Source organism: Sagittula sp. S175 (assembly GCF_049800975.1).
Classification (GTDB): domain Bacteria; phylum Pseudomonadota; class Alphaproteobacteria; order Rhodobacterales; family Rhodobacteraceae; genus Sagittula.
On record NZ_JBNAGB010000006.1, the window covers coordinates 1 to 57098 of the forward strand.

At 64.2% G+C, this 57098-nt stretch carries 47 protein-coding genes and 7 pseudogenes (1 of these 54 running past the window's edge); 17 read left to right on the plus strand and 37 right to left on the minus strand.

From position 1 onward, the window contains the following. Positions 1 to 380 (plus strand): transposase (locus tag ACP16H_RS09280; protein WP_425070187.1); only part of this gene is annotated, 380 nt, incomplete at its 5' end. A gap of 53 nt (positions 381 to 433) precedes the next feature. Here ACP16H_RS09280 and ACP16H_RS09285 read toward each other — a convergent pair. Beyond that, positions 434 to 939: pseudogene (locus tag ACP16H_RS09285) on the minus strand (transposase); the annotation flags it as partial. Here ACP16H_RS09285 and ACP16H_RS09290 point away from each other — a divergent pair. Continuing rightward, complete coding sequence (locus ACP16H_RS09290) at positions 940 to 1194, plus strand: integrase core domain-containing protein (protein ID WP_425072010.1); 255 nt, start codon at positions 940 to 942, stop codon at positions 1192 to 1194. A gap of 102 nt (positions 1195 to 1296) precedes the next feature. On the opposite strand, the gene ACP16H_RS09295 is transcribed toward ACP16H_RS09290, so the two are convergent. The 3 genes from ACP16H_RS09295 to ACP16H_RS09305 all read right to left on the minus strand — a co-directional run bounded on the left by ACP16H_RS09295 (position 1297) and on the right by ACP16H_RS09305 (position 7288). After that, the gene (locus ACP16H_RS09295) at positions 1297 to 2943 is read right to left on the minus strand and encodes a BCCT family transporter (protein WP_425072011.1); all 1647 of its coding nucleotides are present in this window, start codon (positions 2941 to 2943) and stop codon (positions 1297 to 1299) included. A gap of 143 nt (positions 2944 to 3086) precedes the next feature. Then, on the minus strand, positions 3087 to 5597 hold the full coding sequence (locus tag ACP16H_RS09300; RefSeq protein ID WP_425072012.1) for a CoA transferase: 2511 nt from the start codon (positions 5595 to 5597) through the stop codon (positions 3087 to 3089). Between the two features lie 26 nt (positions 5598 to 5623). Continuing rightward, the gene (locus ACP16H_RS09305; RefSeq protein ID WP_425072013.1) at positions 5624 to 7288 is read right to left on the minus strand and encodes a GMC family oxidoreductase; all 1665 of its coding nucleotides are present in this window, start codon (positions 7286 to 7288) and stop codon (positions 5624 to 5626) included. Positions 7289 to 7454: 166 nt separating this feature from the next. Between ACP16H_RS09305 and ACP16H_RS09310 the strand changes: the two genes are divergently transcribed. Further along, a complete protein-coding gene (locus tag ACP16H_RS09310; RefSeq protein WP_425072014.1) occupies positions 7455 to 8363 on the plus strand; it encodes a LysR family transcriptional regulator in 909 nt (302 codons plus the stop codon). Between the two features lie 349 nt (positions 8364 to 8712). Here the strand turns inward: ACP16H_RS09310 and ACP16H_RS09315 are convergent. From ACP16H_RS09315 to ACP16H_RS09350, 8 genes and pseudogenes are all read right to left on the minus strand, one after another. Continuing rightward, positions 8713 to 8892: pseudogene (locus ACP16H_RS09315) on the minus strand (integrase); the annotation flags it as partial. 217 nt (positions 8893 to 9109) lie between these two features. Beyond that, positions 9110 to 9679 (minus strand): DUF2478 domain-containing protein, encoded by a 570-nt coding sequence (locus ACP16H_RS09320; protein WP_425072015.1) that lies wholly within the window; start codon positions 9677 to 9679, stop codon positions 9110 to 9112. Continuing rightward, complete coding sequence (locus ACP16H_RS09325; protein ID WP_425072016.1) at positions 9676 to 11517, minus strand: glycosyl hydrolase; 1842 nt, start codon at positions 11515 to 11517, stop codon at positions 9676 to 9678. The genes ACP16H_RS09320 and ACP16H_RS09325 overlap by 4 nt, the downstream gene beginning before the upstream one ends. Further along, entirely contained in the window at positions 11518 to 12630 is a 1113-nt protein-coding gene (locus ACP16H_RS09330) for a P-loop NTPase (RefSeq protein WP_425072017.1), read from the minus strand. Between the two features lie 3 nt (positions 12631 to 12633). After that, the gene (locus ACP16H_RS09335) at positions 12634 to 13398 is read right to left on the minus strand and encodes an ethylbenzene dehydrogenase-related protein (RefSeq protein WP_425072018.1); all 765 of its coding nucleotides are present in this window, start codon (positions 13396 to 13398) and stop codon (positions 12634 to 12636) included. Positions 13399 to 13409: 11 nt separating this feature from the next. After that, positions 13410 to 14135: a molecular chaperone TorD family protein gene (locus tag ACP16H_RS09340; RefSeq protein ID WP_425072019.1), complete on the minus strand. Its 726-nt coding sequence runs from the start codon at positions 14133 to 14135 to the stop codon at positions 13410 to 13412. 29 nt (positions 14136 to 14164) lie between these two features. Beyond that, positions 14165 to 15145 carry a chlorate reductase subunit beta gene (gene clrB / locus ACP16H_RS09345; protein WP_425072020.1) on the minus strand — a complete coding sequence of 327 codons (981 nt, stop codon included), beginning with the start codon at positions 15143 to 15145 and terminating at the stop codon, positions 14165 to 14167. A gap of 27 nt (positions 15146 to 15172) precedes the next feature. Beyond that, the gene (locus tag ACP16H_RS09350; protein WP_425072021.1) at positions 15173 to 17905 is read right to left on the minus strand and encodes a molybdopterin-dependent oxidoreductase; all 2733 of its coding nucleotides are present in this window, start codon (positions 17903 to 17905) and stop codon (positions 15173 to 15175) included. A gap of 226 nt (positions 17906 to 18131) precedes the next feature. Here ACP16H_RS09350 and ACP16H_RS09355 point away from each other — a divergent pair, with 226 nt between their 5' ends. The 4 genes from ACP16H_RS09355 (at position 18132) to ACP16H_RS09370 (ending at position 23419) form a co-directional block, all read left to right on the plus strand. Further along, the gene (locus tag ACP16H_RS09355) at positions 18132 to 20489 is read left to right on the plus strand and encodes an ATP-binding protein (protein WP_425072022.1); all 2358 of its coding nucleotides are present in this window, start codon (positions 18132 to 18134) and stop codon (positions 20487 to 20489) included. Next, positions 20486 to 21229 carry a response regulator transcription factor gene (locus tag ACP16H_RS09360; RefSeq protein WP_425072023.1) on the plus strand — a complete coding sequence of 248 codons (744 nt, stop codon included), beginning with the start codon at positions 20486 to 20488 and terminating at the stop codon, positions 21227 to 21229. The genes ACP16H_RS09355 and ACP16H_RS09360 overlap by 4 nt, the downstream gene beginning before the upstream one ends. Positions 21230 to 21561: 332 nt before the next feature. Next, a complete protein-coding gene (locus tag ACP16H_RS09365; RefSeq protein ID WP_425072024.1) occupies positions 21562 to 21858 on the plus strand; it encodes a hypothetical protein in 297 nt (98 codons plus the stop codon). A 1-nt stretch (position 21859) separates the two neighbouring features. Further along, positions 21860 to 23419 carry a methyl-accepting chemotaxis protein gene (locus tag ACP16H_RS09370; protein ID WP_425072025.1) on the plus strand — a complete coding sequence of 520 codons (1560 nt, stop codon included), beginning with the start codon at positions 21860 to 21862 and terminating at the stop codon, positions 23417 to 23419. 19 nt (positions 23420 to 23438) lie between these two features. On the opposite strand, the pseudogene ACP16H_RS09375 reads toward ACP16H_RS09370, so the two are convergent. The 9 genes and pseudogenes from ACP16H_RS09375 to ugpA form a co-directional block, all read right to left on the minus strand. Then, positions 23439 to 24195, minus strand: a pseudogene (locus ACP16H_RS09375) (IS5 family transposase). Positions 24196 to 24489: 294 nt separating this feature from the next. Then, positions 24490 to 25145 (minus strand): annotated as a pseudogene (locus ACP16H_RS09380) (IS5 family transposase); the annotation flags it as partial. Between the two features lie 50 nt (positions 25146 to 25195). Continuing rightward, a complete protein-coding gene (locus ACP16H_RS09385) occupies positions 25196 to 25612 on the minus strand; it encodes a transposase (RefSeq protein WP_425072026.1) in 417 nt (138 codons plus the stop codon). 42 nt (positions 25613 to 25654) lie between these two features. Beyond that, positions 25655 to 25972: an IS110 family transposase gene (locus tag ACP16H_RS09390; RefSeq protein WP_425072249.1), complete on the minus strand. Its 318-nt coding sequence runs from the start codon at positions 25970 to 25972 to the stop codon at positions 25655 to 25657. Between the two features lie 10 nt (positions 25973 to 25982). Further along, positions 25983 to 26804 (minus strand): annotated as a pseudogene (locus tag ACP16H_RS09395) (ATP-binding protein). Between the two features lie 127 nt (positions 26805 to 26931). Beyond that, positions 26932 to 28588: pseudogene (istA, locus tag ACP16H_RS09400) on the minus strand (IS21 family transposase). 284 nt (positions 28589 to 28872) lie between these two features. Further along, positions 28873 to 29880, minus strand: a complete 1008-nt coding sequence (gene ugpC, locus ACP16H_RS09405) for a sn-glycerol-3-phosphate ABC transporter ATP-binding protein UgpC (RefSeq protein ID WP_425072027.1) — start codon at positions 29878 to 29880, stop codon at positions 28873 to 28875. 3 nt (positions 29881 to 29883) lie between these two features. Then, entirely contained in the window at positions 29884 to 30720 is an 837-nt protein-coding gene (ugpE, locus tag ACP16H_RS09410; protein ID WP_425072250.1) for a sn-glycerol-3-phosphate ABC transporter permease UgpE, read from the minus strand. 17 nt (positions 30721 to 30737) lie between these two features. Then, complete coding sequence (ugpA, locus tag ACP16H_RS09415) at positions 30738 to 31619, minus strand: sn-glycerol-3-phosphate ABC transporter permease UgpA (RefSeq protein WP_425072028.1); 882 nt, start codon at positions 31617 to 31619, stop codon at positions 30738 to 30740. A 63-nt stretch (positions 31620 to 31682) separates the two neighbouring features. Here ugpA and ACP16H_RS09420 point away from each other — a divergent pair, with 63 nt between their 5' ends. Both ACP16H_RS09420 and ACP16H_RS09425 read left to right on the plus strand, forming a co-directional pair. Then, complete coding sequence (locus ACP16H_RS09420) at positions 31683 to 31958, plus strand: ribbon-helix-helix domain-containing protein (protein ID WP_425072029.1); 276 nt, start codon at positions 31683 to 31685, stop codon at positions 31956 to 31958. After that, on the plus strand, positions 31942 to 32304 hold the full coding sequence (locus tag ACP16H_RS09425) for a type II toxin-antitoxin system RelE/ParE family toxin (protein ID WP_425072030.1): 363 nt from the start codon (positions 31942 to 31944) through the stop codon (positions 32302 to 32304). The genes ACP16H_RS09420 and ACP16H_RS09425 overlap by 17 nt, the downstream gene beginning before the upstream one ends. A gap of 18 nt (positions 32305 to 32322) precedes the next feature. On the opposite strand, the gene ugpB is transcribed toward ACP16H_RS09425, so the two are convergent. The 7 genes from ugpB to ACP16H_RS09460 all read right to left on the minus strand — a co-directional run bounded on the left by ugpB (position 32323) and on the right by ACP16H_RS09460 (position 38929). Then, positions 32323 to 33621, minus strand: coding sequence for a sn-glycerol-3-phosphate ABC transporter substrate-binding protein UgpB (gene ugpB, locus ACP16H_RS09430; RefSeq protein ID WP_425072031.1), 1299 nt, complete (start codon positions 33619 to 33621; stop codon positions 32323 to 32325). Between the two features lie 85 nt (positions 33622 to 33706). Continuing rightward, positions 33707 to 34612: an HAD-IIA family hydrolase gene (locus tag ACP16H_RS09435; RefSeq protein ID WP_425072032.1), complete on the minus strand. Its 906-nt coding sequence runs from the start codon at positions 34610 to 34612 to the stop codon at positions 33707 to 33709. After that, positions 34609 to 35424 carry a phosphonate ABC transporter, permease protein PhnE gene (gene phnE / locus ACP16H_RS09440; RefSeq protein ID WP_425072033.1) on the minus strand — a complete coding sequence of 272 codons (816 nt, stop codon included), beginning with the start codon at positions 35422 to 35424 and terminating at the stop codon, positions 34609 to 34611. Before phnE (ACP16H_RS09440) ends, ACP16H_RS09435 begins: the two co-directional genes overlap by 4 nt. Next, positions 35424 to 36242 (minus strand): phosphonate ABC transporter, permease protein PhnE, encoded by an 819-nt coding sequence (gene phnE, locus ACP16H_RS09445; RefSeq protein WP_425072034.1) that lies wholly within the window; start codon positions 36240 to 36242, stop codon positions 35424 to 35426. Before phnE (ACP16H_RS09445) ends, phnE (ACP16H_RS09440) begins: the two co-directional genes overlap by 1 nt. Continuing rightward, the gene (gene phnC, locus ACP16H_RS09450) at positions 36239 to 37033 is read right to left on the minus strand and encodes a phosphonate ABC transporter ATP-binding protein (RefSeq protein WP_425072035.1); all 795 of its coding nucleotides are present in this window, start codon (positions 37031 to 37033) and stop codon (positions 36239 to 36241) included. The genes phnE (ACP16H_RS09445) and phnC overlap by 4 nt, the downstream gene beginning before the upstream one ends. 70 nt (positions 37034 to 37103) lie before the next feature. Beyond that, positions 37104 to 38072 (minus strand): phosphate/phosphite/phosphonate ABC transporter substrate-binding protein, encoded by a 969-nt coding sequence (gene phnD / locus ACP16H_RS09455; protein ID WP_425072036.1) that lies wholly within the window; start codon positions 38070 to 38072, stop codon positions 37104 to 37106. A 41-nt stretch (positions 38073 to 38113) separates the two neighbouring features. Beyond that, on the minus strand, positions 38114 to 38929 hold the full coding sequence (locus ACP16H_RS09460; protein ID WP_425072037.1) for a DeoR/GlpR family DNA-binding transcription regulator: 816 nt from the start codon (positions 38927 to 38929) through the stop codon (positions 38114 to 38116). A 142-nt stretch (positions 38930 to 39071) separates the two neighbouring features. Here ACP16H_RS09460 and ACP16H_RS09465 point away from each other — a divergent pair, with 142 nt between their 5' ends. Beyond that, complete coding sequence (locus ACP16H_RS09465) at positions 39072 to 40715, plus strand: Na/Pi cotransporter family protein (protein WP_425072038.1); 1644 nt, start codon at positions 39072 to 39074, stop codon at positions 40713 to 40715. Between the two features lie 24 nt (positions 40716 to 40739). On the opposite strand, the gene ACP16H_RS09470 is transcribed toward ACP16H_RS09465, so the two are convergent. The 5 genes from ACP16H_RS09470 to ACP16H_RS09490 form a co-directional block, all read right to left on the minus strand. Next, positions 40740 to 41513, minus strand: coding sequence for a DeoR/GlpR family DNA-binding transcription regulator (locus ACP16H_RS09470; RefSeq protein WP_425072039.1), 774 nt, complete (start codon positions 41511 to 41513; stop codon positions 40740 to 40742). A gap of 10 nt (positions 41514 to 41523) precedes the next feature. After that, the gene (locus ACP16H_RS09475) at positions 41524 to 42459 is read right to left on the minus strand and encodes a sugar-binding transcriptional regulator (protein WP_425072040.1); all 936 of its coding nucleotides are present in this window, start codon (positions 42457 to 42459) and stop codon (positions 41524 to 41526) included. Positions 42460 to 42531: 72 nt separating this feature from the next. Further along, a complete protein-coding gene (locus ACP16H_RS09480; RefSeq protein ID WP_425072041.1) occupies positions 42532 to 43449 on the minus strand; it encodes a sugar phosphate isomerase/epimerase family protein in 918 nt (305 codons plus the stop codon). After that, entirely contained in the window at positions 43450 to 44955 is a 1506-nt protein-coding gene (locus tag ACP16H_RS09485; protein WP_425072042.1) for a glycerol-3-phosphate dehydrogenase, read from the minus strand. 1 nt (position 44956) lies between these two features. Beyond that, entirely contained in the window at positions 44957 to 46591 is a 1635-nt protein-coding gene (locus ACP16H_RS09490) for an FGGY family carbohydrate kinase (protein ID WP_425072043.1), read from the minus strand. A 488-nt stretch (positions 46592 to 47079) separates the two neighbouring features. Here ACP16H_RS09490 and ACP16H_RS09495 point away from each other — a divergent pair, with 488 nt between their 5' ends. The 6 genes from ACP16H_RS09495 (at position 47080) to ACP16H_RS09520 (ending at position 52037) form a co-directional block, all read left to right on the plus strand. Continuing rightward, on the plus strand, positions 47080 to 47736 hold the full coding sequence (locus tag ACP16H_RS09495) for a DUF2291 family protein (RefSeq protein WP_425072044.1): 657 nt from the start codon (positions 47080 to 47082) through the stop codon (positions 47734 to 47736). Continuing rightward, positions 47733 to 49274 carry a sugar ABC transporter ATP-binding protein gene (locus ACP16H_RS09500; RefSeq protein ID WP_425072045.1) on the plus strand — a complete coding sequence of 514 codons (1542 nt, stop codon included), beginning with the start codon at positions 47733 to 47735 and terminating at the stop codon, positions 49272 to 49274. The genes ACP16H_RS09495 and ACP16H_RS09500 overlap by 4 nt, the downstream gene beginning before the upstream one ends. 13 nt (positions 49275 to 49287) lie before the next feature. Further along, positions 49288 to 50316 (plus strand): ABC transporter permease, encoded by a 1029-nt coding sequence (locus ACP16H_RS09505; RefSeq protein WP_425072046.1) that lies wholly within the window; start codon positions 49288 to 49290, stop codon positions 50314 to 50316. A 107-nt stretch (positions 50317 to 50423) separates the two neighbouring features. After that, positions 50424 to 51368, plus strand: a complete 945-nt coding sequence (locus ACP16H_RS09510) for a D-ribose ABC transporter substrate-binding protein (protein WP_425072047.1) — start codon at positions 50424 to 50426, stop codon at positions 51366 to 51368. Between the two features lie 155 nt (positions 51369 to 51523). After that, positions 51524 to 51805, plus strand: a complete 282-nt coding sequence (locus tag ACP16H_RS09515; protein ID WP_425072048.1) for a type II toxin-antitoxin system Phd/YefM family antitoxin — start codon at positions 51524 to 51526, stop codon at positions 51803 to 51805. After that, positions 51771 to 52037 carry a Txe/YoeB family addiction module toxin gene (locus ACP16H_RS09520; RefSeq protein WP_425072049.1) on the plus strand — a complete coding sequence of 89 codons (267 nt, stop codon included), beginning with the start codon at positions 51771 to 51773 and terminating at the stop codon, positions 52035 to 52037. Before ACP16H_RS09515 ends, ACP16H_RS09520 begins: the two co-directional genes overlap by 35 nt. A gap of 90 nt (positions 52038 to 52127) precedes the next feature. Here the strand turns inward: ACP16H_RS09520 and fba are convergent, their stop codons facing one another. The 4 genes from fba to ACP16H_RS09540 are packed head-to-tail and all read right to left on the minus strand — an operon-like array spanning position 52128 to position 55453. Continuing rightward, positions 52128 to 53162: a class II fructose-bisphosphate aldolase gene (gene fba / locus ACP16H_RS09525; RefSeq protein WP_425072050.1), complete on the minus strand. Its 1035-nt coding sequence runs from the start codon at positions 53160 to 53162 to the stop codon at positions 52128 to 52130. Further along, the gene (locus ACP16H_RS09530; RefSeq protein WP_425072051.1) at positions 53163 to 54128 is read right to left on the minus strand and encodes a class 1 fructose-bisphosphatase; all 966 of its coding nucleotides are present in this window, start codon (positions 54126 to 54128) and stop codon (positions 53163 to 53165) included. A 57-nt stretch (positions 54129 to 54185) separates the two neighbouring features. Further along, a complete protein-coding gene (locus ACP16H_RS09535) occupies positions 54186 to 54659 on the minus strand; it encodes an RpiB/LacA/LacB family sugar-phosphate isomerase (RefSeq protein ID WP_425072052.1) in 474 nt (157 codons plus the stop codon). A 29-nt stretch (positions 54660 to 54688) separates the two neighbouring features. Continuing rightward, positions 54689 to 55453 carry a triose-phosphate isomerase gene (locus tag ACP16H_RS09540; RefSeq protein WP_425072053.1) on the minus strand — a complete coding sequence of 255 codons (765 nt, stop codon included), beginning with the start codon at positions 55451 to 55453 and terminating at the stop codon, positions 54689 to 54691. A gap of 124 nt (positions 55454 to 55577) precedes the next feature. On the opposite strand from ACP16H_RS09540, the pseudogene tkt reads away from it, so the two are divergent. Next, positions 55578 to 57098: pseudogene (tkt, locus tag ACP16H_RS09545) on the plus strand (transketolase); it runs 466 nt beyond the window's last position.

Here is a 57098-nt window from a genome sequence, read left to right on the forward strand (position 1 = left end):
CGAACGAGGCGATCGGCAGCGTCACCGCAGACGGTGCGTATGATACCCGCAAATGCCACGACGCCATCGCTGACCGCGGTGCCCATGCCGTCATCCCACCCCGCAAAAACGCTAAGTCGTGGAAGGCCGTCACCGCGGGTGCGGTGGCCAGAAACGAGGCCCTGCGAACTTCGAAATACCTCGGCCGCGCTATCTGGCGAAACTGGAGCGGATACCACCGCCGAAGCCGCGTCGAGACCAAGATGCACTGCGTTAAACTGCTGGGGCAGCGCCTCATGGCGCGGGACTTCGACCGACAGGTCGCTGAGCTTCAGGTCCGTATCGCCGTTCTGAACGGCTACACCGCCCTTGGCATCCCTGTCACAGAAGTCGTGGGATAAATCCGTCCGGGGAAAGGGGAACTCCGCTCAGAGACGGTTTTGTGCAACAGAGTCTCACTGGCCTTGAAGCTTCGGTCGATCGCCTGCACGAGCTTGGCGTCATGCGCCGCACGCTCGCTCAGGGGCCGACCGAGCCAGGCGTGAAAGCCTGACCGCGACACGCCCAGCACCCTGCAGATCCAGCTCGCGGGCCAGATGTGCCGATGCCGCGCAATGAAGGCGAACTTCATGTCGATTCCCGCGCGAAGAATGCTGCCGCCTTCGTCGGGAAAACAGTCCCCGGACTGTTTTCTGATCCTCCTCAGTTTAGGATGTCACGCCCCGCCCTCAGCTTGGCGACCTCTTTCTTCAAAGGCGCGATCTCGGCCAATTCGGCGCGTTGCAGGTCATTGCCTGGGAAGGCCGTGGCGGGCGCTGCGTTCGCCTCCCTGATCCAACGCCGCAGGACACTCTCGGCGACATCGAGATCCCGGCTGGCCTGAACCACGGCAACGCCGCGATCCTGCACCAGCCTCACCGCCTCGACCTTGAACTCATTGCTGAACGTTCGTCTCTTCATTTGCTGTCTCCAGTCTCGTGGTCACGATCTTATCTTCGTGTCCACGGAACGGGCAGCAGGCCACCCCAGCACAACGGGATGGTCGAACGCTTCATCCGGACGCTGAAGGAGCGATGTGTGCATCGCCACCGTTTTGAATCCATCCAGCACGCGATGCGCGTCATCGGTGACTGGATTGCCTTCTACAACAACCGCCGCCCTCATCAGGCCCTTGCCATGCGCACGCCTGTCGAGGCATTCAGAGTGGCGGCTTAAAGTGAGCAGATTCCGCTGGGTCGATACATCAGTTCAATGATGGCGGCCTCAGGTTTGTCCGTCGCACGAGAGATGGCCTGCAACCCCCGTGCGACGCAGGGATCATGCCTCTGAATGCAAACTGGGCACGCCGCGACGCGTACGGATCGCGTCCTTGATGATCGCCTTTGCCAAGGCCACGCACATCAGGAACATGACGAGGCTGAAGGGCAGCGCGCCGATGACCATGGCGGTCTTGATGGCACCCAACCCGCCGACCAGCAGCAGGGCGCCGACGACAAGGCTGAGGGCAGCGCCCCAGAAGATGATGTGGGCGCGGCCCTTCGGGCTTTCCTCACCGGCCGCGTTGATGGTGTTGACGATCAGGATCGCCGAGTCCGCCGTGGTCACGAGGTAGGTCAGCAGCAGCACCACGACGGTTGCGGCCATGATCCAGGCCACTCCGCCGCTGAGCATAAGGTCCAGCATGACGAACAGCTGGCTTTCCTGCCCCGCGCCCGAGATCGCATCGCCTGCCGTCCCGTTCAGGGTCATGTCGATGGCCGTTCCGCCGACCAGCGCGAACCAGACAAAGCACATGAGCGACGGCACGATAATCGCCCCAAGGACGTATTCGCGAATACTGCGCCCGCGCGAGATCCGCGCAAGGAACACGCCGACGAAAGGTGCGAAGGCGATCCACCAGGCCCAGTAGAAAACCGACCAGCCGCCTTGCCAGGATGCGAGGGCATCGCCGGTCTCGGTGCCATCGGCGTGCCAGACCGTGAACAGCAAGCTCGGCAATTCCAAGACATAGGCGATCAGCCCGCCGAACAGCGCGGTGAACCCGAAAAAGGTGGATCCGAAAAGGATGAAGAACGCCAGCAGAAAAAGGCTCAGCCCCATGTTGATGTTCGAGAGCCACTTGATCCCCTTGCCGACTCCCGACAGGGCCGAGAGGGTCGAAGCACCGAGGATCACCACCAGCGCAAGGACGATGCCCGCCGAACTGGGCTTGCCGTCGGCCTGAACGATCCAGTCACCGAGGCCCACGCGATTAAGCCCGGCGATGAACTGCTCGACACCAAATCCCAGTGTCTGCGCGACGCCGAGAATGGTGGCGACCACAGCGACGATATCCACGATATGCCCGATCGGCCCCGACAACCGGGTTCCAAACAGCGGGGTCAGCGCAGAGCGTACCGTTAGCGGCAGATTGCGGCGATAGGAGAAGTAGGCCAGCGCCAGCCCGACCAAGGCATAGCAGGCCCAGGCGGAAAAGCCCCAGTGCAGGAAGGACCAGACATAGGCCGCGGTTACGTTGTCGGCGCTCGATCCGGTGGTCTGTCCGAGGATGACATTGGGGTTATTGGCGAAGTGGTACATCGGCTCGGCTGTGGCGAAGGTCAGCATCCCTACCCCGATGCCGGCACCGAACATCATCGAGAACCACGAGAACCGCGAGAATTCCGGGCGGTCTTCGGACAGACCAAGTTTCAGCCTGCCGGTCATCGGGACCAGGGCCAAGCCGATGCACAACAGGAAGAACACTGCTACGACGTAGATATACCAGGACGCAAAGCTCTTAAGGATCGCGCCGTTCAGCGCGTTGAGCACGGTTTCGGCATTCTCCGGCAGGGCGATGGCCCAGACGATCAGCGCGCTGACCAGCAGCTTGGACGGGATCGCCACGCTCTTGGCGAAGCCCGAGTAGAACCCGGTTTCCGCAGTCGGGATATCCAGTTCCATCAAAGGGGGTTTGTTTGTCATCTCTCCTCCGTTCAGACAAATGAGGACCGGGCAGCCTCCTCCGTTTGCCGCGCAGGGCTGCGCGACAGGACTGTTCCGGACCGTTGGAAAATGCGGCGCACCGCACGGCCGGGGCGGACAAATCTGCCCGCCCCGATGTGCCCTCAGCTGGGCAGGTATTCCGCGCTCCAGCTTTCGCTGAGCTGTCCGGATTTCAACATCTTCTCGATGGCCGCTTCGGAGTAGCCGAGGTCGGTCAGTATGGCGCGCGTCGACGCGCCGAACTTCTCGGTGGGCGTCAGCGCAAAGACCTTGCCGCGCGTCGGACGCACCGCGTAGGGGTCAAGCTGGATCACCTCGTGGCCGCTGGGATGGTCGCTGTACTGCGAGAAGGAATAGCTGCCGCGATCGGTTCCGGGCGTGCCGTCGGGTGCCCGCGTGTTCTCGGAACGCAGCGCGTCGATGTTGTTGCAGATGGCACAACCGATATCCGCTGCGCGCAGTCGCGTGATCCATTCGGTGGCGGGGTGCATCTGAAACGCACCGGCAAGATAGGCCGCCCGTTCTTCTTCGGGCAGGTCCGGCAGGTCCGACAGATCCTCGACATCGCGGAAACGGGGAAGGTCGCTTTCATATGCGCTGAGCAGGATATAGACGCCCGACGCCGTGCTGTAGAAACGTGCCAGGGCGTCGTAGCCATTGACCTCCGGGCCGGACGGCTCGTCGAACAGGCCCCGGCCACGGAAGTCATAGGCAAACGGCACCTGTAGCAAACCGCTGTTGGCCGAAAGCGACGTCCGGCCGCGGCCGATCCGGCCAAAGCGGTGTTTCTGGTAAAGTGCAGCAGCCACGGCCAATGCTCCTCCGAAGCCGCACATCACGTCGATCGTACCGACATGTGCGTGTTCCTCGGGGCGGTCCATCGAGCCGCCGAAGCGCAGCATGATCCCGGTGGTGGCCTGCACGAGGTCGTCATAGCCGATGTAATCGGTGCGTGTGCCACGCCGCACACCGCCGAAGCAGTCGAGCTTGCAGAAGATCGCCTCCGGGTTCAGCCGGCGCAGGCTTTCCGCGTCCAGACCCATGCGCCTGATCTGGCTGTCCGGCGCGTTCCAGAAGATCACATCGACGGATTTCACGAGGTCTTCGAACACCTTGCGCCCGTGCTCCGACTTGACGTCGGCAAGGATCGACTTCTTGCCCCGGCCCTGGCTGAGACCGTAGATCACCGTGTTCCAGCTGTCATACAGCGGTTGCGCCGGGTCGATCTTTATGACTTCGGCCCCGAACCGCGCGAGGTAGCTGGCGGAATGCGGACCGGCGATGACGTTGCACATATCCAGCACGCGCACGCCCGAGAGCCAACCTTCCTGCTCGATGCCCTCTGAGGCATCGGGAATCTCGGTGCGCAGCTTTTGCAGCGCTTTCAGTGCTTCTTCGAATTTCACCCAGCGGCGCGGCGCGGGGCTGAGCGCCTCCTCGCCGCTTTCTTCCATCCAGACCACCGGGCCGGGCTGGGTCATCTCGCCGAATTCCGGGTCTTGGACGTCGATCATCAGGCCCGAAGTTTCCGCGTATTCGTCGTTGATCCATTCCTGCAGCCAGCGCTGCGGCGCGCCCGGAATGCCGACCCGCCCGAACATCCGCTTCCACTCGTGCGAAGTGCGGGTCATGAAGACCTCTTTCATCCGCGCAGCGATCTTGTCGGCCCAGAACTTCGGCATCGGATAGACCCCGAGCGATGTATCCGACACCCATTCTGACTGCGGCTTGTAGGTGTCATCCTCTTCCTGCAGGCCTTCGGCGACCATCTCGTCATAAAGGCCCAGCACTTCGAGACATCGACGCGCGTGGTGCTTGTGGCTCGGGCAGACGACGTAGAAACCGCGCCCGTCCTTACACATGTAGCTGCGGAAAAACGGGTCCAGCAGTTCCTGCAATTCGGGATAGGAGACGTTCATCGGCAGGCCCTCGACGCGGCGCCGCTCGATCTCGATTTCGCGCTGGGTCAGGTAGCGCGTCGGCATGTCGCCAACCTTGATGGAGTTATAGCACAACCCCTCCATCACCGCTGCCGCCAAAGGCACTTCGATTTGGTCGCCAAGCCCGGTCAACTGCCGCGACTGCAGCGCCAGCACCGTGGCGGATGCCGCGATCTGCGAGGCATAGGCCGACGCCAGTGGCAGCGGCGAGAACGACGGGTTCAGTCCCATCAGCACCCGGTTCAGCCCCATGTCGGTGAACACCCCGGAGCTGGCCGCGACCACGCTTTCAAAGGCGCGCTGCTCGCGGCGCTCCGCGTCGTTCGACGCAAAGCCCGGCAGGGAAACCGTGATCAGTTCGGGGCGCTCCTTGCGCATCTCGGCAAAGTCGATCCCCAGCGCCGCGAGTTTGCCGGGGCGGAAGTTCTCGACGATGATGTCGGCCTCCGCACACAGGACCCGGGCCTCGGCCAGCCCCTGTTCGGACTTGAGGTCGAGGTTCACGATCAACTTGTTGCGCATGAGCGTGGCATTGGCCGGGCTGTCCCACATCGGGCCGCACGGCGGGTCGATGTGGATGACCGTCGCGCCAAGATCACCCAGCAACATGGCGACGGCAGGCCCCGCGATATACTGGCCGAAATCAACCACCTTGACGCCGGTGAGCGGCAGGTTCGAAAACGAAGTGCGCATGTTTCCTCCGAGGTTGGACGCACGTGTCATTGGCCGGCCAGGATCCAGCGGGCCGCTTTTTCGGCGATCATCAGGGTCGGCGAATTGGTGTTGCCACTGGTGATTTCCGGCATGATGCTGGCATCGACCACCCGCAGCCCGTGGACACCCTTCACCCTCAGATGCGGGTCCAGCACGGCCGTCTCGTCGTCATCGCGGCCCATCTTCACGGTGCCGACGGGGTGAAAGATCGTGTTGGCGATGTCGCCCGCCAGTTTCGCGAGGTCTTCGTCGGTCTGGTACTGGATGCCGGGCTTGAATTCCTCGGGCCGGTAGCTGGCCATCGCAGGCTGCGCCATGATCCGCCGCACCTGGCGCAGGCTGTCTGCCGCGACCTTGCGGTCGTCCTCGGTGTCCAGGTAGTTCGGCGAGATCAAGGGCGCGTCGCGGAAATTGGCAGACCGCAGGCGCACGGTTCCCCGGCTGCTGGGGTTCAGGTTGCAGACGCTCACGGTCATGGCCGGGAAAGCGTGCAGAGGTTCGCCGAAAGCATCAAGGCTGAGCGGCTGAACGTGATATTCGAGGTTGGCATGGGCGCGCGTCTCGTCGGAACGGGTGAACGCGCCAAGCTGACTGGGGGCCATGCTCATCGGCCCGGACCGTCGAAAGACGTACTCCATGCCAATGGTCGCCTTGCCGAACAGCGTGGCGGCAAGGGTATTCAGCGTCCGGGTGCCATCGACCTTGTAGACCGCACGGATCTGAAGGTGATCCTGCAGGTTCTCTCCGACCGGGGCGTCGCGCAGAACCTCGATGCCGAGCGTGCGCAGCACGTCTGACGGCCCGATCCCCGAAAGCTGCAGGATCTGCGGCGAGTTGATCGCCCCTGCGGACAGGATGGTCTCGCGCCGGGCAGTCACGTTCTCCGTCCGGCCCTTGCGGTTGACCCGCGCGCCTGTGCAGCGCGGCGCGCCGTCGGCGCCCGTTTCAAAGGTCAGCTTCTCGACCTGGGCCTCGGTCCAGACCGTCAGGTTGCGCCGCTGTTTCGCAGGCCGCAGGAAGGCCTTGGATGTGTTCCACCGCCAGCCAGAGCGCTGGTTGACGTCGAAATAGCCGACGCCGGCATTGTCGCCACTGTTGAAATCGTCGGTTTTCCGGACGCCCATCTGCTCTGCCGCATCGGCAAAACTGTCGAGCACATCCCACCGCAGCCGCTGTTTTTCAACCCGCCATTCGCCGCCGTGCCCGTGCATGTCGGAAAACCGGCTGTTGTCGCCCGTGGCGGGATCGTTGCCGTTGTCCAGCTTGTGGTGATCCTCATGGGCCATGAAATCGGCCAGGGAATTGTCCCAGTTCCAGCCCGCTTCCCCGGTGAGGCTCGCCCAATTGTCGTAGTCGCGCGCCTGCCCTCGCATGTAGATCATGCCGTTGATCGAGGAACAGCCGCCCAGCGTCTTGCCGCGTGGATAGCGCAGGGTCCGCCCGTTCAGCCCCTTGTCCGGCTCGGTATTGTACAACCAGTCGGTCCTGGGGTTGCCGATACAGTACAGATACCCGACAGGCACATGGATCCAGTGGTAATTGTCGGGTTTGCCCGCTTCGAGCAACAGAACACTGTTTTGGGGATCGGCGCTCAGCCGATTGGCCAGCAGGCAGCCAGCGGAGCCGCCGCCAATCACGATGAAATCGAATTCGGATGTCGCTGTGGCCATGAAATCCTCGCCTATATGCAAGGTCATGCACGCCGCCAGACATCGCCCCGCAACTGCGGGCGATCTGGTCGAAGGCTCCTCCCTGCGCTTCTGTGGAGCGTGTTTAAGAAGGGAGGACGCGTTTTCCCAATGACTTATTTCTGTGACTGATATTAAGAATACTAATATGGAGCGGGTCTTCAATCTCAACGGGCTTCTGGCCTTCGTCACCGTCGCGCGGGAGGGCAGCGTGTCGCGGGCCGCCGAGGTGCTGAACCTGACGCAACCTGCGATCAGTCATCAGATCAGGCGCCTGAGCGAGGAAACCGGCGTCACCTACTTCAAGCGCGCACCGCACGGGCTGGACCTGACCCCGGACGGCAAGGCCTTGCTTCCAAGGGCCGAAGCCGTCCTGAACGCCATGGCCGACTTCCGGCAACACGCGATCGGACGGGTCGGGCACGTGTCCGGGGCGCTTCGCATCGGGACGATCGTGGACCCCGAGTTCATCCGGCTCGGCCGCCTGCTGAGCCAACTGGGCAAGGCGCATCCCGGCATCACAACGGAGCTGGTGCATGGCATCAGCGGCGAAATCCTCGAAAAGCTCCATCGACGCCAGATCGACGCCGGGTTCTACCTGACAGACCCTGCCGCGGTCGACGCGCTTGCATCCGAGGAGGCGATGCAGGTGAGGCAGCTCGCCACATTCAACTACCGCATCATCGCCCCGGTCGGCTGGGATTCCCGTGTCGTCACGGCCGACTGGAGCGACCTGGCGAAACTTCCGTGGATCGGCACGACCGCGGCCTCGGTCCACAACCGGCTTCTGGGTCGGATTTTCGCGGAGCACGGCTGCACGCAAAACATCGTCGCACTGGTGGACCACGAGGCGTCGATGCTGGAAATGGTGCGTGCCGGGGTCGGGCTGTGCCTGTGTCGCGAAACCATTGCCCTGAACCAGCAGCATTCCTTCGGCCTCAGCCTGTGTGAGACCCAAAGCGTTCCCGCCTGTCTCGTCATGCTGACTCCGAAGGCACGGGAGGCAGATCCGATCGTCGCCGCACTGTTCAGCCAGCTCGAGATCATCTGGGGCTGACCCGAGAGAGGGGGCAAAAGGGCGTGCGTGGCGAAAAGGCAGGGCAGATGCTCGTTTCCGGTCAAGCTCGCAATTTTCTCGGCGCTATGCAAGGGAACCAGATCAAAGCACGCCTCAGACCGCGCGCTCGACCCACGCGCCGAAGGCGAGGCGGCGCGATGCGCCCGCCCCATGGTCAAGTGCCTGAAGCTAACAAGTGGGGGCGTGCATAGGCCGTTGATACCCATTCCATGACGGTCTGAATAGGGCAGGCGCAGCCTTCGACCCTCACGTTCGGATTTCGAAACCCGCAGAGATCACCAAGGCATCTCCCGGATGGGCATAACCACGGTGCTGTCCACCCCGAGGCGTGACCGAGAAGAAGCTGGACATCCCGCAGGTACACTGTCTTCCGATAGATTTGCGCTACCTTTGACCGTCGCATGGAATGCATGCCATGCGACGAGCGTTACAGTCCGATGGAAGAGAACCAGTCGCGCACGAGCCGGGTGTACTGGCGGGTCGTGATATGAAGACGGTCATGGGCAGGTTCCGGCCAAGATTGTTCGAACGCGATCATCACTGTTTCGGCCATCCGCCAGGCCACGCACTGGGCCAATGACCGTCGCGTTACCTCGGTGATCTCGAACCGGACCCGGATCGCCCGGACGTCTATCGGCAGCTTCGGACGCAACTTGCCGAAAATCCAGTTGATGAGCCGTGTAACAGTTCACGCGGTGACGACCGGACACACATGGACCGCAAAGTCAGGTGGCCCTTCGCAAACCCATGCACCAACCGACCAGCGCCGTTTCGCGGGCGTCCAGACGCACCTGAAATCCGGCAGAGTACTGGTCGAAGGCCTCCTGGTTTAACGCGTTCACGCAGGTCAGGACCGGCACGCCGCGGGAGATGGCGTCCCCGATCAGCGTGCGAAAGCCCGCGCCTCCGGCCTCCTGCTTGCCGAACTTGTTGACGATCAGCAGGTCCGCGCTTGCACCTAGGGACGCGCCAACCCGCGCGACCGCCGTTTCCAGCGCGCCGCTGTCCAACCGGCAGCCGCGTGCGCCGAGACCCAGGCTTTGCGATACACGGATCTCCGGGCCGTCGGGCAGAATTCTGATGTCCATGTCGCAGCGCTGCCCGTCGCGCCGTTCGCGGTTGATCTGGATGGCACCGTAAACCCGCATCCCCTGCGCGATCAGGCGGTCGGCGACGTTGCTCAGGATCATGTCGTCGGCCCCGCGATCACGGGACTGGATATAGCCCAACAGCGGAGGCTCGGGAGGACAAGCCTCCGCTGTCAGGTGCGGGGCCCGGGACGCCACCGCGTTCATTCGGCGTCACGGCGAAGGATTGTCCCGCCGTCTCCCGCCGCATGGTAATGGCCTCTGCCGTCCACCGCGACGGCGCGTAGTCCGGCGGTGGTGCCGGTCGGGTCCATGTGCCAGCGCTGGCCGTCATGGCGGGCCGCAGCACCCGCCGCCCCGACGGCCACGACATCGGTTGCGGTCCCGGCCAGCGCCAACAGGTCGTTTCGCGCCCGCGCCGGGGTGATGTGCCACTGCGCGCCGTCGAAATGGCCGATGGTGCCGGACAGCCCCACGACGAAAATGTCGCTCAGCGAGCGTCCCCAGACGTCGAACAGGAAGTGTTCGGTGCCCGCGTTGAATTCGTCCCAGCGCTTGCCATTCCAGCGCATGACCTGGCCGAAATCGCCAACGGCCAGCAGGTGTTCGGCATCCATTCCCCAGACCCCGTAGAGCGCGCTCTTCGTGCCCGACGGCATGCGTTCCCAGCTTTCGCCCGCCCAGTGCAGGACAAGCCCCTCGTCGCCCGCGGCAAAGATCTGGCCGCGGCCATCGGACCACAGCGACAGGATTGTGACGTCCATGAACAGGTCGAAATGCTTGCGCCAGGTGGTGCCGTCGAAATGGTGGATCTCGCCCAGTTGTCCCGCCGCCAGCAGGCCGCCGTCCGGGGCGCGGGCGAGGTCGTGAATCCCGAGTTCGCCCGCCGGTGGCAACGCTTCCCACTGGCCGCGATCATGGATCAGCACGGTGCCTTCCTCGCCGCAGGCATAAAGCGTGTCCCGTTCGGGATCGTGCCACATGCCCCACAGCTGGCGGTCGGTGCCGCTGTCCATCGCGGACCAGTTCGACGGGTCCTGGCCGGGCAGGATGGCGGGCGCGAAACAGTCCAGCGCGGCGCTGTCGCCCACGAGGAGGCTGCCGTAATCGCCGACCGCCATGACCTCGCCGGAGGGCAGGTCGACCAGTCCCAGCAGGTCGTGGCCCGTGCCGCTTTGCAGCCGGTCGACGCGGTCCTCGCGGATCAGGTGGATCTGCCCGGCATCGCCAAGCGCGAGGATGCCCTTGCCGCTTTTGCCGAGGGCGCGGAAACGGCTGAACTCGGTGTCGGTGAACAGCCGTTCAAAGCCTTTGCCGTCCCACATCACGAGGTCGCCGCGAAAGCCGTTGGCCTGGATGAAGTACCGCCCGCCGGCCAGCAGGACACGCCCGTCGGGCAAGCGCATGGCCGCAGTGAAATTGGAGGCCACCGGGCAGTCGAGCACCGTCCATGCCCCGTCCGGATCGCGCAGCAGCACCGTGCCGTCACCACCCGCTGCCAGCACCCGTCCGTCGTCCAGAGTGATCACCGTGCGCAGATGCGCCTTTGTCCCGGCGGGTTCGACGGTCCATCCGGTGCCGTCGAAATGCAGCACGCGGCCGCGATCGCCCACCGCCCAAGCCCGCCCTTCGGCATCGCCGCAGATGGCGAACAGCGGCGTGTTTTCGTCGACGGAGGCGTATTTGCCACCGGCATCCACCACGCAGCCCTGCACATGTACCCAGTCCGCGCCATCGTGGCGAAGGATCAGCCCCATCCAGCCGACCGCCCAGAGGTCGCTCCGGTCCCGACCCCAAAGCGCATGCAGGGGCACTGGGGCCGGGCTTGGGAGGCGAACCCAGTCCGCGCCGTCGAAATGGTTGATCGCGCCGTGATCGCCCACCACGAAAAGCCCGGCCTCATCGGCCCAGCCATCCCAGAACACGTCATCCGCCCCGGCGGGCAGGCCCGCGACCGAGTACCAGCCTGCGGCGGCCTCCGGGCGCGTGCCGAACTGGCCGCGGAAGAACCCGCGACGCGATACAGTCTCGACCGATCCGTCCATCTAGCCGTGTCCCTTTGCCGGTTGCGAGGCCTGTTTCAGCCTGCCTGCCTCGTGGTTCAACAATTCCGAAAGCTCGGCACCCAGCGCGTCGTTTCCGGGCAGCGACGCCAGTGCCGCGCGCAGGTCCGCGTCATCGAGGTTCTCGGCAAAGACATCCGGCATCGCGGCCGCGACCGCCTCCCGGAAGCCAATGCGGCCAAGGGCGGCGACCGCGTCGATCATCGGATCGAAGGCCCGCGCCACCACGCTGTCAGCGATGGCGGTCACGACGGGTTCGCCCCGGTCGGAGCCCAGAGCAAGCTCGGGCGCGAGCGGAATCTCCGCGATCCGGGGAATGTCCAGACGGGCCAGCGCCTCGCCGATCCCGGCGTCCGGGAACAGGTGGAATTCCTCGTGGCAATGCGGGCATTGCACGCCCGCCATGTTCACCACGGCCCCGATCACGGGCAGGCCGCGTTCGCGGCAGAAGCGCCCGGCCTTCAGGCTGTCCATCTGCGCCACCGCCTGCGGCGAGGTCACCAGCACCGCCGAGACATTGCTGCCCTCAAGCATGTCGCACAGGGTGATGAGCTCGTTGCCGGTGCCCGGCGGCATGTCGACCACCAGGAAATCCAGCGATCCCCAATCGAAGCTGCCGATCAGATGGTGAATGAAGTCATGCTTGTAGGCATCCCGCCAGACGATGGGCGTGGTGTCGTCCTCCAGCATGAACGCCAGCGAGCCCACGGCGACCGGGTGGTCGATCCCGTCGGTGACGAAGCCATGGGTCTGCAATCCCGCTGGCGTTGTGCGGATCTTAGCCCCGGCAAAGCCGAAGAAGCGGCTCTGGTTCGGGCCATGGATGTCCGCATCGGCCACGCCGACGCGAAAGCCCTCGCGGGCCAGACCGGCGGCCAGGTTGGCGCTGACGGTGCTTTTGCCGACGCCGCCCTTGTTGGCGAGCACGACGATGATCTGGTCGATCTCGCGCAGGCGGTTTTCGATCAGAACCTTGTTGTGATAGGGTTTGTCCAGCGTGCAGCTGCTTTCCTTCGGGCAGAACTGGCAGGCATGGCCCAGCCCGCAATCCGTCCGGGGAACGCTGGCCTTCTCTTCGGGGGTTAGGAAATCCATCGCTTACTCCGATGCCATGTCGAGAAGGATCCAGCCGTCCGAAACGCGCTTGAACCCGTCGCGCTCCTTCTCCGCGCCCTGCCAGACGGCGAAGGCCATCGGCACCGCGTCACGGTCGAAGGATGCGTTATGCGCGCCGTCCGAGGCAATGGGACGGGACATGACGACGGTCCACTGGTTCGGATCGCCGTCCCGTTCGGTATACAGGCTCTTCCCGCTGACCGGCTGTTCGTCGAGCACGGTGGTGCTGCCGGGACCGCCCGCCGCGAGGTTCTGCACCGCGTCGTTGCCCGAGCGCCAGTACCAGATGTTCACCGCGCTCTCGGGGCCGTCGCCCATCATGTAGGAGGTCTCGTCATCTCCCAGCGAGAACTGCACCGCCACGCCATCGCGGAACCGGTCGAAGGCGGTTTCCGTGTCCTTGGTCTCGTCCGTCCAGCGCATGCGGACGTAGAGCCGTTCGGAGGTCCGGGCGAGGTTCAGGTATAGGTAGCTTGGTTCGGCGTCGTAGTTGACCCGCAGTTCCACCGATTGATGCACCGCCGGGGCGGGGTTCATGGCGACGCGATATTCCGGCAGGCGGTCCCAGATGATGTCCTCGGGATCGTTGACGGTGCGCAGGTAGATGCCGTCCGGAATTTTCGAGACCGGGACGGTATCAGAGGCTTCGAGCAGTTTGACATTCCCCTCGCCTAGGGTCTGCGCCACGGACAGGGTCGGAGCCGAAAGCAGGGCAAATGCGGTCAGGGTCGCAAGCGTTCTTCGCATGGTGGGTCTCCTTATCCCCAGAGGTTCTGTGCCGCCGTCTGAACGGGGCCGCTGCTGGTTTTGGGCGCGTTGGGGTCGTTGAACGGGCCGACGCGGACCTCCAATTCGTTGATCTGGACCTCGGCCCAGGCGCTGATGTCCTGCACCAGCAGGGCGATGCTCGGGTCCAGCAGTTCCACCGGGGTCCGCCGAAGCAGACCGGCGACGGCCTCCAGCGTGGGGCCGAGGTAGCGGCACAGGAAATCGCGCTGTGCCCGGCGATAGGCGGAGGCATCCTTGCCCCGCGCCAGCGCCGTCGCCTCGAGGTGGCAGAGCACCGCCATCAGTTCCAGCATCGACGCCAGATGGTCTGGCTCGTCGTTGCGGCCTTCGTCGCCGGTCGCGGCCTTCAGGCCGAAGTGCTTGTAGAAGGCCGCGACGTTGAGCATGAACATTGGCCGCGCCAGTCCGGCGAGGATGTGATCGTGATCCCCTGCCAGCAGGGCCGCGACGGGTTTGCCGCCGCGGGCATGCAGGAAGGCGGTGATGTAGCCCGCCTCGAAGCTGGCGAAGTCCGGCGAGGCGGGCATCCGGGGCCAGGGCGATCCGGTGGCATCGCCCCACGCGTCGCTGAACGCCTCGTGGAAACGACCGGAGGCCACGGCATCGAAGAACTCCCGGGACGGATGCCCGAAGGCCAGCGCCGCGAGGCGCCAGATGCGTTCCTTGGCCCGGGCCCGTGCCGGGCTGTCGCCCATGGGCGGGCGTGATCTGACCGCGACCGACATCAGCTGAGCTTGAACATTTCGGCGTGACGGTAGCCGATCAGGGTGTCCATCAGCTCGCTCTCGCTGCCTGCGGCCTTCTTGGCGCGCTCGGCGGTGATGGTTTCCAGCGCCGCGCTGACCCCGTCGCCGAAGAGGCTTTCGAGGTAGTCCAGCGGGACGCGGGACTCGGTCGTGGCACCGCCGTCCCCGTCGATCTTTGGCGGCGAGAGGGGCGGAACGTAGAACACGTTCGGCTTTGTCCCCATCTCCGGGTAGAGGGGCAGGGCGACCTTGTACTTGTCCACCAGCGTGTGGATCGGGCCGGCCTCGTCGTCGCGGTATCCGATCCAGCGGATGCGACCGACGCATTGCTTCGCGCAGGCGGTGGGCAGGCCTTTTTCGATACGCGGGTAGCAGAAGATGCACTTCTCCGACTTCGAGATTTCCTCGTTGAAGTAGACCTTCTTGTAGGGACAGGCGGAGACGCAGTAGCGGTAGCCGCGGCAGCGTTCCTGGTCGATCAGGACGATGCCATCCTCCTGCCGCTTGTAGATCGCATTGCGGGAGCAAGCCGCGAGGCAGGCCGGATTTTCGCAGTGATTGCAAAGTCTTGGCAGGTAGAAATAGTAGGAGTTCGGGTAGTCCCCTTCGCCCTGGTCCTCGTCCCAGTTGGCGCCCCAGGTCGGTTTGACGTTGGGACGCAGCCAGGGGTCGGTACCGGTCATCAGGGCTTCTTCGTAGTTGTACTCCCACGGCACGCCGTAATCCTCGGCGCTGGGTTCCTTGCCCATGCGCAGCGCGCCGTCTTCGTCGAACCCGCCCCCCATGTCATGAAAGTTCTTCGGATACCCGGTGCCGGGCCGGGTCTCGACGTTGTTCCAGTACATGTATTCGCGACCATTGCGGTTGGTCCACTGCAACTTGCACGCGGATGTGCAGGTGTGGCATCCGATGCATTTGTTCAGGTCCAGAACCATGCTCAGCTGACGTTTCACGGCCATGTCTTTTTCCTCCCTCTCACGTGGCTGTTACGCCGGTTCCACGTCGACGCTGCTTTCATGCGCGAGCTGGTTTGCGTTCCATTTGAAGAGCTTGAAGCCGAGGTGGCCCCATCCGCCCGCCAGTTCCAAAGGCTGGATCAGCGTGGCCATGGTGTTGTTCATGGGCTTCCACTGCTCGTACTGATGCGGCTCCCAGCCGTGTTCCATCATGATCGAGGTTTCGGGCAGGCTGGGGTAGAACTTGGCCTGGGCAAAGAACTCGCCCGCGCTGTTGAAGACGCGCACCTTGGAGCCGTCGGTAATGCCCTTTTGTGCCGCCAGTTTCGGGCTGATGTAGATGTTGGGTTCGCCCCGTTGCAGCCGCAGCATGAACTTGTTCGACCGCCAGTTGGAGTGGATGCCCCAGCGGGTGTGCGGCGAGTAGAAGGACAGCGGGTAGTTGGAGGCTTCCGCCCCGGCGTGACGCCGCGCGGTAGGCACCACGGCGCCCAGTTTCTCGAACGTCGGGTGGTCGCAGTAGAAGGTCACGCGCCCGGTGAGGGTTTCGTAGGGCTTCTTGTCCCGGGTCTGCGCCACAAAGGGACTGTAGGGTTCGTCCACCGGAAGCGGCTGGTTCGCGCCACCCTTTTCGTTCATCACGATGAAGCCCTGTTCGGCGGCCTCCTCCAACGTCACGCCGCCCATTTCCGGGCTGTTGTCCACGAGCCACTTGGTGGCGTCGTAATCGGTCATGATCGTCTGGTTCATGGTGAAGTCATCGTGGATCGTGTGAAGGTCGCGGCTGACCTCGCCATCCTGATAGCCGGTGATCCCTCGGGCGATGGCCCGCTCCTGGATCTTGCGGGTGAGCAATTCCATGATGTCCCAGTCGGGCTTTGCCTCGCCAATCGGATCGACGGGCCGGGAGAACACATTGATAAAGCGGTGGAAACCGATCCCGCGCAAATCCCAGGCCTCGTAGTGGCTGGCGGCGGGCAGCAGGTAATCGGCCCATTGCGCGGTGCTGTCCATGCGCACGTTGATGTCGACGAACAACTCCTCGACTTCGTGAAGGATGCGTTCGCGGTACTTGTCGGCGAACTTGTTGCGGCGGAACTTGTTGTCCGCGACGGAAATCAGCCCCTTCATGTCGCCGTTGTAGGGCATCCAGCCTTCCTGGATGCTCTCGTTGATCATCTCTTCCATCTCGTCGATGTTGAACCCGACGCGCTCTTTCAGCTTGTCGGCGTCGAAATACTTCCGGGCGTGCTCGATCATGTTACCGCGCTGGAATTCCCCCAGACCACCGGGTTCCAGCCGCGGCAGCTTCTCGAAGCCGTAGAGCGCCAGTTGCAGCCACGCTCCATGGTTCCAGTCGATCCAGGACGTGTCGAGGCCGCCGGTCTTGCCGCCATGCCCGGTCAGCGCCAGCATCAGCGACTGCGCCCAGCCGGTGTAGATCCCGTTGGAATAACGCCCGACGTTGAAGCCCAGCATCAGGATCGCCTTTTCGGCGGCGGCGAACAGGCGCGCCTCGCCCCGCACCATTTCGGGGGCTAGGCCGGTCTCTGCCGCCGTGACTTCGGGCGTGTAATTAGATGCCTCGGCGCGGACCTTTTCAAAGACGGTGGTGACTTCGATCCCCTCGACGGTAAACGTGCCTTCGAGAGCGGGATCGATGCCATCCAGCGCGATGGTCTTTTCTTCGGAGCCCATCGAGCCCTTCAGCATCACGGCCGCGCCGCTGTTCAGATCCCAATGGTAGAAGTTCTGGTCCGAGCCGCCATCGACCAGATCGGCCTCGCGCAGCAACTTGCCGGTGTCGGTACGCACCAGCACGGGAAGGTCGGTCTGTTCCTTGACGAAATCCGCCTTGTAGAGCCCCTCCTCGATGATGACATTGACCATGGACATGGCGAGAAACGGGTCCGCGCCCTGCTTGATCGGCATCCACAGATCGGCATGGATCGACGAGGGGTTGTAGTCCGGCGCCACCGAAATAATGCGGGCGCCGTTGTACTTGGCCTCCCACAGGTAATGCGCGTCAGGGATACGTGTCACGCTGGGATTGAACAGTGACATCATGATGTAATCGGCGTCGAACCAGGCGTCGGAGGTGAAGCTTTCCAACGGGTTGCCGTAGGCCAGATGTGCACCGGTATTCAGGTCGCCCACATCGGTGAAGATATCCAGCTGCACCCCACCGACCAGGGAGGCAAAGCGATAGGGTGCAGCGAACCGGACCATCGACTGGCTGCCAGACCCGGTGTGGGTCATCAGCTTGCCGGGACCGTATTTCTCGAAGATGTCGATCACCTTGTCGGCGATCTCTTCGGTGATGTCGTCCCACTCCATGCGCTGCCACTTGCCCTCGCCGCGCGCGCCCACCCGTTTCATCGGGTAGCGCAGGCGGTCACCCTCGTACATGGCTGCGGAATGGATCGACCCCTTCTGGCAGCCACGCGGGTTGGCGTCGGGGACGTTGGGATTGATTTGCGGGTATTTCGCCAGCTGCTCTTCGCGGATGACGATGCCGTCCTTGACGTAAACGTCAAAGGCGCAGTTGCCGAGGCAATTGATGCAGTGAGCGGCCTTGCCGATCTTGTCCCAGGTGAACTCCCGGCGATAGAGGTCCTCCCAATCGCGATAGGGGTATTCCTCGGCCAGGGTGTCCCCGATGGGTTCGAGCCGGTTCAAGGACCACGCCTTGTTGGCGGCCAGAACGCCGGCACCGGCGAGTGATGACGTTTGCAGGAACTCACGACGCTTCATGCGCAGCATGTTCATCCTCCCTTTGGCTATGCGCCCAATTTGCTGGGTCGATCATTGACTCGGAGGTTAGAGAAGGAACCGCCGCCAAAGGCTGCGAAGTTGTTACGGTATGTAAACGAGTTGTAAACGTCGCGCGTGGCGGGTTTGCGAAAGCCGAATATGGTGGTCTTATCGCGTTCAAGCGGTGCTTCTTGGGAGGGGGGCCTGACGGGCCGGGATGCTGATGCCGACAGGTATGACGACAGACAACGCGTCCGGTTTTGGGCGCAACAGCGACAGCGACGCGCTGACGGATTTCCTAGACACGCGGCTCGATGCGCTGGTCGACCAGTCCATCGACATCGCGAAGACGAACGGCTATGCGCCGCTGACCACGACGATCCGCGCCGCTTGGGTCGAGGCTGTCGTCAGCGTGACGGAATCGCTCGGCAAATATCTGGCTCGCGACGATGACGGGCCGGACGGGCCGCTGGCCATGAAGGATTACGCGGCGGACCCGCGGTTTTCCCGGATGCGAAGGATCGCCCGACAGCATCGCTCGCTGGGGATCACGCTCCAGATGTACCTGGGCCTGTTCAAGCACTTCCGCAATCTGTTCCTTGCCGAACTGGCCCGGATGCCCGGCGGCATAACGGCGCGGGAGTCGATCCGGGTGCGGGACTTCTTTGACGAGACCGAACTCAGCATCAGCGCGGACTGGCACGACAACAACGACAACCTGCGCCTGCGCGAACTCCAGGAACGCAGCCGCGCCATTGCGCTGGACAAGGACCGGTATTTCGCCGTCTTCGAAAGCCTGAGGAATGCAGCGTTCCTGCTGGATCACGGCGGGCGGTTGGTCAACGCGAACCGGGCTGCGGCGGAACTGTTCCTGGGACGCGATGCGCACGAGGGCGACATCATCTATCTGCGCTCCATGCGGTTGCGCAAGGGGTCGCTGCAGGCGGTGGTCGACCGGATCATGGAACGCCCTGATACGATGGAGGATCCGGTCTGGCTGGACACGCTGGACGGGCCGCGCTGTTTCGACGTGCGCACCCGCGTGCTGCACGACGCTGTGGAAAATACTGCCCTCGGACACGTGGTGCTGCTCAACGACGTGACGGCGCATCGGCTGTGTGCCGAAGAAGCCCTGCAATCCGAACGCGGCATGTCGCGTTTCCTTGCCACGATGAGCCACGAGATCCGCACGCCGCTGCACAGCGTTCTGGGCGCGGTCGAGCTGTTGCGCACCGCGGATGCGGCCAGCTCCGAGACCTTTCTTGACGTGATCGAGGGCGCGGGAAAGACGCTGTTGCAGACCCTCAGCAACGTGCTGAATTACTCCAAGTTCGAAAACGATCCCCCGGTGCCGCGCCCCACGGACACCGACCTGTTCGAAGAACTCCGGGTCTTCAGCCGGATCGCCACCATCGGACGCAACCTTGCGCGCACACCGCTTGCCTTCGAGATCGGCGCCGATGTGCCCAGATCGGTGCATATCGACTGGGGCATGATCCAGCAGGTGCTCAGCAACCTGGTGTCGAATGCGCAGAAGGCCGACAATGGCGATGGGGTGATGGTGTCGGTCCGGTGCAATCCGACCGACGAAGGCGGCGAAACACTGCGGTTCGACGTGCGCGACCATGGGCCCGGACTGCCTGATCACGCCGCGGCGGCCCTGTTCCGCCCCTTCGAAAACACCACGGCGCGCGATACTGGCAACGGCGGGTCGGGCCTGGGGCTGGCGATCTCGCACCACCTGGTCGAGGCCATGTCGGGCCGCATCGGCTATGAGAACCTCGAAAACGGAGCCCTCGTCTGGTTCGAAACCCCCCTGTACCGGGTCGCGGCGCAGGACCCCGCCGGTCCCCGAAACGCGCGACAGGCCACCGGCAAGGTGCTGCTCGCGCAGTCCTGCCTGTTGATCGACGACGATCCCATCGGGGCGAACATCACCGCACATCAACTCGAACGCATCGGACTGACCGTCACCCGCGCCGCATCGGTCGAAGAGGCAAAGCGCGTGGCCGCTGATGCCGAATTCGATGTCTACGTGGTCGACTACCTCTTGCCGGATGGCGATGGTCCGACCTTGGTGGACCACCTGCAAGCCAGAACGAGCCGCCGGGCAAAGTTCCTCGCGCTGACCGCCAATGTCGATGCGCTGGTCGGGCGTTCGGCCGCCTTCGACGACGTGCTCGCCAAGCCCGCCGGGCAGGTCAGCCTTTCCTCTGCAATCTTCGGCTCCGGCATGCGCCACGGTCCGACCGATACGAAAGACCGCGAGGATACCGACAGCCTGCAAGGGCTGGCGCCTGGCACAGTCAAGGCGATGATTGGCATTTTCGCCACGAACTGGTCGGACTTTCGCCGACAGCTGCGCGCCCCCGACACGGCGCGACACGGGCTGACGCTGGCCGCGCACCGGCTGGCCGGAAGCTGCGCGATCCTCGGCTTGTCGGATCTGGAACCCGCGCTGCGCAAACTCGAAGCCAGTGGCAACGATGATGCGCTGCCGCTGAATCTGGCCGCCCACCTTTCCGCGCTGGACCGGGACCTGGCGGACCTGCCGTCCTGGAGAAGGCTGACGGCGGCATGGGAGGCGGAATGAGCAACCGGGTGCAACGGCTGCGCGCCTCGGCCAGCGCAAAGCGGGCAACTGTCCTGTGCATCGACGACGACCCCATCGTGCAATTGATGCTCGAGGACATCATCGCCGGGGCCGGGGCCGATTTCGTCATTGCCGGATCGGCGCGCGAGGCCGAGGACGTGCTGGCCGACACCCATGTCGATCTGGTCCTGCTCGACCGACGACTGCCGGATAGTGACGGGCTGCTTTTGTTGCAAGCGATCAAAAGCCGGAGCGACTGCCCGGTCATCATCCTCAGCACGATGGACAAGTCGCGCGACAAACTTTTGGGCATCGGGCTTGGGGCCACGGAATATGTGACAAAGCCGTTCAATCCCCTGGAACTGAGCAGCCGGATCAGACGGTTGCTGACGGCCCGCTCCGAAACCACGGGACCGGTCGGGCACGACGTCTGTCTGGTTGCCGGCATGACGTTCGATCCCCGTAGCCGACGGCTCGACACCGAAAGGCACCATATCATCCTTGCCCCCGCCGAAACGCGGCTGCTGCACGCGCTTCTGCTGAATGAAGGGCAGGTGCAGACGCGGGACGAGCTGACGCAATTCACCTGCGGACGCGAGTGGTCCCCCGGCGACCGCACTATCGACGTCCTGATAAACCGGCTGCGCGGTCGCCTCCGGTCCTTCCCGGTCGAAATCGTGACGGTCCATCGCGCCGGCTATCTCCTCGTTTCCAACGCCGAAGTCGCATCTAAAACGTAGCCGCGACGCACAGACTTCGGGTCTGTAACCGCTGTGTCCCACGGGTCGCTGTGGCCCTGAAGCGAACGGCCTGTCATTTTCCTGCTGTGCCTGGCCATGTTCGTGATCGGCATACTGCGATCAGGAAAGCGCGTGTGCCCTGCCGCGTATGGCTTCAGCGGAATAGCCAAAACGACGGCGGCACGGAGCGATTCTCTCCCAAGCGACTGCCACGACTAAAATCCCAGACATATTCATATTCGACCTTGGCTGGACGGTTGAGCAACTTAACCGTCCGGTAAGCTGTCAAGATTATTCCTCATCAAACCTGGATGGAACTTGAGGAAAACGGGATGCGCATCGCTGCCATGATTTGTTTGATCGCGTTGCCGTTGATGGCAGCGCCCGTATTGGCCCTGACCGGTCGCCCCACGCCGACGACGGACACAATTCTTGTTGTTGGCCCGATGGACGAGTTGGGTGACATCCTGCGACGCGCCGGTGGACGCGCAATCGGGCCAACGCGCGCGCCCTTTGCCCTTCTGGCCCATGCGGACCGCCATCCGGAGGGATTTGCGCAACGCCTTGAAATCGAAGGCGCCTGGCTTGTTCTCGATGGCACGCGTGCGGCGCAACTTTGCGGAGTTTGAAATGACTGACAATCTCGCTTCCACGGAATCGGCGCGCGCAAACAGTCTACGCCTGATCGGGTATCTCAATCTATGCATGACGCCGGTTCCGGCACTCGGTGCCTGGCTGGTGGGGCTGTCGCCATGGCCTTACCTCGTGATCTCGCTTCTGATTGCCGCGGTCACGATCGGCCTGCAAACCCGAGGCGGCGGGATAGCCAGGGTCGCCGTGTCGCTTGGTGCCATGGGCCAGCTGCCATTGCTGACGGCCGCATTGGCCGGTCACTCCTGGCAGCTTGATACGCATTTGATCTATTTCGCCGTGCTGGCTGTTCTCGTGATTCTGCAGGACCAGCGCGCTCTGCTTGCCGCGTCGGGAATCGTCATTCTCCATCACGCGGTTCTGACGCTCCTTCTTCCGACCCTGATTTATCCAAGCAACGGATTGCTGCTCGATCTGGGGCGCTTGGCGCTGCACGGCGCTGTGTGGGTCGCCGAAACGGCAGGCCTTTTTTACCTTTTGCGCGTGCAGATATCGCAGCGCGACCAGATCGAGCAGGAGACGCTCAGAATGGCGGATGCGTTGTCGACCTCTCAGGAACTGCAGGCGAACCTGGCGAAGAAGGAAGCGGAACAGCTCAATGTGATGGAGCATTTCAGCACTGCGTTGACTAAGCTGGCCAAAGGCGATCTGGGAACACAGATCGCGACCGTTTTCCCTGTCCAGTTCGAGCCGCTACGCAGTCAATTCAACGGCGCGGTCGCCTCGCTATCGTTCGCCATGGGCAGCGTACAGGAAACCGCGCATTCCATTAAAACCGACACGAAAAGCATAGCGATGGCGTCCGACAAGCTTGCGAAACGTACAGAGGATCAGGCGAACGCACTGGGAAGCGTGACATCGCGGATTGATGTCATCAGTGGTGCCATGGCCGCGGCCTCTGAGGATGCCAAGGAAGTTTCGGTGTTGACAACCGGAACCCGGAAGGACGCGGAAGACGGAATGACAGTGGTCGAAGGTGCGTTGGAAGCGATGGGGAAAATCAGGAGCAGCTCTGACAAGATCCTGTCAGTTGTCGATTTGATCGAAGACGTGGCACTGCAGACGAACCTCCTTGCCCTGAATGCCGGGGTTGAAGCTGCCCGTGCAGGAGCCGCCGGTCAAGGCTTTGCCGTCGTCGCGTCAGAGGTGCGGGCACTGGCTGGCCGGTCTTCGGACGCAGCGCGCGAAATCAATGATCTCATAAACGACAGTGCCCGGCAGGTGAAAAACGGTGTAGAACTCGTCGACAATGCAGGCGTCGTCCTTCGCGGTGTCCTGGAAGCTGTGCGGCGTGCGTCGGATTCGATGCAGAAGATCGCATCGGTCATCGGAACGCATTCGCAAGGGATAGCGGACCTGAAGATCACGATGGGGGAACTTGATCAACTGACGCAACAAAATGCGGCAATGTTCGAGGAGACTTCCGCTGCAACCACAGCTTTGACGGCTGCGACCAACCAACTGAGCGAGGTTGTCGCAGAATTTCAGAACGCAGTCGAACCGGACGTCTTCTCACAGTCGGTCAGGCAAGTCGCCTAGGGTCCAGACTCATTGAAATTTACAGCCAGAACTGGACGGTTGCGGCGAGCATGATCGCGGAGAAGAAGGTCTCTGGGCAGCGGTCGTATCGGGTCGCGACGCGCCGTCAATCCTTCAGACGGCCGAACATCATCTCGATGCGGTTTCGGCCTTTGTAGCGCCGTTTGTCGTATTTGACGGCCTTCTTGCGGGACTTTCGACCGGGGATTGAGACCTTTATCCCCTTGTCTTTCAACGCTTCTCTGAACCAATCGGCGTCATAGCCCCTGTCGGACAGCAGCCAGCCCGCCTTCGGCAGACTGCCCAGAAGAGTCGCGGCTCCTGTGTTGTCGCTGACCTGCCCGGCGGACATGAAGAACCCGATCGGCCGCCCCTTCGAGTCGGCAACAGCGAGCAGCTAGGTGTTCATGCCACCTTTGGTCCGCCCGAACTGACGTTTGCGCCCCCTTTTTCACGCACAGGCTCGACGCCGTGCGGTGCGCCTTGAGATAGGTCGCATCGATCATGATCGTCTTGTGCTCGGCGCTTTCGGCAGCCAGACCCACCATGATCCGGGCGAGGCCCCAATTGTCGCTCCAGCGCTTCCAACGGTTGTAGAGGGTCTTCGCCGGGCCATATTCCTTCGGCGCATCACACTAGCGCAAGCCATTGCGATTGATAAACATTATCCCGCTCAGGGAGCGGCGATCATCGACAAGAGGCTTGCCATGGCTCTTGGGAAAGAACGGCTTCAGGCGTTCCATCTGGGCATCGCTCAGCCAATAAAGATTGCTCATCGATCAGGTCTCGTTGCAGAGCCTGAATCATGCCAAACGCCTGAAATCAATGGGTCTGGAGCCTAGCAATGGTTGTCAACTGACACGGTACCCCCGTGACGCGCCGACGGGAGAACAGCATGATGCCTTCTGTGTCGCCAGCTGGTTGCGTGATGCGGACAGGACCGGCCTGCTTGCCTCGACGTTCGAGCCGCCACGTCCGGAACCCGTCGCCATGTTCGCGCAGGTGGAGGGCTGGATCCTCGGGACACCATGGCCCTCTGAGAGGCGCAGCTCCAGACCGGCATTGTTACGCTAATTGGACGTCATGATGATCCGCCCCTTTCCCTTCATGTCGCAGCCGATGGCCACGGTCTCGGCTCTTCCCAAGGCTGAGCAGCGGTTCATGATGGCGATGCGGATCTGGACTTCGGCAGTCTGGCGGTCAGGGTCTCGTGACATGATCCGATCGCCGAAAAGCTTGAGGCGGTTCATTCACTGGACGGCAGGGCATTGCGGAGCAATGGCCCGAGAGGCAGGGCTTCGACGCGACTTCGGGCGTGGTAGCCGGTCCATGTCTTCCAGATAGACCGACCCAGACATCGTGTCGCGCGCAGGATCTCGTCTCGCGATATCGCGGCAGGGCAGTCCGGCTTCCACGCTCGACCATTGCGGCGGATCGGGATGATCGGTTCAGCACCGTGTTCAAGGAACGCCGCGTGGCAGCGGCATGTGTCATAGGCGCCGTCGGCGGTGACGGTTTCGATCTCTTCTCCGGTCGGTATCCGCGCCAGCAACTCCGGCAAGATAGGGCTATCGCCTTGCCTGCTGGACGTAAATTCGACAACGCGGATATCGCCGGTGGCCGTGTCGATCGCCAGATGCACCTTGCGCCATTCGAGTCTGCGCGTCGCGCCATGCTTGCGCGAGAGCCATTCTCCATCACCGCGAAAGCGGACGCCTGTGCTGTCCGCTGCCCGGCAGGGCATTGCGAATGCAATGTCCCGAGTATCCGTGTTGATCAAGCGGGATCTGGCCTCCATTTTCGACCGTCTCTGATCAATGCGTTTGCAAGGACGACGAGCTTCCTCATGACGGCTGTCACGGCGACCTTGCGCGGTTTTCCGGCTCGGATCAGGTCATCGAATTTGTTACGAGCTGCCCGGTTGTGCTGGATCGCGCAAAGCGTCGGCATGAACAGCGCTTGCCGGATGGACGGCCTGCCGCCCTGTATCCGTTCGTGTCCCTGCCATTGGCCTGACTGGCGCCAGATCGGCGCCAAACCGGCAAGGACTGCGGCTTGCTTTCCGGTGAGCGCTCCGAGTTCTGGCATGTCTGCAAGCAATGCGATTGCCGACGTCGTCGAAATGCCGGGAATGCTGATCAGTATTTCCAGGCGGTCGGCCAGATCAGGATCGGATGCTACAATCGCTTTCATGGCGGTGTCCACCCGGGCCAACTGCCGTTCGATCTGGCCCAGTCACTGCGTGAGCAAACCCCGCAGCATCTTCTGCCTCGCAGTCTTGAGCCGTGTCTTGGCTGCGGTGCGGTCCTTGATCAAACCACGGCGGAACACGAGCAATTCGCGAAGATCGGCCTGGGCTTCGGAATGCGTTTGGGTGGGTTTGAGCTGCAGGGCACTGCCCATTCTGGCCAGCATCTCGGCATCCAAATGATCCGTCTTGGCAACGCGTCCCATGGCTTCAGCGAACTGCCGCGCCTGCCGTGGATTGACCTGTTGAATGTCATTGAGAACTGACCCAGCATTTTCACCGAGATTTGACCCTCCTGTCAGTATGTCGGTCGGTTCATGGTGGGGTCAACATTGGCGTCTCCTTCCTCTTCTTTTTTGCGGTCGCTGAACAGGCCTTGAAGCGATAGCTGTCGTTTCCGGTTTCCAGGATGTGGCAGCGGTGCGTGAGGCGATCGAGGAGCGCGGTGGTCATCTTGGCGTCACCGAAGACGCTGGCCCATTCGCTGAAGCTCAGGTTCGTCGTGATCACGACGCTTGTGCGCTCGTAGAGCTTGGCTCGAGCAGGTGGAACAGAAGCGCGCCGCCCGAGGCGCTGAATGGCAGGTATCCCAGCTCGTGCAGTGCCGGCAGCACATGCTTTGCATGTGCGAGAGGGAGGATCACCTATTCTGTTTTCACCAACGCCTCGGCGATCTTGCCGGCCCTTCCCTGTTCCAGCGCGTTCACCCGTTCGACGGTGGAGAAGAAGCGCACGCGTTTGCGGTGATGCTTGATCGCCTGGACTCCGAGGGCCACGCCAGAGGCATGCTTTCAGCACGACCGCGACATGGCTTTTCCCGGTGCCGTGCCCGCCAGTCAGGACCACGTTCTCGGCGGCGTCCAGGAACTCGCATCGATGAGGCTGCCGGACGAGGGTCTCGTTGACCTCGCTGGCGGCGAAGTCGAAGCCCGACAGGTCCTTGTGAGCCGGGAAGCGCGCTGCCTTCATGTGATAGGACCCTCTCGTGACATCCCTGCGGGATGCACTGCCGGGCAGTGGATGGACCGCACTTCACGTTCGGCCATTTCGGCTTTCAGAAGCTGCGACAGGATGGGGGCCGTGCCGGAGGCACGCTTGCAGCGTGACCGCCTCGAACGCAGGCGCACCCTGTTCCATGAGGTCATGGACGGGTCACGCCAGAGGCGTGCTTTCAGCACGACGCCATGCCTGGCATCTTCAGACTGCGGAGCATGATGACGATAGCTGCGTCGCGCCGTAGGCGCGCTCACAGGGACGGGCGGGATCATGACGCATGGCGTTTGCCTCCGGATGTGCGCAGCCCATCGTAGCGTGCGACATTGGCCTCGGGCTCTTTGGTCAAGACGAGACTTGAAGGCGGGGTCACATCGGGCTGGTCAGTCGGCGTGCCATCCACCAGCCTGTGGAGCAGGTTCAGCACATGGGTCTTGGTCGGCCGCCCGCCTCCAGAGCCATTTCCACGGCGCAGAGCACGGCCTGCTCCTCGTGGTGCAGGACCAGGGACAGGATCTCGACCATCTCACGATCGCCGCCGGGCTTGCGCAGCATCTGATCCTGCAACTGGCGGAATGCCTCCGGCATCTCGACAAAAGGGGCCCCGTTGCGAAGCGCGCCCGGCTTGCGCTGGACCACGGCGAGGTAATGGTGCCAGTCGTAGATGACGTGGCCCGGTTGACGATGCGATCTATCAATGATGCGCTGGTGCTCGCAGACCACATGCCCTTCTGCGTCATGCCGGAGGCATGCTTCCAGCATGATAACCAGCCGTTCGGGATAGATGTGCAGGCTGACGGGTCGGTTCGCAAAACTGGCAGGCACGGAGTAGCGATTGCGATCAAAGATGAACAGGCAAGTTGGTGACACCCGCTTGCTTTGCTCGACATAGCCGTCCAACGCCGTGGGCAACTGCATCAGCGAGGACTTCTCGGCCGCCCGGACGTCTGCGATGCTGCCGGGCAATCCGCCATGTGTGGTCTTGGCCCGCAGCGACTTGCACCGGTCCTCCAGCCAGCGGTTCTGTGCATCGAGATCAGGGAAGGTGGGCATCACCTGCCACATCCGCCGTGCCGGAGGCGCGCTTTCGGCACGACGCGCATCGCGGACGCTCTTCTCGACCTGACCGCTCGCCATTGGGCTTGAACCAATGGCGCCACAATGGCTCGCCCCAGCCCGCGGCTGGGTTGCAGAAGTCCGGCTCAAACAGGTAGTGACAGGTCATCGCCATGAAGCGCGCATTCACGTCGCGCTTCTTGCCGACGCCCACACGGTCCACCGCCGTGCGCATATTGTCGTAGATCCCGCGGCCCGGTACACCTTCGAAGATCCTGAACGCGTGCCAATGCGCGTCGAACAGCATCTCATGTGTCTGCAGCAAATACGCCCTGACCAGGAACGCGCGGCTATGCGACAGCTTGATGTGTGCGACCTGCAGCTTGGTCCGTTCACCCCCGACGATCGCGTAGTCCTCGCTCCAATCGAATTGGAAGGCCTCGCCCGGCTTGAACACCAGAGGCACCAATGTCCCGCGGTCCGTCGTGTTCTGCGCGCGCACTCGGTCCGATTTCCAGGCCCGCACAAAGGCTGAGACCCGCTCGTAGGACCCGTCGAACCCCAGCTGAACCAGATCCGCGTGCATCCACTGACCGAAAGTGCATTTCCGCAGGCAATGTCACGAGAGGCTGCTTCGCCGTCCGCCGCTCCTTGCGCGATTTGCGCTGTTCGGCCAGCAAGCAGACCGACAGCTTCTCCACATACGGGTCGAGCTTGCTCGGCCTCGATGGTGCCTTAAACTTGGGCTCGACGATCCCGGCCCGCAGGTAACGCCTGATAGTATTGCGCGACAGACCAGTCCGCCGCGAAATCTCACGGATGGGCAAGTTATCCCGAAGTGCCCAACGTCGAATGACGCTCAACATATCCATGTCGATCACTCCAATGACCCCCGACAAATCCCGTCAGGGGAAGGGTTCCACATGGGGCAATTCTCAGTGACAATTTTGATCGCTGCTGGGTCAGTTCTCAGTGACATCCAACACCCTATGAGGAAGAGACGATTCACCCCCGCCTATACGGCTGAGCCACGCGAATGCGGTGTTCGGCGGTTTCGAGACATGCGCGGTAATTCAGGCCGAAGGTGGGCATCGCGAACGCGCGATGCAAGATGTGTCACCATTGGGTCGACCAGGTCTCCTGACAGATACAGTTGCTAAAGACGGCGTCCGTCTGCAGCAAAGCGCATCTCGGCAGTGGGGTCCCAGTCAACTGCGATCTCGGTGCCTTCGGCCGGGATGGGTTGGTTGGCGTCCTGCCTGACGGTGAGAAGGTCGCTCGATGAACCCGGATCGGCGCGCAGGTGGACCAGCGTCTCGGCCCCAAGCGGTTCGGCATAGGCGACCCGGGCAGCGAGACGGCCTGCGGGCGACAGGCGCATGTGTTCGGGACGGATGCCGATCTGGCCGTCGCCCTGCTGGCCCAGCGTGGAGGGCGCTAGGAAGTTCGTCGGCGGCGAGCCGATGAATCCGGCGACAAAGGCGGTGGCGGGATTGGCGTAGACGTCGAGTGGCGTGCCGATCTGGTCGGCCACGCCGCCGTTCATGACGATCATGCGGTCGGCCAGTGTCATGGCCTCGACCTGATCGTGAGTCACGTACAGCGCGGTCACGCCAAGGTCGCGTTGCAATGCCTTGATCTCCAGCCGCATCTGGACGCGCAGTTTGGCGTCGAGGTTCGACAGCGGTTCGTCGAACAGGAACACCGCGGGCTTGCGCACGATGGCGCGGCCCATGGCGACACGCTGGCGCTGTCCGCCGGACAGTTCGCGCGGTTTGCGTTGCAGGTAGGGTTCGAGTTGCAGAAGCTTTGCGGCCTGCTGGACACGCTCGGCGATCTCGGGCCTTGGCACCTTGGCGATCTTCAGCCCGTAGGCCATGTTGTCGAAGACCGACATGTGCGGGTAAAGCGCGTAGTTCTGGAACACCATGGCAATGTCGCGGTCCATTGGTTCCACATCGTTAACGGTCCGACCGTCGATCTGGATCTTGCCCGAGGTGACCGTTTCCAGCCCCGCCACCATGCGCAGAAGGGTGGACTTGCCACAGCCCGACGGGCCGACGATGACGATGAATTCGCCATCCTGCACGTCGATGGACACTCCATGGATGACGTCGGTCTGGCCGAAGGATTTCTTGACGGTGTCGAGGGTCAGGGTTGCCATGGGTTATTTCTCGCTGTCCACTAGGCCGCGGATAAACAGTTTCTGCATGCCGATGACCACCAGCACGGGCGGGATCATCGCGAGGATGGAGGTGGCCATGATGACCGGCCAATCGGCGAGGTCATCGCCAGAGGGGAACATCTGCTTGATCCCCATGACGATGGTGTTCATCGACGGATCGGTGGTGATGAGCAGCGGCCAGAGGTACTGGTTCCAGCCGTAGATGAAGAGGATGACAAACAGCGCGGCGATATTGGTGCGGCTCATGGGCAGCAGGATATCGAAGAAGAACCGCATGGGGCGGGCGCCATCGACGCGGGCGGCCTCGGCCAGCTCGTCTGGCACGGTCATGAAGAATTGCCGGAAGAGGAAGGTCGCCGTGGCGGAGGCCACGAGGGGCAGTATCAGGCCGGAGTAGCTGTTGAGCATGCCGAAGTTGGCGGCGACCTCGTAGGTGGGCACGATCCGCACCTCGACGGGCAGCATAAGCGTCAGGAAAATCAGCCAGAAGAACAGGTGCCGCCCGGGGAAACGGAAGTAGACGATGCCAAAGGCGGACAGGAGCGAAATCACGATCTTGCCGACGGAGATGCCGATGGCCATGATCGCGGAGTTCAGCAACATCAGCGCGACAGGCGCATTGATGCCGGAGGTCAGCGCCTTGGAGTAGTTCTCCCAAAGGTGGGGGCCCGGCAGCAGGGGCATCGGCGGACGTGCTATTTCAGGCTGAGTGACGGTTGAGGCGACAAAGGCCAGCCAGATCGGGAAGAAAATGAACAACACGCCGAGGATCAGCCCCAGATGGGTGAGCCACAGCCCCGCACCGCGCTTTTCGACCATGCCGTGACGCTCTGCCATCAGTAATGCACCCTGCGTTCGATGAACTTGAATTGCACGACGGTAAGAATGCCGACGATCACGAGAAGGATCACGGATTGTGCCGCCGAGCTGCCGAGATCCTGCCCGACGAAGCCGTCGGAATAGACCTTGTAGACGAGGATTGTCGTGGACTGCTGCGGCCCTCCTGCGGTGATGGTGTGGATCACTCCGAAGGTCTCGAAGAAGGCGTAAATCACGTTTACCACCAGCAGGAAGAAGGTCGTCGGGCTGAGCAGCGGCCAGACGATCGTCCGGAACCGCGTCCAGAAACGCGCGCCGTCGATGGCGGCGGCCTCGATCACGCTGCGCGGGATGGCCTGAAGCCCTGCGAGGAAGAACAGGAAGTTGTAGCTGATCCGTCCCCATGCAGAGGCGACGACGACCAGCCCCATCGCCTCGGTGCCGTTCAGCACGTGGTTCCAGTCGTAGCCGAGTTGGCCCAGATACCAAGTGACGACGCCCACCCGGGTGTTGAACATGAACATCCACAAGACGCCCGCCACCGCCGGGGCGACGGCATAGGGCCAGATCAGCAGGGTACGGTAGGTCCCCGACCCCTTGATCAGCCGATCTGCAAGGACGGCGAGGTACAGCGCCACGCCCATGGACACCACCGTCACCAGCACGGAAAACACCGCCGTCGTCACGAACGACGCCCGGTAATAGGGATCGCCCAGCAGGTATTCGAAATTCCCCAGGCCCACCCATTGCATCGACAGGCCAAAGGGATCGGGGATGAACAGCGACTGATAGACCGCCTGCCCGGCCGGGTAGAAGAAGAACACCGCCGTCACCGCCAGTTGCGGCAGAACCAGCAGGAGAGGCAGCCAGACGCCCTTGAAGGTAACCCGTTTCTCCATCAGGACTTGACTCCGGTGCTACTGGGTCGCACCTTTGCGGGGCGCGCGAAAGAGGATGCTGCCATGACCGTCAAGATGTCCATCTCCCTGACCGACCAGCAGGCCGCCTATGCCCGCAAGCAGGTCGAAGAGGGGCGCTTTCCGTCCACCTCCGCCGTGATCCAGCAGGCGCTGGAAGCCAAACGCCGCGAGGACGAGGAGTATGCCGAGTGGAAGGCGCAGTTTTTCGACGAGTTGAAGCGCCGCGCCGAGGGCCCGCATGTGTCGTCCGACGAGATGGACAACCGAATCGCGGCAATGCTGGCACGCAAGCGGCGGGACCATGGCCTGGACAACTGAGGACGCGCCCGAGGTCGAGACCGACCTCGAAGCGATCTACGACCACCTGTTCGCCAGCCACCTGGGTTTCGGGAATTCCGAACGCGAGGCGGCGATGCTTGCGGCGCAGCGGGTGGATGGAATCGCGGCGACCCGGTTGGGGATTGCCCGTGCGCCTTATCGCGGCACGCAGCACACGGTGCGCGGGCGGTCCTGCCGCCACGTCACCATCGACCGCGCGATCTACTGGTTCACGCTGGACGAGGGCGCAGAGGTGCTGCGCGTCGAGGCGATATTCTTTGGCGGGCAGGATCATGCGGGGCGGATGTTTGCTCGGTTGACGTCAGAGGGGGAAGGGGCCCCGTAAGGCCCCTTCCGTCAGCATTCAGCGCGATGACTGTTCAAAGCGGCGCAGCAACGGGTTGCCGCGTTCCACCGCCGAATCCAGCGCCTCTTGCGCGGATTTGTCCCCGGCCCAGACGGCCTCCAGTTCCTCGTCGATGATCGTGCGGATCTGGTCGAAAGACCCCAGCCGCAGGCCCTTGGAGTTTTCGGTCGGTTCGTTGGTCGTCATCTGCTTCACCGCGATATCGGTGCCGGGGCTGGATTCGTAGAAGCCCTGTTCGCGGGTCAGGTCAGCCGCCGCCGCAGTGATCGGCAGGTAGCCGGTGTCCTGGTGCCACTTGGCCTGGATTTCCGGCGAGGACAGGAACTCGAGGAACTTCGCCACACCGGCGTATTCCTCGTCGGTCTGGCCTTCCATCACCCACAGGGATGCACCACCGATGATGGTGTTCTGCGGACCGTCCGCCAGTTCCGCCCAGTAGGGCAGGGGGCGCACGCCAAAGTCGAATTGCGCCTCGGCCTTGATGCCCGCGTAGCCCGCCGAGCTTTCGGTGAACAGCGCGCATTCGCCGCCACGGAAGTTCGCGCCGCCCTCGTTGCGGCGTCCGGCGTACAGGAACTTGCCGTCCTTGGCCCAGTCGCCCATCGCCTGCACGTGCTTCACTTGCGCCGGAGAGTTGAAGACGAGCTCGGTCTTGGTGCTGCCAAAGCCGTTGCCTTCGGAGGCGAAGGGAATGTTGTGATAGGCGGACAGGTTTTCCAGGTGGATCCAGCTTTGCCACGCGGTGGTCATCGGGCAGCTTACCCCTGCATCCTTCAGCTGGGTCAGCACCTCGCCGACCTGCTCCCAAGTGGACAGGTCCACGTCGGGGTCGATGCCCGCCTCCTTCAGCTTGTCGCGGTTGACCCACAGCACGGGCGTGGACGAGTTGAAAGGCAGCGACAGCATGTTGCCATCGGCGGAGGTGTAATAGCCCTTCACCGCGCCAATGTACTGCGACTGGTCAAAGCCCTCGCCCATGACCTCGAACACCGGTTTCACCGCGCCCTTGGCGGCCATCATCGTGGCAGTGCCGACCTCGAAGACCATCAGGATGTCGGGCTGTTCACCGGCGCGGAAGGCGGCGATGCCGGCGTTCAGGGTCTCGGAATAGTTGCCCTTGTGGGTCGCCACGACGGTGTAATCGTCCTGGCTGGTGTTGAAGGTCTCGACCTGTTCGGCCACCAGCTCGCCTAGGCGGCCGGTAAAGGCGTGCCAGAACTCGATCTCGGTCTGGGCCATGGCCGGGGCAGCACTCAGCAATACGACGCTGGCCAGCAGGGTCTGTGAAAGTTTCATGTTCTTCCTCCGTGTCTGATGCGGGCGGCGTTGCGCCCAATGTGTGCGCGTTGTGACCGCGCTTGATGAAGTCCGTGTGACAGGCTCAGGGCCGGTCAAGGATGACGTCGGGGACGATCCCCGAAGACTGGATCGCCGCCACAGCGTCGCTGCCCGCGAAAAAGCCGTAGCCCGAAATCAGCGCCGAACGGATGCCCGCCGTCTGAGCGCCCAGAATGTCCGTGTGGAGGCTGTCGCCCACCATCAGGATGCGGGATTTGGGCGGCAGCGGATCGAGCCGGGCGAAGGCAAGGTCGTAGATATTGGCGAAGGGTTTGCCGAAGAACTCTGGCGTGACGCCGGTCCGGTCGGCAAGGCGATGGGCGAAATGCCCCGGTTCGGTGGAGAAGCCGCTTTCGCGAGGCGCCACGATGTCGGGGTTGCCCACCAGCACGGGGCGGGGACGGTCGGCCAGTGCCTTTTCCAGCAGCACCTGTCTTTCCTCCGTCCATGCGGCGGACCCGATCATCAGAAAGCCGTCGACCTCGGCATAGGGCTGGGGGTCTTCCTCCAGATAGGTGAGGTGCAGCCGTTCGAGATCGCGCAGACCCGTGGAACGCGTCGCCATAAGCCCCCAATGCAGGTCTTGCCGCCCGTCGAGCCCCGCCAGCAACGCGCGACGGCTGGTGATGACGTCTTCGGGGGCGAAATCGTAGCCGAGCCTCGCGTATTTCTGCATCAGAGCCGCATGGGGAAAGCCCGCCGCGTTGGAGACGATCATCACCTGTTTGCCCAGCTCGCGCAGATCGGCGATGCGTTCGGCAACGCCCTCGATGGCGGTTTCCCCGATGTTCAGCACGCCGAAGGCATCAAGCAGAAAGGCGTCATAGTCCCCGGCCACATCGGCCAGCGTGCGGGCGATGACGGGCTTTGCGCGCTCCGGGGCAAGGTCCGGCAGGCGGTGCCTCACGGCCTCGTAAGCGGCAAAGGCGGTGTCCACGCTCATGCTCATATGATCGCGCCCCGGACCTTGGCAGACACCCATTCGGAGATCACCACTGCGGCGAGGATCACAAGAAGGATCAGCGAGACCTGCGGCCATGCCAGCACGTTCAGGGAGGACGACAGTTGCAGGCCGATGCCGCCCGCGCCGACGAGGCCGAGCACCGTGCTCTCACGGATGTTGATGTCCCAGCGAAAGACGGCAACACCAGCCAGTGCGGGCAGGATCTGCGGGATAATGCCATAGGCCATGACCTGCCAACGGCTCGCCCCCGTTGCGGTGATGGCTTCGACCTGCGCATGGTCGATTTCCTCGATGGCCTCGTAAATCAGTTTCGCACAAAATCCAACGGAGCGAATTGCGATGGCCACGACCCCGGCGAAGACTCCCGGCCCGATGATCGCAATCAGCAGCAGAGCCCAGATCAGCGAGTTGATCGACCGGGTTGAAACGATGATGAGCAATGCGGCGGGGCGGGCCAGCCAACGCGACGGCGTGGTGTTGCGAGCTGCCAGGAAGGCCACAGGGATCGCCAGAAGCAGCGAGATGATCGTGCCGAGCGTTGCGATGTTCAGCGTGTCCCAGATCGGGCGACCGAGCTGTGCGATGTATTCCCAGCGTGGCGGGGTGGCACGGTCCCAGATGTCGCCTGCGATGCGCGGCGCGTCCCAGACGAAGAACCACGTCGTCGCCCCTGAAATGCGCTGCCAGCAAAAGAGGAACACCGCGACACCAAGGAGCCAGCCGAACCAGCGGATCATGGCCTGCCCGGAGGTGCGGCGGCGCCAGACCTGCTGGCCGTCTTGTGTCAGAACCACCATTACTGAACCCGCGCGCGGATCACGCCCGACAGGTATTCCAGCCCCATGACGATGCCGATGATGAGGATCAGGATCGCTGCCGCGGTGTCGTATTCATAGCGGTCAAAGGCGGTGTTCAGCGTCGCCCCGATGCCGCCCGCGCCGACCAGCCCGAGGATGGCGCTTTCGCGGAAATTGATGTCGATGCGGTACATCGACAAGCCAACGAGGCGCGGCATGACCTGCGGTTGCACCCCGTAATTGATCCACTGCATCCAGCGCGCGCCGGAGGCCCGGATCGCTTCCGCCTGAACGCGGTCCATGGCCTCGATATCTTCGGCCAGCAGTTTCGACAGGAACCCAATGGTGGCGAAGCTGAGTGTGAGAAACCCGGCCAGCGGGCCAAAGCCGAAGATGGCGACGAGCAGAATGGCGACGATGATTTCCTGCAGGGCGCGGGAGATGGCGATGATCGCGCGGCAGATGACGTAGACGGGCAGCGGCGCAATGTTCCGCGCAGCGCCAAGCCCGATGGGGATGGAAATGGCGATGCCCACCACCGAGGCCGCGACCGTCATGATGATGCTTTCGGACAGGCCTTCCCAGATGTCCGACCAGCGGGTGACGAAATCGGGGTGGGTGAAGGCCAGCACGAACTGCCAGCCCCGGTCCAGCCCCTCGTAGACGCGGCCCCAATCCACCGGGATGGTGGAGACGGCAGCCACGAGATAGACGGCGAAGCCGATCAGCAGCCCCCAGCGCAGCGCGGCATTGCGGACCAGCGGTGGCTTGCGCCAGCCTTTGCCCAGCATATCGTCGAGTTCGCGATGCGTGCTCATTCCGCTGCCTCCGAGAGGTCCGCGTCCTCGTCCTTCTGAATGGTCGCTTCCCAGTCTTCCTCGCCGTAGATTTCCGTCAGCTTCTGCGGCGTCAGTGCCGCAGGCAGGCCATCAAAGACGATCTCGCCAAAGCGCAGTCCCACGACACGCGGTACGAACATCTGCGCCAGCGCCACGTCGTGAATATTGATGATCGCCGCCAGCCCGCGTTCGGCACAAAGCTCGCAGATCAGGCGCATGATCTGGCGGCTCGTCTTGGGGTCGAGCGAAGCGGTCGGTTCGTCCACCAAAAGCAGTTTGGGCTGTTGAATCAACGCGCGGCAGATGCCGACCCTCTGGCGTTGTCCGCCGGACAGCTCGTCAGCGCGCTTGTCCGCCATGTGCAAAAGGCCCACGCGGTCCAGCAGGCGGAAGGCCTCGTCCACGTCCGATTGCGGGAAACGGCGCGTGAATGAGCGCCAGAAGCTGACGTAGCCAAGACGGCCCGACAGGACGTTTTCCATCACTGTCAGCCGTTCGACCAACGCGTATTCCTGAAAGATCATCCCCATCTCGCGCCGCGCTTTCCGTAGCGCTCCGGGGCCAAGGGTCGGCAGGTCCGTGCCGTCCAGCAGCACCGCACCGGAGGTCGGTTCCACCAGCCTGTTGATGCAGCGGATCATGGTTGACTTGCCCGCGCCCGATGGCCCGATCAGCGCCAGCACCTGTCCGGCGGGCACGTCCAGATCAATCCCTTTCAGGGCCATATCGCCGGTCTTGTATGTCTTCGTCAGTTTTTCGAGGCGCAGCATCCGCAGTCCCATCGGTTCGGGAACGGGGCACGCGCAGGCGCGCCCCGTCCGGGCATTTCAGGGAAGTCCGTTACTGGCAGGCGTAGGACACGCCGTTGGCGGCGTCGATCTTGCGGATCACGTCCCAGAAATCCTTGTAGTTCATCTCTATGAACTGGGCCTCGTTGGATTTCGAGAACTCCTCCTGCAAGGAGGACCCCTCCCACGGGAAGGTGAAGAACGCGTCGCGGATCTGCTCCTGCAACTCGGGCTTGAGGTTGTAGACAACGCCAAAGCCAGTGGTCGGGAAGGTCTGTGACTTGTAGATCGACACGACCTGCTCGGGTTTGATCACGTCGCGTTCGATCATGCGGTGCATGACCGAATTGGCGATGGCCCCGGCGGTGTAGTCCTTGTTGGCCACCCCAAGGATGGTATTGTCATGCTTGCCCGAGAACACGGGTTCGAAATCTTTCTCTGCCTCCAGCCCGTATTCGCCCTTCAGGATCGCCGAAGGGGCCTTGAATCCGGAATTGGAGGTGGGCGAGGAGAAGGCCAGCTGCTTGCCCGCGATGTCCTCCATCTTTTCCACCCCGGACCCGGGGTAGGTGATGATCTCCATCTCGTAGCCGAAGGAACCGTCTTCGGAGGCCATGATTGTAAAGGGACGGAAGCCGGCGCAGTTCACCGCCAGCGGGTTTGACCCGGTGTTGAAGCCGGAGATATGCAGGCGGCCGGAGCGCATTGCCTCGATCTGGGCGGCGTTGTTCTGGACAGGGAAGAAGATGACGTCCTTTCCGGTCTTCTCTTCGAGATAGGTCAGGAAATCAGCCCAGGCGGTCTTGTACACCGCGGGGTCTTCGACCGGAGTGTAGGCGAAGACCAGCGTGTCGGGGTCGAGCCATTGGCTTGCATCTGCGGGGATATCCGCGACAAGGTCGCCATCGGCATCGCAATAGCGCGAATCGAGATCGCCACGGGGACAGTCCTGCGCCGCCGCAGCGGTCGACAGCAGCGCCGCCGCTGACGCGGTCAGCATCAGTTTGAACGTTTTCGTCATGGTATTTCCTCCCTGGGGTGCGGTCGTTTCGCCGCGTTTTTTTAGGTAGCGAGAAGCAGTTCGACGCCTCCCGCCGTCAGTGCCTGTGTCAGCTCCGGATCGGGTGCCTGATCCGCAACAAGCGAGTCGATCTCGTCAGGGCGACCGACCAAGGCCAGCCCCTTGCGCCCGAACTTGCGCGAATCCAGCAGCAAATGGCGTTTCCGGGCACGTACCAGCATGGCGCGCTTCACGGCGGCAAAGCCGCGCACGGTTTCCGAGGGGCCTTCTTCCGTCAGGCCCGTGGCCCCGATCATGCAGTGATCGACGTGGAACCCGCTCAGGTAGGCCAGCGTGTCGGACCCCACGACGGCAGATTCCGCCGAGAGGTATTCGCCGGGACACAGCAGGATCTGTTGCGCCCCGTGTGCCAAGGTCATTGCCACGGGGATCGAGTTGGTGATGACAGTGCAAGGCGTTCCACGCAGTGACAGCGCACGCGCGAACTGGATCGTGGTAGAGCCACTATCGACCATCAGCGTCTCGCCGTCGCGGACCAGTTGGGCTGCGCGCTGGCCGATACGTTCGCGCTCGGCTGTTCGGGCAATGGCGCGTTCGTTGAGGCCCGGATACTGGCCGGGACCGGGGGCCGTGGCCCCGCCATGCGCCCGCGCCACCAGCCCGTCATCGGCCAACGCGTCGAAATCGCGGCGCACAGTTTCCGTTGATACGTTGAACCGCTCGGCCAGCTCGGCGATGCGCACATGCGGGCGCAGCTTCAGCTCCAACAGGATCTGCTCGCGCCGCTCGGTCTTCCGCAGCCGTTGCGGCGGACCGTCGGTGACGTTCGATGCTGCGACTATCTCTGCCAAATCCATGCCCTGACTCGCGCTTTGAGGGTATGGTTGTGGTATTTGGCACGTAATTCAATCATTTTTGTCGCATATCGCTCGTTTTAGTGGTTTTTAATTGAGAAATGCCAAGTTCAGGCCTGCCGGACCGGAAAGGTGACAAACACAAGTGATCGGGATTCTCATACAGGTGTCGGCGGCAGTGGCGCTGTTGTTGTGGGCCGTGCGGCTCGTCCGGACCGGGATAGAGCGGGCGTTTTTGCCGTTTGTACAGCGGGGCCTGCGCAGGCTGTGTCGCCACCGTGTCTCGGCGGCGGTGGGTGGGGTGATGGCGGCCATGACCATGCAGAGCGCGACGGCGGTGACGCTGATCTCGAGCGGGTTCATCGCCTCGGCCACCATTACGCCTACGGCGGCGCTGGCGCTGATCGTGGGGGCGGAACTGGGGTCTGCGGTGATGGCGCGCGTGCTGTTCCTGCCGATCCAGAGCGTCATCCCCGCGCTGCTGCTGGTCGGGGTGGCTCTGAATTTCCGCAAGGGACGGAACGCGTTGAAACAGGCGGGGCGGGTGCTGATCGGGCTGGCGCTCATCCTGCTGGCCTTGGGAATGATACGCACTGCGACGGCGCCAATCGCCGCCAACGACATCGTGCGCGCGATTGCGGCCTACCTGTCGGGCGACCTGCTCAGTGCCTCGGTTCTCGGGGGCTTGCTGGCGTGGTCGATGCATTCCAGCCTGGCCGCCGTTCTGACCGTGGCGAGTTTTGCCACGACGGGGATCATCCCGTGGCCTGTGGCGGCGGCGCTGGTGATGGGGGCCAATTTTGGCGGTGCGATGATCCCTCTGACGCTGTTGTCGGGGGCTGAACGGTCGGTGCGTAGCGTCGTTACCGCCAATGCTGTTGCACGCGGGGTACTGGCCTTGGCGGGCATTGCTGCGCTTGTCTTTGCCGAGGGATTGGCGGCGCCGGGTTTCGCCAATCCAGGTGCAGAGGCGATCTGGCTGCACATTGGTTTCAACGTCGTGCTCGTGCTGCTGGCGCTGCCGTTGGCCGAGGGTCTGCTGCGGGTCGCGGGCGGCATGCTGCGTCCCGATCCTGAAAACGGGGCAGAGGACATATCTGCGCTGGACCCGGACGCCCTGTCCGATGCGCGCCTTGGTCTGGCCTGCGCGCGGCGCGAGTTGATGCGCATGGGCGAAGCGGTGCAGGCGATGCTGGTGCTTATGAAACCGCTTTACCGGGGCTGGGACGCGGACACCGATGCCCGCATCCTGCGGTTGGAGGATGCCGTCGACCGGATGCATTTCGAATCCAAGTTGTATATCTCGCGGTTGCGCACCGCCCCGCTGACAGAGGCGCAGGCGCGTCAATCGCTTGAAATGGTGACTGTCGCCAATGGTTTGGAGGAAGCGGCGGACCGCATCGCCGTCAACATGCTGGCCATCGCCCGCAAGATGCGGCAGCAGGCAGTGTCCTTTTCCAGCGAGGGGCTGCATGATCTGGAGCGGTTGCATGACGTGGTGCTGGCCAATGCGCAATTGGCGTTGGGGGTGCTCACCGACGGCAACCCGGACGACGCGCGCCAGCTGGTCAGCCAGAAGGACGCCATGCGTGGTCTGGAGCAGCGGCTTCAGGAGAGCCATCTGCAACGGTTGCAGGACCGCCGATCGGACAGCGTGGCCAGTACAAACATGCATCAGGAAATCCTGCGGTTGCTGAAGCAGATTAACGCCTCGTTCAGCTATGCGGCCTATCCGATCCTCGAGGAGGCGGGTGCCTTCCTCGGCAGCCGCCTTGCGCGGAGCGGGTGAAGCGCCGCGGGGGCGTGACGGGGCTTATGGTCCGCTTCGGCGCGCCACTGTCAGCAGCGCGCCGCTGTCCGCGATCATCGCTGCGTGGTGTTCGGCAGGGACCGCGTCGGTGATGACGCTTTCAAAGTCGCTGAGCGGGGCGAGCAGGTTCAGTGCCGTGTGGCCAAGACGGAGATGGTTTACCAGCAAAACCCGACGTGCGGCGTTGTCCATCATCAGCCGTTTGACCCGGGTGATGTCGTCGTCCATGTGGTAGACGCAGCCATCGGCCACCGCCGGGGTCGAAATGAACACCAGATCGGCCCGCAGTCCCGCCAACGCGGTCTCCGTCACGCGGCCCACCCAGGCGTTGTACTTCGCGGAAAACCGCCCACCCAGCGCGATGACGGTGATGCCCGGCTCGGCCTTGAGTGTCTCGATTACGGCGTGGTTGTTGGTGATGACTGTCAGCGGGCGTTTGGCGGACAGGGCCGCGCCCAGCACTGTGGCGGTCGAGCCGTCGTTGACCATAACGGTCATGCCCGGTTCGACCAGCTCCACCGCCGCCGACGCCATCCGGGCCTTGACCTCGTGGCCCTGCATCTGACGAAAGCGGAAGTCGCTTTCGAATTGCGTCCCGGCCTCGATGGTGGCCCCGCCGCGAATTTTGCGCAGCAGCCCCTCGGTTTCCAGGTCGTCCAGATCACGGTGAATGGTCATCTTCGACACGCCGAAGTCTTCGGCGAGCAGGTCCAGCTGCACCTGTCCGTCTCGGACAAGCCTGTCTAGGATCTGCTGGCGGCGGTCGTCGCGTTTCATCCGTCTTCCTTCAGTCCAGCAAGGCGCGCGCCGTGAGTTCATCGGTAATCAGACCCGACACGCGGCCCGAGCGCAGGACGGAGCGGATCGCCGCGACCTTCTCCGGCCCGCCCGCGATGGCGACGATAGACTCTTCGCGGTCAGGATCGTAGCCCACGGCTAACGTTCGGGCCGAAAGCGTGGTTTCCACGACATGCCCCTCCGCGTCAAAGAAGTCACCCAGCATCTCGCCCTGCGCGCCCGCCCGAGCGATTTCCTCGATTTCCGAGGGTTCGATCATGCGGCTGGTGACAAGCTGAGCGTCGGGGTCGACGGTGCCGATGCCCACGACCTTCAGCGTGGCGGATTGCGCCATGCGGAACACCTCGTCGACGCCGCGCTGATTCAAGAGGACCTCGCGGTCCTCGACGGTATTAGCAAAGAAGGGGACGGGCATGACACAGGCGCGCGCGCCAGTCTTGTCCGCGATGCGGTGCATGACGTCATGCGGGTTGGCGGCGAAATTGCCGGTCAGGCCACCGAGCAGCGAGACGAAGTGCAGCCCCGGCGCATCCATGCGGGGCAGGGCGCGGGTGGTTTCAGCCAGGGTGCGGCCATGTCCGAGGCCGATGATGCGGTGTTCGCCCGCCTCGAACTGGCGTTTGAGGTAATTCGCCCCCGCGAGCGAGAGCGTGCGCAGCGGCAGGCCTTCCTCGCCCACGTCGGGGGCGACCTCGCAGAGGTCGAGGCCGTAGCGGTCGTAAAGCGCGCCCTCCAGCGCGACGCATTCGACGATCTCGCCCTCGATGCTGACCTTGACGTTGCCCTCGGCCACGGCGCGGGCGATCAGGCGGTGGGTCTTGACCGAGGGCAGGCCCAGCCGTTTCGCCACCTTGGCCTGCGTGAGCCCGCCGACGTAATGCATCCACGCGGCGCGGATGGCGAGGCTCTTGTCGTCGTCGGTCATGGTCTTGGCTGGTCCAAAGGTCTTTGGACAGGGTAGGGGCGGGGCGCGGCAAAGGGAAGCCCCGCGATGGTGTCACAGGTTCAGGTGCTGCGCCCCGGTGTCGATATACGGCGCCCAGAAGGCGATGGATTCGGCGATCTGGGGAATGACCTCGCGGTCATTGGGTTCGCGTTCCTTGAACGACAGTTCCAGGCAGATCTCGTTGGTTTCGGCGCCGCCTTCGGCCAGCGCGGCCAGCAGCGGCTCCGGCTGGATGCGGCCCTTGGCGTTGAAGGGGCGATGGCCACCCTTGTCCATGAGGGATTGTTTGATGTGGATGATGGGCGAGACGCGCGGCACGGCGCGCGCCCATGCGTAAGGGTCGTAGTCGTCGGGATTGGCGCTGGTGACGTCGCCGTGGTCGATATCAGCCATCATCCACATGGGGATGGCCATGTCGGCCTTGGTCAGGCGGTCCTGAAGGGCAAGGCATTCCGCGATGGTCTCGCCGAACTCGCGGGCGACGCTCATGGGTTCCCAGAAGACGTAGCTGAGGCCTGCGGCGCGGGCGTGGTCCGCCACCTCGGCCCAGTGGTCGATGGCGATGTTGATCATGTCCTCGCGGCGGGCCGGGTTGTCCTGGTCGGCATAGGTCAGGATGGCGAATTGCGTGCCGACCGACGTGCCGCCGAGGTCGGCGGTGATGTCGGCGAAGGTCTTGAACCAATCGACGTAGTAGTGGCGCACGTCGCGGTCGGGGTGGCCGAAGTGATTGAGCCGCCCGTAAGGCCCGGTCATGCCGGAGGTGACGCGGACGCCCGTGCGATGCAGTGCCTTGCCCATGGCCCGCGTCAGGCGGCGGATGACCGGCGCAGGCCAAGACGGGTTGATGAATTCGTGGGTCAGTTGCAGGTCGCGGATGCGCAGGTCACGCGCCACGGTGTCGATCAGGTCGTCCGGATCGGCGAAGCGGTTCACCAACGGGTTGGTGTTCAGTGAGAGGGTGAGCATTCAGGCGGCCTCGGCTTGGGTGGCGTCGAACCACTCGGTGAAGGCGGCGATCTGGTCGTCGGTCATGTCGAGGCGGTTCTTGGTCCTGCGCCAGATCACGTCCTCGGCCGTTAGCGCCCATTCGTTTTCCACAAGGTAACGCACCTCGGCCTCGTAGAGATGCGCGCCGAAGTGGCGGCCAAGGTCGGCCACGGACTGCGCGGTGCCGACGATGCGCACCGTCAACGTGCCGTAACGCCGCCCGTAGTATTCGCGCAGCTCGCGCGGCATCCAGGGGTACTGCGCCTTGAGGCTGTCGCGGAAGGCATCGTAGTCGGCACCGGGCATGTCGCCGCCGGGCAGGGGCGCGCTGTCGGTCCAGTCCTGGCCCATGGTCGGGAAGATATGGGTAAGCTGGTGTATCCCGCGTTCCGCCAGTTCGCGGAAGGTGGTGATCTTGCCGCCGAAGATGTTCAGCAGCGGCGCGCCGCCGGTGTCGTCGAGGTCGAAGACATAATCGCGCGTCACCGCCGAGGGGTTGCCCGCGCCGTCGTCGAACAGCGGACGTACGCCCGAGAAGGTCTGGAGGATGTCCTCACGCCGCAGCTTTTCCTTGAAATAGCGGTTCACGCAGTCGAGCAGGTAGGCGATTTCGGTGTCCTCGATGGCCACGTCCTCGGCCCGGCCATAATAGCCGATGTCGGTGGTGCCGATCAGCGCCTTGTCGCCCTCGTAGGCGTTGATGAAGATCACGCGCTTGTCGTGGTTCTGCACGAGATACGAATGCGGCCCCTCCCAGAACTTCGGAACGATGATGTGCGAGCCTTTGACAAGGCGGACATTGCGGGTGGAGTTCGCCCCGGCCACGCGGGTCAGCACGTCGGTCACCCAAGGCCCTGCGGCGTTCACGAGGCATTTCGCCAGCCAGTCGCGCTTTTCCCCGGTCAAGGTGTTGTGGGTGGTGACACGCCATCTTCCATTGTCGCGCCGCGCAGAGACGGCAGGCGAACGGGTCAGGACCGTGGCCCCGCGCTGCGCCGCGTCGAGCGCGTTCAGCACCACGAGGCGCGCGTCATCCACCCAGCAATCGGAGTATTCGAAGCCGCGCGTGTACTGGTCGAGGATCGGCGCGCCCTCGGGGTCGCGTCTCAGGTCCAGCGTTCGGGTGCCCGGCAGTTTCTTGCGCCCGCCGAGGTGGTCGTAGAGGAACAGGCCAAGCCGCACCAGCCACGCGGGCCGGTCCTGCGGGCTGTGCGGCAGGACGAAGCGCAGCGGCCAGATGATATGGGGGGCGGCGTTCATGAGGACTTCGCGTTCGATCAGCGCCTCACGCACCAGCCGGAATTCGTAATATTCGAGATACCGCAGGCCGCCATGCACCAGCTTGCCGGAGCGGCTCGACGTGCCTTCGGCCAGGTCGTCCTTTTCACACAGCACCACGGACAGGCCGCGCCCGACGGCGTCGCGGGCGACACCCGCCCCGTTGATGCCACCGCCGATGACAAACAGGTCAACCTCTTGGGTCATGTCAGGATCCTCCTGCGGACGCGGCCGGGGGCCGGGCGTCGAGCGAACGTTCATTGGTCTCGGACTGGCGGTTATGGCTGTCGTGTCGATGCGCGGCCAGTTGGTCCCAGATCGGGGTCAGCGCCTGCCGCGCCGCCCGGTAGGTGGGGTAGAGCGCGGCATAGGTGCGGGTCAGGTCGGCGTCGGGCTGTTCCGGCTGCCCCAGCAGGGGCGTCACCCATTCCGCGATGCAGGATTGCATGTCGGGATAGGCGTAGATGGCCACGGCGGCCATCATGGCGCAGCCTGCCGCGCCGGCTTCGTCGCGTTGCGAGACGCGCACGGGCGCCTCGGTGCAGGCGGACAGGACGGCGCGCAGGGCGCGGGAGCGCGCGGCACCCCCGGTGATGCGCAGCTCCGACGGCATCTCGCCCATCTCGGCATAACAATCGCGGGCGGCCATCCCCAGCCCCTCGACCACGGCGCGCATCAGGTCCGGGAAGCAGTGATGCTGCGCCAGCCCGATGAACCCGGCGCGGGCATTGGAGTTGACCATGGGGCCACGTTCGCCCACCTCGGAAATGTAGGGCTGATAGAGCAGCGCACCGGGGGTCGACCGCGCCATCCAGCCGTCGATGCGGCTGACGAGGTCGGAGTAGTCATGCGGGTGGCCGGTCTCGCTCATGAGGTCGGCGGCCATGCGCAGGGCCCAGTCGATGTTGAGCGTCGCGGCCATGTTGGTCTGCACCTGCGTGACCATGTGCGGCGCGGGGAGGCAGATGACGTAACCGCTTTGCTGGCCTTGGGTCAGGGTCACGGCGTCCGAGGTCACGGCGCGCATGTGCACGCCGGTGCTGCCGATGGTGGAGCAGGCTGTCCCCGCGTCGCCCGTGTGCACGCCCGCGCCAAGCGCGGTCATGACCATGTCGACATAGCCGAGGGACACGGGTGTGCCCTCGGGCAGGCCTGTCTGCGCGGCGGCCTTTTCGGTCAGGGGATGCGTGACCTGCGTGCCGGCCACGATGGGCGGCAGCAAGGCGCGGCGGTGTTCCAGACCCAGTGCGGCGATGACAGTGTCGTCATAGGCCCGCGTGCGGAAATCGCCGAAGGTGAAGGCGGCCTCCGACGGGTCGGTGGCGCGCTGCCCGGTGAGGTTCAGATACAGCCAGTCCTTGCAATGCAGGGCGACCTCGGCGCGGTCCAGCAACTCGGGGCAATGGCGATCCATATGGGCCATCTGCGCGCCCATCTGGCAGGTGTTGAGCGCGGTGCCGGTGGCGGTGAAGCGCGCCGCATTGGCCGGGCGCGTCGCCAGGTCCGAGGTCGTCTTTGCCGCCCGCGCATCGAGCCAGAGCCAGGCGTCGCCAACGGGGCGGTCGCCCGCGCCCACCAGCCAGGTGCCGTCGCCCGGTCCGGTGACGGCGAGCGCCGCCACACGCGCCGCCAGCCCGTCGACCCTGTCATGCAGGCCGCGCAGGGCCTGCGCGCAATCGGCCCAGGTGCGGTCCATGTCCTGCGTCGCCGCGCCGTCGGGCGTGGTCTCGTAGCGGTTCAGCACCGCCGAGGTGCCCAGCTGCGCGCCCGTCAGGGTGAAGGCCACGGCCTTGATGACCGAGGTGCCCGCGTCGATGCCGATGATGATGTCGCGTTCAGCCATGCCGCACCCCGCGCGGGGCGTGACAAGGCGCGCTTAGGCCATGGGCCATGCGACGTCCTCCCTTGTTTGTCACGCGCCCCTAGGCTCCTCCGGCCACGGGGCGGACGCCGGGCGTGACCCGGCGGCTTGGGAAAAGCATATCGGAGGATACCTCGACGTCCAGTGTAATTTTTTTCTTCAATAGAAATAAATTGCAGTTAAGGTAACTCCAGCGGATCGGAAGCCAGGCCGGGGCGTCAGGAGGGCAAACCCCAAGCCAAACAAGAGTTTCCGGCCTGACAGGCGGCCTGCGACACAAGAGCCGGGCCGGCGAATCGAAGGGAGGACGGGTGCCGAACCACATCGGCGCCCAGACGCTGACCGCGTGTCTTTGCACGGTGTTAACAGGTCCGTTTTCGGGCCGGGAGAGCGTTGTGCGGACAGGGTTAATGCATGCCTCCCACAGGGAAGCAGGCGGCCCGATCGACGGGGAGTGAGGGAGGATGGCCATGACGGCGACAGAAACCATCAAGACGGGGGTGATCCACAAGCCCCGCCTGTCGAAGCGCGCCCTGATTGGCGGCGGCGCTGCACTGGCGGTGCTGGTGGTGATGGCGCTGGACACCACGGTGGTGCGCATCGGGTCCGAGCAGGACGCCCGCGTGGCGGCCTTTTCCCCAGACGCCTACGGGGCCGAGACCTTTCCCCGCGTCCGGTCCTTTGTCATGGACAAGGCCGTGCCCGTGGCCGAACTGGTCGCCGCGCTGGAGGCCGACAAGGTCGCGGCGGGCGAGAAATACGGCTCGGGCGGTATGATGCCGGTGATCCCGGTGACGTTCAGCGGCGTGGTGGGCGAAGGTAAGGGTGGGATCTTTGACGTGGTGGTTCCCGAGGCCCCCGGCGTGCGCATCCGCGTCCAGACCGGCCCCGCGATCAACGGCACCGACCCGCGCGACGCGCCCGGCGACATCGCCTTTGGCCAGTTCAAGAACCAGATCGAATTCCAGGATGCGGGCAGCGGTCTGAACCGCGCGATGAAGGCCGAGGTGCTGGACGGGCTGGATCAGGCCAGCCTGCCCGGCAAGACGATGACCGTCACCGGCGTGTTCAAGCTGATCAGCCCGAAGATGTGGCTGGTGACTCCGGTCGCGGTGACCGTGCAATGACCGCGCAGGGGGCAATCGTGGCGGGGACGACGGGCGAAGTCGTCATGTCCGCCCGCGACGTGGCGAAACATTACGGCGCAGTGCAGGCGCTGAAGGGTGTGAACTTCGACATCCATCGCGGGCAGGTCACGACGCTGTTCGGCGAGAACGGCGCGGGCAAGTCGACGCTGATGAAGATCCTCTCGGGCATCGTCACGCCGACCCATGGCAAGATCATCCTCGACGGGCAGCCGGTGGTCTTTGCCAATGCCACCGACGCGCTGGCGCGGGGCATTTCGATCATCCATCAGGAACTGGCGCTGGCCCCGAACCTGAACGTGCGGGACAACATCTTCATGGGGCGCGAGTTGCGCGGGCCGATGGGGGTGGATTTCGCCGAGGAAGAGCGCGTGACCCGCGCCCTGATGGCGGAACTGGAGGAGGGCATCGATCCTTTGACCCCGGTGGGCGAATTGCGGCTGGGCCAGCAGCAGATCGTCGAGATCGCGCGGGCCTTGCAGGCGCGCTCGCGCATCCTGATCATGGACGAGCCGACCTCTGCCCTGTCGGCGCCCGAGGTTGACGTGCTGTCCGAGGTCATCCGCGACCTGACCGCGAAGGGCGTGAGCATCGTCTACATCTCGCACCATCTGGAGGAGGCGCTGACCGTGACGCATCACGCGGTGGTGCTGCGCGACGGCACCATGACCGCCTGGGCGCCAAGGTCGGAGATCGACCTGGAATGGATCGTGCGCAACATGGTGGGCGAGAATTTCGACCTCGGCTCGCCGCCCGAGTCCCGGATGGGTGCGGCGGCGCTGGAGGTGGTCGACCTTTGCGTGCCGGACAAGTCGGGGCAGGGCAACGTGGTGGACCACCTGAGCCTGTCGGTAAAGGCCGGAGAGATCGTCTGCATCTACGGGCTGATGGGCGCGGGGCGGACCGAGCTGATGGAATGCGTGGCGGGTCGGCTGCGCGCCACGGGTGGCGCGGTGAAGCTGCGCGGGTCCGATGGGTCGGGCCTGTCGATTGCCCAGCGGATCGACGCCGGGTTGGTGCTGGTGCCGGAAGACCGGCAGCGCGACGGGCTGGTGCAGACCATGACCGTGGGGCAGAACCTATCGCTGGCCTCCATCGGGGCCTCTACCAAACGGCTGTTCACCTCGTCGAAGGATGAACAGAAGGTCATCGACGACAGCATCCGCGAAGTGACGGTGAAGACCGACGGCGGCGGCGCGATGATCGGGTCGCTCTCGGGCGGCAACCAGCAGAAGGTGGTGATCGGTAAGATGCTGGCGACCCACCCGGACGTGATCCTGCTGGACGAGCCGTCGCGCGGCATCGACGTCGGCGCAAAGGCCGAGGTGTTCAAGCTGCTGGTGCGGCAGGCGGCCGAGCGGGGCCTCGCGGTGGTCTACACCACCTCGGAGGTCGGCGAATGCCTGTCGGTGGCGCATCGCATCGTGGTCATGCGGCGCGGCCGGATCGCGGCGGAACTCGATCACACCGTGAGCAAGGAACAAATCATGGCCGCCTCCGGCGAAGCCATGCACCATTAAGGGAGGGATCACCATGGCGGACATCACATCCGGGCGCACGGCGTCCAGCGGCCTCAACATCGGTCGCATCCTGCTGGAAGGGCGCGCGTTCTTTGCGCTCGTGGCGATCATCATCGTGTTCTCGATCCTGTCGCCGGTCTACTTCTCGGTGGGCAACTTCCTCATCATGTCGTCGCATGTGGCGATCTTCGGGTTGCTGGCCATCGGGATGCTGCTGGTGATCCTGAACGGCGGCATCGACCTGTCGGTGGGATCGACGCTGGGACTGTCCGGGGTCGTGGCGGGCGCGCTGATGCAGGGGGTGGAACTGCCTGCGGCGGGCGTGATCCTTTATCCGCCGGTCTGGGCGGTGGTGGTGCTGACGCTGTGCCTTGGCGCGGCGGTGGGCGCGGTGAACGGCGTGCTGATCGCCTTCTTCCGGGTGCCGGCCTTCGTCGCGACGCTGGGGATGCTTTACGTCGCCCGCGGCGTGGCGCTGCTGATGACCAACGGGTTGACCTACAACAACCTTTCCGGCTCCGAGGCGCTGGGGAACATGGGCTTCGACTGGCTGGGCTTCAACCGCATCGGCGGCGTGCCCATTGGGGTGATCGTGCTGGCGGTCGTCGCCGTCACCGTGGGCGTCACCCTGTCGCGCACCGCCTTCGGCCGCTGGCTCTACGCCTCGGGCGGCAACGAGCGGGCGGCGGAACTGTCGGGCGTGCCGACCCGCAAGGTGCAGATCGCGGTCTACGTGCTGTCGGGCATCTGCGCCGCCATCGCCGGGCTGGTGCTGTCCTCGCAGCTGACCTCGGCGGGGCCGAAGGCGGGCACGACCTACGAACTGACCGCCATCGCGGCAGTGGTGATCGGCGGCGCGGCCCTGACCGGCGGGCGCGGCACGGTGCGGGGGACCATGCTGGGGGCCTTCGTGATCGGCTTTCTGTCGGACGGCCTCGTCATCATCGGCGTCTCGGCCTACTGGCAGACCGTGTTCACCGGGGCGGTGATCGTCTTGGCGGTGCTGCTGAACAGCCTGCAATACGGACGCGCCAAGCGCTGACAATCCTAGAAGAATTTCATCTGGACCGGGGGTCGTACAGGCCCCCGGACGGGGAAAAGCCGCCCGCGAAACCCGGGCACAACCAAACCCAAAGGGAGGAACTATCCATGAAACTGACCAAGCGCGCCCTTCTTGCCGCCGTCGCAACCCTGCCGCTTATGGCGGGCTCGGCCTGGGCCGAGGGCCTGATCTCCATCATCGTGAACGACCCGGCCAACCCTTACTGGTTCACCGAGGGCGAAGTCGCCAAGGCCACCGCCGAGGAACTGGGCTACGAGGCCGCCGTGGCGGCGCACAAGGGCGACACCAACACGGAATCGACCCTGATCGACACCGCGATCACCAACCAAGCGAAGGCGATCATCCTCGGCCCCGCCAACGCCGACGGCTCCATCGGCGCGGTTAAGAAGGCTGTCGATGCGGGCATCCCCGTCTTCATCGTCAACGCCGAGATCAACGAGAGCGGTCTGGCCAAGGCGCAGCTGGTGTCGAACAACGCACAGGGCGCGGCGCTCGGTGCTATGGCCTGGGTCGAGGCGATCGGCGGCGAAGGGTCATTCGTCGAACTCTTCGGCGCACCGTCCGACAACAACGCCCAGACCCGCTCCAACGGCTTCGAGACCGTGCTGTCGCAATACCCGGATCTCGACAAGAAGGCGCAGGAAGTGGCCAACTGGGACCGCACGCAGGGCTACACCAAGATGCAGTCGATGCTGCAGGCCAATCCGGACGTGAAGGGCGTGATCTCCGGCAATGACGAGATGGCGCTGGGGGCGATTGCCGCGCTGAAGGAGGCAGGCAAGCTGGACGGCATGGTCGTCGGCGGCTTCGACGGCTCGCCGGACTCGGTCGACGCGGTGAAGGCGGGTGAACTGACCTACACCGTGCTGCAGCCGGTCGCGATCTTCGCCGAGGAAGCGGTGCGCCAGGCGGACCACTTCATCAACACCGGCGAGCTAAAGGTGGCGGAAGAGAAGCAGCTGTTCGACTGCATGCTGATCGACGCCTCGAGCGCGGACAAGTACACCGGCCCGTTCACCCTGTCGCAGTAATCTGATCTACAGGAAACAGGGGAGGGGGCCAGCGCGGCCCCCTTTTCGCATCTATATAGAAATGTACGATTTATCATACAAAACACTTGATATGATCAGAATTCTGTACATATCTCTTGCGGATCAAGCGACGATACTACATCCACGAGGCATGCATGCAGGTCATGACATATACCGACGCCCGCAACGGGCTGGCCAAGGCGATGGACCGCGTCGTCGAGGACCGCGAGGAACTGGCGATCACCCGCACGGGCCGCGAGGGCGTTGTGATGGTCGCGCAGGAGGAATGGGACGCCATCCAGACCACGCTCTACCTGCTCTCCTCGCCGAAAAACGCCGCCCGCCTGCGGGAGGCGATTGCGGAACTGGACGCCGGTGGCGGAATAGAGGTGGAGATCGACCATGAGACTGGTGTTCTCAAACCGCGGGTGGACTGACCACCTCCATTGGCAGGAGCAGGACCGCAAAGGCCTGAAGAAACTCAACCGCCTCATCGAGGAATGTATGCGGCACCCTTATACAGGGGCGGGAAAACCCGAACCGCTGAAGGGCGACCTCAGCGGTTTCTGGTCCCGCCGCATCACTGCCGAGCACCGCCTCGTCTACCGCGTCCGGGGCGAGGGTCCGGCCCAGCAGCTCGAAATCGCCCAATGCCGCTATCACTACTGAGCAAAACGCGCGCCCCTGCTGCTTCTTCTTGGTCCAAATACCTCCGGTGTGAGGCCGCAGGCCGAGGGGCAGCGCCCCTCTCCCCATCCGTCAATAGCGCCCCGCCATCGCCTCCAGCGCCACCGGCACGATGCCATCGGCGTGACCCGCCGTGCCAAACGCCTCGAACCGGGCGCGGCAGAGATCTTTCATCAGCCCCATGCCTTCCTTCAGATACTTGCGCGGGTCGAACTCGCCGGTGTTCTCCACCAGCACGCGGCGCACGCCCGCAGACATCGCCATGCGGTTGTCGGTGTCGATGTTGACCTTGCGCACGCCGGAGCGGATGCCGCGCTGGATCTCTTCCACCGGCACGCCCCAGGTCGGGCGGATGTCGCCGCCATAGCTGTTGATGACCTGTTGCAGATCCTCCGGCACGGACGACGATCCGTGCATCACCAGATGCGTGTTCGGCAGGCGGCGGTTGATCTCCTCGATCACGTTCATGGCGAGGATCGCGCCGTCGGGCTTGCGGGTGAACTTGTACGCCCCGTGCGAGGTGCCCATGGCGATGGCCAGTGCATCGACGCCGGTGTCCTTCACGAACCGTTCCGCCTCGGCGGGGTCGGTCAGAAGCTGGTCTTCGGACAGCCGTTCCGTCGCGCCGTGGCCGTCTTCCTGATCGCCCATCCCGGTTTCCAGCGAGCCCAGAACACCCAGCTCCCCCTCGACGGAGACGCCGCAGGCATGGGCCATCTCGGTCACGCGGCGGGTGATTTCCATGTTGTAGGCGTAATCGGCGGGGGTGGTGCCGTCTTCCTTCAGCGAGCCGTCCATCATCACGGAGGTGAACCCGTGCTGGATCGCCGTGGCGCAGGTCGCGAGATTGTTCCCGTGATCCAGGTGCATGCAGACCGGCACCTCGGGGAAGGTCTCGACCAGCCCGTCGATCAGCCGCGCCAGCAGCTTGTCCCCTGCGTAGCTGCGCGCCCCGCGCGAGGCGGCGAGGATGACCGGCGCATGGGCCTCGCGGGCGGCGCCCAGGATCGCCAGCCCCATCTCCATGTTGGAGATGTTGAAGGCGGGCACGGCGTAGCCGTGTTCGGCGGCGTGGTCCAGCAACTGGCGCAGGGTGATACGGGCCATTCAGGTCTCCTGTAGGTATCTCGCGATGGTGTCGACCTCGTCCGCCGCGCCAAACACCAGGGCGACGTTCTCATGCGGGTCGGAGGGGATCAGGTCGAGGATGCGGCGGGTGCCGTCGGTGGCCTTGCCGCCAGCGGCTTCCATGAGGAAGGCCATCGGCACCGCCTCGTAGGCCAGCCGCAGGCGGCCGTTTTCATAGCCCTTGCGGCGGTCGGCGGGGTAAAGGAACGCGCCGCCGGTCAGGATGATGCGGTGCAGCTCGCCCACCGCCGCCGCCAGCCAGCGCATGTTGAAATCGCGCCCGCGCGGGCCGTCCTTGCCCAGCCGCAGGTCGCGCGCCCAGGCCTGCAACCCTTCGGGCCAGAAGCGTTCGTTCGACGCATTGTAGGCGATGGTCGAGGCGGTGGGCTTCATCCGCAGATCGCGCCGCGCCTCGCGGAAATCCTGCCCGTCGAAGGTGAAGATCTGGATGCCGTCGCCCAGCGAATAGCCGAAATCGAGGCTGTGGCCGAAGGAGGCGTATCCCGCCGCGACGGCTTCGCTGCCGGGGCGGGCGAAGTCGGCGGGGCCGGTGGGGTAGAGGACAAAGAGCATCCCCAGGGGCGCGCCGATGCCGATCGACCCCGACCCGTCGATCGGGTCGATGGCGATGTCGTAGACGCCGGAGGGGTCGAGCGTTTCGACCTTCTCGGCCTCTTCCGACAGCATGTGCCGCACGCCGCATCCGCGCAGTTCGGCCAGAACGTGGTCATGCGCGCCCACGTCCAGCGCCTTCTGCGCGTCGCCGCTGTCATTCGTGCCGACTAGCGCCGCCGGATCGCCCGGCAGCTTGCCCGCCGCCAGACGGGCGGCGATGGCGGGCATGGCATGGGCCAGCGCCGCGATGATCCGCCCGACGCCGTCTTCGGGCAGGCAGGCGGGCAGGATCGGGGCGTGGCACAGGGTGTCGTGGGGCAGGGTCAGCATATCGGGCTCCGTTCATGGCGCGACGGGCGGAGGAGGAGCCCGTCGCGCCACCGGGTATCACGCCAGCGAGGAGGCCGCGTGATATTTCGCATCGACCGCGTTGATGGCGTTCACATTGCCCGCCGATTTGCCTTCGGGGTCGAAGGCGGCGGTCAGGAAAGCGTCGACGATATCCTTGGACAGTTCTGCCCCAATCACGCGCGCACCCATGGTGATGATCTGCGCGTTGTTCGAGGTCGCGGCCTGGCCCGCCGAGTACGTGTCATGGGTCTGCGCAGCGCGGATGCCCGGCACCTTGTTGGCAGCAAGGCAGACGCCGATACCGGTGCCGCAGATCAGGATTGCCTTGTCGTATGTGCCATCCTTGACCGCATTGGCCACGCGGTCGCTGAGGTCGGCGTAGAAGGCATCCGGTCCGGCTTCGGTGCGCGAACACTCGGTCACGCTGTAGGCGGGGTTCTGCGACAGGTACTCTGCGAGGGTCTTGGCGAGGGATCCACCGGCGCTGTCACCGGCTACTGCGATCTTCATGTTATATCCTCCGGGGATTTTGTGATTTATCACATTTTGTCCAGGGCGCGTGAAACGCGGGACAGGATGTCGAGGTAGCCGTCGATCTGCCACGCAGACCGGCCGATGAAGAGGCCGTCGACATGCGGGCAGGCGATCAGCTCGGCACAGTTCTCCGCGTTGACGGAGCCGCCGTAGAGGCAGGGGATCTTCCACCCGAGCACGTCCTCGGCCACGGCGATGATTTCCGCCTGACGGGCGTCGGCATAGTCGGCAGAGGCGGGGATGCCGTGTTCGCCGATGGCCCAGACGGGTTCGTAGGCGAGCCAGATCGGCGCGTCCTTCTGCGCGCCCTGCAGGCGGCCGAGTGCAGAGCGCACCTCGTGGTCCAACACCTCGGTCGCGCGGCCAGCGTTGCGGTCATCCAGCGATTCCCCAATGCAGATCAGCGGGATAAGGCCGTGACGCACGGCGCTTTCGACCTTCAGACCGACGGTTTCGTTGGTCTCGCCGAAATGCGCGCGGCGTTCGGAGTGGCCCAGTTCGACGATATCGAGACCGCAATCGACCAGCATGGGGGCAGATACTTCGCCGGTCCATGCGCCGCTCTCGGCCCAGTGCATGTTTTGCGCGCCGACGAGGGCCGGGCCGTCGGCCAGCAGGCCCGCCACCTCGCGGACGGCGGTGAAGGGCGGGATGACGAAGGACTGGATGCGCGGGTCGAGCGCCGACCCCGCCGGCCCCTCGGCCCATATGCGCGCCTCGGCCAGCGTCTTGTTCATCTTCCAGCTGGTGCCGACGAAGGATTCGGTCATGGCGGCTGTTCCTCCCTGTGATCTTCGCCAGCGTTATCATCACAAAATCACAAATCAACAAATTTCGTGTGATTTTGTGAATCGAGTATGTTACCTCTCACATCGGAAACCCGAGGAGACCCCCATGCTCGACCTGACCACCCCGCTGGCCATCGCCGCGCGCGACCCGCAGACCTTTGCGCTGGCCAATTGCCTGCGCGCGCTGGCCATCGACGCGGTGAATGCCGCCGATTCCGGCCATCCCGGCGCGCCGATGGGCATGGCCGACGCGGCCACCGTGCTGTTCCAGCGGCACCTGAAGTTCGACGCCTCCGCGCCCGACTGGCCTGACCGGGACCGGTTCGTATTGTCGAACGGCCATGCGTCGATGCTGCTTTATGGTCTGCTGCACGTGGCCGGTTACGAGGACATGACGATCGAGCAGATCCGCAACTTCCGCCAATGGGGCGCGATCACGGCGGGGCATCCCGAGTGGGGCCATGCCAAGGGGTGGAGACGACGACCGGCCCGCTGGGGCAGGGCATCGCCACCGCCGTCGGCATGGCGCTGGCCGAACGCGCGCTGGCGGCGGAGTTCCCCGGGCTGGTGGATCACCGGACATGGGTGATGCTGGGCGACGGCTGTCTGCAGGAGGGCATCGGGCAGGAGGCGATCAGCCTTGCCGGGCATCTGGGTCTGGGCAAGCTGAACGTGCTGTACGATGACAACGCGATCACCATCGACGGGGCCACGTCGGTCAGCTTCTCCGAGGATGTGCCGAAGCGGCTGGAGGCCTGCGGCTGGCATGTCGTTACCTGCGACGGCCACGACCACGAGGCGCTGGACCGCGCCATGGCGGAGGCTGTGGCAGAGACCACGCGCCCCTCGCTGATCGAGATGAAGACGGTGATCGGCCTCGGCTCGCCCAACCGGGCGGGCACGGCGAAGGCGCATGGATCGCCCTTGGGGGCCGAGGAGGGGCGGCTGGCGAAAGAGGCTTTGGGCTGGTCCCATGCGCCGTTCGAGATCCCGGCGGAGCTGGCGCTGGAATGGCACGAGATCGGCGCGCGCGGGTCGGAGGCGAGGGAGGCGCGGCTGGCGGCCTCAGACCAGCGGGAGGCGTTCGAGGCGCGTCTCAGCGGCGCCTAGCCCGAGGGTTACGCAGCAGCGGTCGCGCAGGCCCGCGCCGCGCTGTTCGCCAAGCCGCAGGCGGTCGCCACCCGCCGCGCCAGCCAGATCGCGCTGGAGACGCTGACGGCGGCGGTGCCCTCGATGATCGGCGGCAGCGCCGACCTGACGGGCTCGAACCTGACGCGCGTCGCGGCGGTCGATACGCTGTTCACGAAGGACGCGCCGGGACGTTACATCGGCTACGGCGTGCGCGAATTCGGCATGGCGGCGGCGATGAACGGTCTGGCGCTGCATGGCGGCTTCCGCCCTTATGGCGGCACGTTCCTCGTGTTCTCGGATTATGCGCGCAACGCGATCCGGCTGTCGGCGCTGATGGGGCTGGGGGTGACCTATGTCATGACCCATGACAGCATCGGGCGGGGCGAGGACGGGCCGACACACCAGCCGGTCGAACACCTCGCCTCGCTGCGGGCTATCCCCAACCTCGATGTCTGGCGGCCCGCCGATGCGGTCGAGACGCTGGAGGCTTGGGATG

Excerpts from the sequence above, each read along its gene's own strand:
- ACP16H_RS09530 (WP_425072051.1), bottom strand. The coding sequence starts at position 54,128 with ATGCTGACCCTGCCCCACGACACCCTGTGCCACGCCCCGATCCTGCCC.
- ACP16H_RS09370 (WP_425072025.1), top strand. The coding sequence starts at position 21,860 with ATGACTGACAATCTCGCTTCCACGGAATCGGCGCGCGCAAACAGTCTA.
- phnC (WP_425072035.1), bottom strand. The coding sequence starts at position 37,033 with ATGCTGCGCCTCGAAAAACTGACGAAGACATACAAGACCGGCGATATG.
- ACP16H_RS09435 (WP_425072032.1), bottom strand. The coding sequence starts at position 34,612 with ATGAGCATGAGCGTGGACACCGCCTTTGCCGCTTACGAGGCCGTGAGG.
- fba (WP_425072050.1), bottom strand. The coding sequence starts at position 53,162 with ATGGCCCGTATCACCCTGCGCCAGTTGCTGGACCACGCCGCCGAACAC.
- ugpB (WP_425072031.1), bottom strand. The coding sequence starts at position 33,621 with ATGAAACTTTCACAGACCCTGCTGGCCAGCGTCGTATTGCTGAGTGCT.
- clrB (WP_425072020.1), bottom strand. The coding sequence starts at position 15,145 with ATGGCCGTGAAACGTCAGCTGAGCATGGTTCTGGACCTGAACAAATGC.
- ACP16H_RS09320 (WP_425072015.1), bottom strand. The coding sequence starts at position 9,679 with ATGAACGCGGTGGCGTCCCGGGCCCCGCACCTGACAGCGGAGGCTTGT.
- ACP16H_RS09505 (WP_425072046.1), top strand. The coding sequence starts at position 49,288 with ATGGCGGACATCACATCCGGGCGCACGGCGTCCAGCGGCCTCAACATC.
- ACP16H_RS09300 (WP_425072012.1), bottom strand. The coding sequence starts at position 5,597 with ATGCGCACTTCGTTTTCGAACCTGCCGCTCACCGGCGTCAAGGTGGTT.
- ugpE (WP_425072250.1), bottom strand. The coding sequence starts at position 30,720 with ATGGTCGAAAAGCGCGGTGCGGGGCTGTGGCTCACCCATCTGGGGCTG.
- phnD (WP_425072036.1), bottom strand. The coding sequence starts at position 38,072 with ATGACGAAAACGTTCAAACTGATGCTGACCGCGTCAGCGGCGGCGCTG.
- ugpA (WP_425072028.1), bottom strand. The coding sequence starts at position 31,619 with ATGGAGAAACGGGTTACCTTCAAGGGCGTCTGGCTGCCTCTCCTGCTG.
- ACP16H_RS09540 (WP_425072053.1), bottom strand. The coding sequence starts at position 55,453 with ATGACCGAATCCTTCGTCGGCACCAGCTGGAAGATGAACAAGACGCTG.
- ACP16H_RS09295 (WP_425072011.1), bottom strand. The coding sequence starts at position 2,943 with ATGACAAACAAACCCCCTTTGATGGAACTGGATATCCCGACTGCGGAA.
- ACP16H_RS09360 (WP_425072023.1), top strand. The coding sequence starts at position 20,486 with ATGAGCAACCGGGTGCAACGGCTGCGCGCCTCGGCCAGCGCAAAGCGG.
- ACP16H_RS09515 (WP_425072048.1), top strand. The coding sequence starts at position 51,524 with ATGCAGGTCATGACATATACCGACGCCCGCAACGGGCTGGCCAAGGCG.
- ACP16H_RS09340 (WP_425072019.1), bottom strand. The coding sequence starts at position 14,135 with ATGGGCGACAGCCCGGCACGGGCCCGGGCCAAGGAACGCATCTGGCGC.
- ACP16H_RS09310 (WP_425072014.1), top strand. The coding sequence starts at position 7,455 with ATGGAGCGGGTCTTCAATCTCAACGGGCTTCTGGCCTTCGTCACCGTC.
- ACP16H_RS09335 (WP_425072018.1), bottom strand. The coding sequence starts at position 13,398 with ATGCGAAGAACGCTTGCGACCCTGACCGCATTTGCCCTGCTTTCGGCT.
- ACP16H_RS09385 (WP_425072026.1), bottom strand. The coding sequence starts at position 25,612 with ATGAAAGCGATTGTAGCATCCGATCCTGATCTGGCCGACCGCCTGGAA.
- ugpC (WP_425072027.1), bottom strand. The coding sequence starts at position 29,880 with ATGGCAACCCTGACCCTCGACACCGTCAAGAAATCCTTCGGCCAGACC.
- ACP16H_RS09480 (WP_425072041.1), bottom strand. The coding sequence starts at position 43,449 with ATGCTCACCCTCTCACTGAACACCAACCCGTTGGTGAACCGCTTCGCC.
- ACP16H_RS09460 (WP_425072037.1), bottom strand. The coding sequence starts at position 38,929 with ATGGATTTGGCAGAGATAGTCGCAGCATCGAACGTCACCGACGGTCCG.
- ACP16H_RS09510 (WP_425072047.1), top strand. The coding sequence starts at position 50,424 with ATGAAACTGACCAAGCGCGCCCTTCTTGCCGCCGTCGCAACCCTGCCG.
- ACP16H_RS09305 (WP_425072013.1), bottom strand. The coding sequence starts at position 7,288 with ATGGCCACAGCGACATCCGAATTCGATTTCATCGTGATTGGCGGCGGC.
- ACP16H_RS09355 (WP_425072022.1), top strand. The coding sequence starts at position 18,132 with ATGACGACAGACAACGCGTCCGGTTTTGGGCGCAACAGCGACAGCGAC.
- ACP16H_RS09425 (WP_425072030.1), top strand. The coding sequence starts at position 31,942 with ATGGCCTGGACAACTGAGGACGCGCCCGAGGTCGAGACCGACCTCGAA.
- ACP16H_RS09475 (WP_425072040.1), bottom strand. The coding sequence starts at position 42,459 with ATGACCGACGACGACAAGAGCCTCGCCATCCGCGCCGCGTGGATGCAT.
- ACP16H_RS09350 (WP_425072021.1), bottom strand. The coding sequence starts at position 17,905 with ATGCTGCGCATGAAGCGTCGTGAGTTCCTGCAAACGTCATCACTCGCC.
- ACP16H_RS09535 (WP_425072052.1), bottom strand. The coding sequence starts at position 54,659 with ATGAAGATCGCAGTAGCCGGTGACAGCGCCGGTGGATCCCTCGCCAAG.
- ACP16H_RS09490 (WP_425072043.1), bottom strand. The coding sequence starts at position 46,591 with ATGGCTGAACGCGACATCATCATCGGCATCGACGCGGGCACCTCGGTC.
- phnE (WP_425072033.1), bottom strand. The coding sequence starts at position 35,424 with ATGGTGGTTCTGACACAAGACGGCCAGCAGGTCTGGCGCCGCCGCACC.
- ACP16H_RS09500 (WP_425072045.1), top strand. The coding sequence starts at position 47,733 with ATGACCGCGCAGGGGGCAATCGTGGCGGGGACGACGGGCGAAGTCGTC.
- ACP16H_RS09420 (WP_425072029.1), top strand. The coding sequence starts at position 31,683 with ATGACCGTCAAGATGTCCATCTCCCTGACCGACCAGCAGGCCGCCTAT.
- ACP16H_RS09520 (WP_425072049.1), top strand. The coding sequence starts at position 51,771 with ATGAGACTGGTGTTCTCAAACCGCGGGTGGACTGACCACCTCCATTGG.
- ACP16H_RS09495 (WP_425072044.1), top strand. The coding sequence starts at position 47,080 with ATGACGGCGACAGAAACCATCAAGACGGGGGTGATCCACAAGCCCCGC.
- ACP16H_RS09470 (WP_425072039.1), bottom strand. The coding sequence starts at position 41,513 with ATGAAACGCGACGACCGCCGCCAGCAGATCCTAGACAGGCTTGTCCGA.
- ACP16H_RS09365 (WP_425072024.1), top strand. The coding sequence starts at position 21,562 with ATGCGCATCGCTGCCATGATTTGTTTGATCGCGTTGCCGTTGATGGCA.
- ACP16H_RS09485 (WP_425072042.1), bottom strand. The coding sequence starts at position 44,955 with ATGACCCAAGAGGTTGACCTGTTTGTCATCGGCGGTGGCATCAACGGG.
- ACP16H_RS09325 (WP_425072016.1), bottom strand. The coding sequence starts at position 11,517 with ATGGACGGATCGGTCGAGACTGTATCGCGTCGCGGGTTCTTCCGCGGC.
- phnE (WP_425072034.1), bottom strand. The coding sequence starts at position 36,242 with ATGAGCACGCATCGCGAACTCGACGATATGCTGGGCAAAGGCTGGCGC.
- ACP16H_RS09330 (WP_425072017.1), bottom strand. The coding sequence starts at position 12,630 with ATGGATTTCCTAACCCCCGAAGAGAAGGCCAGCGTTCCCCGGACGGAT.